This window comes from Longivirga aurantiaca (genome assembly GCF_042660085.1).
GTDB lineage: Bacteria > Actinomycetota > Actinomycetes > S36-B12 > CAIYMF01 > Longivirga > Longivirga aurantiaca.
Window position 1 is genome coordinate 1376653 of sequence record NZ_JBHSTI010000008.1, and the last position, 55586, is coordinate 1432238.

57 protein-coding genes and 4 tRNA genes (2 of these 61 only partly in view) are annotated in these 55586 nt (G+C 72.3%); 40 read left to right on the forward strand and 21 right to left on the reverse strand.

Annotated features, from left to right (window positions below):
• Positions 1–947 carry the 5' portion of a DUF4349 domain-containing protein gene (locus ACFQGU_RS10350; protein ID WP_386766358.1) on the reverse strand. It extends 73 nt beyond the left edge of the window, so only the first 947 of its 1020 coding nucleotides appear in the window; the start codon lies at positions 945–947; the stop codon falls past the left edge of the window.
• A gap of 122 nt (positions 948–1069) precedes the next feature.
• Between ACFQGU_RS10350 and hemG the strand changes: the two genes are divergently transcribed.
• The 3 genes from hemG to ACFQGU_RS10365 are packed head-to-tail and all read left to right on the forward strand — an operon-like array spanning position 1070 to position 4065.
• On the forward strand, positions 1070–2533 hold the full coding sequence (gene hemG, locus ACFQGU_RS10355) for a protoporphyrinogen oxidase (RefSeq protein WP_386766360.1): 1464 nt from the start codon (positions 1070–1072) through the stop codon (positions 2531–2533).
• Positions 2526–3269 (forward strand): hydrogen peroxide-dependent heme synthase, encoded by a 744-nt coding sequence (hemQ, locus tag ACFQGU_RS10360; RefSeq protein ID WP_386766362.1) that lies wholly within the window; start codon positions 2526–2528, stop codon positions 3267–3269. Before hemG ends, hemQ begins: the two co-directional genes overlap by 8 nt.
• A gap of 22 nt (positions 3270–3291) precedes the next feature.
• Positions 3292–4065, forward strand: coding sequence for an MOSC domain-containing protein (locus ACFQGU_RS10365; protein ID WP_386766364.1), 774 nt, complete (start codon positions 3292–3294; stop codon positions 4063–4065).
• 72 nt (positions 4066–4137) lie between these two features.
• On the opposite strand, the gene msrB is transcribed toward ACFQGU_RS10365, so the two are convergent.
• Positions 4138–4566: a peptide-methionine (R)-S-oxide reductase MsrB gene (msrB, locus tag ACFQGU_RS10370; RefSeq protein ID WP_386768229.1), complete on the reverse strand. Its 429-nt coding sequence runs from the start codon at positions 4564–4566 to the stop codon at positions 4138–4140.
• A 116-nt stretch (positions 4567–4682) separates the two neighbouring features.
• On the opposite strand from msrB, the gene ACFQGU_RS10375 reads away from it, so the two are divergent.
• Positions 4683–5735, forward strand: a complete 1053-nt coding sequence (locus tag ACFQGU_RS10375; protein WP_386766366.1) for a DNA polymerase domain-containing protein — start codon at positions 4683–4685, stop codon at positions 5733–5735.
• Between the two features lie 382 nt (positions 5736–6117).
• Positions 6118–6513: a tyrosine-type recombinase/integrase gene (locus tag ACFQGU_RS10380; RefSeq protein ID WP_386766368.1), complete on the forward strand. Its 396-nt coding sequence runs from the start codon at positions 6118–6120 to the stop codon at positions 6511–6513.
• Between the two features lie 48 nt (positions 6514–6561).
• Here ACFQGU_RS10380 and ACFQGU_RS10385 read toward each other — a convergent pair whose 3' ends face one another.
• The 3 genes from ACFQGU_RS10385 to ACFQGU_RS10395 form a co-directional block, all read right to left on the reverse strand.
• Entirely contained in the window at positions 6562–6954 is a 393-nt protein-coding gene (locus ACFQGU_RS10385) for a hypothetical protein (RefSeq protein WP_386766370.1), read from the reverse strand.
• A gap of 67 nt (positions 6955–7021) precedes the next feature.
• Positions 7022–7732 carry a hypothetical protein gene (locus ACFQGU_RS10390; protein WP_386766372.1) on the reverse strand — a complete coding sequence of 237 codons (711 nt, stop codon included), beginning with the start codon at positions 7730–7732 and terminating at the stop codon, positions 7022–7024.
• Positions 7733–8128: 396 nt separating this feature from the next.
• Entirely contained in the window at positions 8129–8689 is a 561-nt protein-coding gene (locus tag ACFQGU_RS10395) for a hypothetical protein (RefSeq protein ID WP_386766374.1), read from the reverse strand.
• 365 nt (positions 8690–9054) lie between these two features.
• Here ACFQGU_RS10395 and ACFQGU_RS10400 point away from each other — a divergent pair, with 365 nt between their 5' ends.
• From ACFQGU_RS10400 to ACFQGU_RS10410, 3 genes are all read left to right on the forward strand, one after another.
• Positions 9055–12948, forward strand: a complete 3894-nt coding sequence (locus ACFQGU_RS10400; protein WP_386766377.1) for a COG1361 S-layer family protein — start codon at positions 9055–9057, stop codon at positions 12946–12948.
• Between the two features lie 64 nt (positions 12949–13012).
• Positions 13013–13147: a hypothetical protein gene (locus ACFQGU_RS10405; protein ID WP_386766379.1), complete on the forward strand. Its 135-nt coding sequence runs from the start codon at positions 13013–13015 to the stop codon at positions 13145–13147.
• A gap of 30 nt (positions 13148–13177) precedes the next feature.
• Complete coding sequence (locus tag ACFQGU_RS10410) at positions 13178–13798, forward strand: GNAT family N-acetyltransferase (RefSeq protein ID WP_386766381.1); 621 nt, start codon at positions 13178–13180, stop codon at positions 13796–13798.
• Between the two features lie 120 nt (positions 13799–13918).
• On the opposite strand, the gene ACFQGU_RS10415 is transcribed toward ACFQGU_RS10410, so the two are convergent.
• Genes ACFQGU_RS10415 through ACFQGU_RS10425 form a run of 3 tightly spaced genes read right to left on the reverse strand, consistent with a single transcriptional unit; the run spans position 13919 to position 16102 of the window.
• Positions 13919–15016, reverse strand: coding sequence for an ATP-dependent DNA ligase (locus tag ACFQGU_RS10415; protein ID WP_386766383.1), 1098 nt, complete (start codon positions 15014–15016; stop codon positions 13919–13921).
• A 19-nt stretch (positions 15017–15035) separates the two neighbouring features.
• The gene (locus ACFQGU_RS10420) at positions 15036–15797 is read right to left on the reverse strand and encodes a dihydrofolate reductase family protein (protein WP_386768231.1); all 762 of its coding nucleotides are present in this window, start codon (positions 15795–15797) and stop codon (positions 15036–15038) included.
• Between the two features lie 53 nt (positions 15798–15850).
• The gene (locus tag ACFQGU_RS10425; protein WP_386766385.1) at positions 15851–16102 is read right to left on the reverse strand and encodes a GlsB/YeaQ/YmgE family stress response membrane protein; all 252 of its coding nucleotides are present in this window, start codon (positions 16100–16102) and stop codon (positions 15851–15853) included.
• Between the two features lie 32 nt (positions 16103–16134).
• Here ACFQGU_RS10425 and ACFQGU_RS10430 point away from each other — a divergent pair, with 32 nt between their 5' ends.
• Both ACFQGU_RS10430 and ACFQGU_RS10435 read left to right on the forward strand, forming a co-directional pair.
• Positions 16135–17001 (forward strand): PPK2 family polyphosphate kinase, encoded by an 867-nt coding sequence (locus tag ACFQGU_RS10430; RefSeq protein ID WP_386766387.1) that lies wholly within the window; start codon positions 16135–16137, stop codon positions 16999–17001.
• Positions 17002–17056: 55 nt separating this feature from the next.
• Positions 17057–18109 (forward strand): YihY/virulence factor BrkB family protein, encoded by a 1053-nt coding sequence (locus ACFQGU_RS10435; protein ID WP_386766389.1) that lies wholly within the window; start codon positions 17057–17059, stop codon positions 18107–18109.
• On the opposite strand, the gene ACFQGU_RS10440 is transcribed toward ACFQGU_RS10435, so the two are convergent.
• From ACFQGU_RS10440 to ACFQGU_RS10475, 8 genes are all read right to left on the reverse strand, one after another.
• The gene (locus tag ACFQGU_RS10440) at positions 18026–18607 is read right to left on the reverse strand and encodes an MOSC domain-containing protein (RefSeq protein WP_386766391.1); all 582 of its coding nucleotides are present in this window, start codon (positions 18605–18607) and stop codon (positions 18026–18028) included. The genes ACFQGU_RS10435 and ACFQGU_RS10440 overlap by 84 nt on opposite strands.
• A 56-nt stretch (positions 18608–18663) precedes the next feature.
• The gene (locus tag ACFQGU_RS10445; RefSeq protein WP_386766393.1) at positions 18664–19869 is read right to left on the reverse strand and encodes a cytochrome P450; all 1206 of its coding nucleotides are present in this window, start codon (positions 19867–19869) and stop codon (positions 18664–18666) included.
• A 38-nt stretch (positions 19870–19907) separates the two neighbouring features.
• Positions 19908–21338: a nitronate monooxygenase gene (locus tag ACFQGU_RS10450; RefSeq protein ID WP_386766396.1), complete on the reverse strand. Its 1431-nt coding sequence runs from the start codon at positions 21336–21338 to the stop codon at positions 19908–19910.
• Between the two features lie 123 nt (positions 21339–21461).
• Positions 21462–21704, reverse strand: coding sequence for a hypothetical protein (locus ACFQGU_RS10455; protein WP_386766398.1), 243 nt, complete (start codon positions 21702–21704; stop codon positions 21462–21464).
• A 22-nt stretch (positions 21705–21726) separates the two neighbouring features.
• Positions 21727–22014 (reverse strand): hypothetical protein, encoded by a 288-nt coding sequence (locus ACFQGU_RS10460; protein WP_386766400.1) that lies wholly within the window; start codon positions 22012–22014, stop codon positions 21727–21729.
• Positions 22015–22164: 150 nt separating this feature from the next.
• Positions 22165–22237, reverse strand: a tRNA-Val gene (locus ACFQGU_RS10465).
• Positions 22238–22265: 28 nt separating this feature from the next.
• Positions 22266–22336 (reverse strand) — tRNA-Cys (locus ACFQGU_RS10470).
• Positions 22337–22361: 25 nt separating this feature from the next.
• Positions 22362–22434: transfer RNA gene (locus tag ACFQGU_RS10475), tRNA-Gly, on the reverse strand.
• Positions 22435–22544: 110 nt separating this feature from the next.
• Between ACFQGU_RS10475 and ACFQGU_RS10480 the strand changes: the two genes are divergently transcribed.
• The 4 genes from ACFQGU_RS10480 to ACFQGU_RS10495 are packed head-to-tail and all read left to right on the forward strand — an operon-like array spanning position 22545 to position 25835.
• A complete protein-coding gene (locus tag ACFQGU_RS10480) occupies positions 22545–23477 on the forward strand; it encodes an arginase family protein (RefSeq protein WP_386766402.1) in 933 nt (310 codons plus the stop codon).
• Positions 23474–24511 (forward strand): anthranilate synthase component I family protein, encoded by a 1038-nt coding sequence (locus ACFQGU_RS10485; RefSeq protein WP_386766404.1) that lies wholly within the window; start codon positions 23474–23476, stop codon positions 24509–24511. The genes ACFQGU_RS10480 and ACFQGU_RS10485 overlap by 4 nt, the downstream gene beginning before the upstream one ends.
• Positions 24508–25356 carry an aminotransferase class IV gene (locus ACFQGU_RS10490; RefSeq protein WP_386766406.1) on the forward strand — a complete coding sequence of 283 codons (849 nt, stop codon included), beginning with the start codon at positions 24508–24510 and terminating at the stop codon, positions 25354–25356. Before ACFQGU_RS10485 ends, ACFQGU_RS10490 begins: the two co-directional genes overlap by 4 nt.
• 2 nt (positions 25357–25358) lie before the next feature.
• Complete coding sequence (locus tag ACFQGU_RS10495) at positions 25359–25835, forward strand: GNAT family N-acetyltransferase (RefSeq protein ID WP_386768233.1); 477 nt, start codon at positions 25359–25361, stop codon at positions 25833–25835.
• Positions 25836–25838: 3 nt separating this feature from the next.
• On the opposite strand, the gene ACFQGU_RS10500 is transcribed toward ACFQGU_RS10495, so the two are convergent.
• Positions 25839–26375 (reverse strand): DsbA family protein, encoded by a 537-nt coding sequence (locus tag ACFQGU_RS10500; RefSeq protein ID WP_386766408.1) that lies wholly within the window; start codon positions 26373–26375, stop codon positions 25839–25841.
• 68 nt (positions 26376–26443) lie between these two features.
• Between ACFQGU_RS10500 and ACFQGU_RS10505 the strand changes: the two genes are divergently transcribed.
• Positions 26444–27292, forward strand: coding sequence for a tryptophan 2,3-dioxygenase (locus ACFQGU_RS10505; RefSeq protein WP_386766410.1), 849 nt, complete (start codon positions 26444–26446; stop codon positions 27290–27292).
• On the opposite strand, the gene ACFQGU_RS10510 is transcribed toward ACFQGU_RS10505, so the two are convergent.
• Complete coding sequence (locus ACFQGU_RS10510; protein ID WP_386766412.1) at positions 27289–27699, reverse strand: SsgA family sporulation/cell division regulator; 411 nt, start codon at positions 27697–27699, stop codon at positions 27289–27291. The genes ACFQGU_RS10505 and ACFQGU_RS10510 overlap by 4 nt on opposite strands.
• Positions 27700–27795: 96 nt before the next feature.
• On the opposite strand from ACFQGU_RS10510, the gene ACFQGU_RS10515 reads away from it, so the two are divergent.
• The 6 genes from ACFQGU_RS10515 to ACFQGU_RS10540 all read left to right on the forward strand — a co-directional run bounded on the left by ACFQGU_RS10515 (position 27796) and on the right by ACFQGU_RS10540 (position 33041).
• Positions 27796–28263, forward strand: a complete 468-nt coding sequence (locus ACFQGU_RS10515; protein WP_386766414.1) for a PGPGW domain-containing protein — start codon at positions 27796–27798, stop codon at positions 28261–28263.
• Positions 28264–28323: 60 nt separating this feature from the next.
• A tRNA-Val gene (locus ACFQGU_RS10520) sits at positions 28324–28395 on the forward strand.
• 108 nt (positions 28396–28503) lie between these two features.
• Positions 28504–29745: a PQQ-dependent sugar dehydrogenase gene (locus ACFQGU_RS10525; RefSeq protein WP_386766416.1), complete on the forward strand. Its 1242-nt coding sequence runs from the start codon at positions 28504–28506 to the stop codon at positions 29743–29745.
• A 171-nt stretch (positions 29746–29916) separates the two neighbouring features.
• Complete coding sequence (gene thrS, locus ACFQGU_RS10530) at positions 29917–31926, forward strand: threonine--tRNA ligase (protein WP_386766418.1); 2010 nt, start codon at positions 29917–29919, stop codon at positions 31924–31926.
• 5 nt (positions 31927–31931) lie between these two features.
• Positions 31932–32462: an HIT family protein gene (locus tag ACFQGU_RS10535; protein WP_386766420.1), complete on the forward strand. Its 531-nt coding sequence runs from the start codon at positions 31932–31934 to the stop codon at positions 32460–32462.
• A gap of 150 nt (positions 32463–32612) precedes the next feature.
• Positions 32613–33041 (forward strand): thiol-disulfide oxidoreductase DCC family protein, encoded by a 429-nt coding sequence (locus tag ACFQGU_RS10540; protein ID WP_386766422.1) that lies wholly within the window; start codon positions 32613–32615, stop codon positions 33039–33041.
• 159 nt (positions 33042–33200) lie between these two features.
• Here ACFQGU_RS10540 and ACFQGU_RS10545 read toward each other — a convergent pair whose 3' ends face one another.
• Positions 33201–35351, reverse strand: coding sequence for an elongation factor G-like protein EF-G2 (locus ACFQGU_RS10545; RefSeq protein WP_386766424.1), 2151 nt, complete (start codon positions 35349–35351; stop codon positions 33201–33203).
• Positions 35352–35483: 132 nt separating this feature from the next.
• On the opposite strand from ACFQGU_RS10545, the gene pgsA reads away from it, so the two are divergent.
• The 18 genes from pgsA (at position 35484) to ACFQGU_RS10635 (ending at position 52377) form a co-directional block, all read left to right on the forward strand.
• The gene (gene pgsA, locus ACFQGU_RS10550; RefSeq protein ID WP_386766426.1) at positions 35484–36107 is read left to right on the forward strand and encodes a phosphatidylinositol phosphate synthase; all 624 of its coding nucleotides are present in this window, start codon (positions 35484–35486) and stop codon (positions 36105–36107) included.
• On the forward strand, positions 36104–37018 hold the full coding sequence (locus ACFQGU_RS10555; RefSeq protein ID WP_386766428.1) for a phosphatidylinositol mannoside acyltransferase: 915 nt from the start codon (positions 36104–36106) through the stop codon (positions 37016–37018). The genes pgsA and ACFQGU_RS10555 overlap by 4 nt, the downstream gene beginning before the upstream one ends.
• The gene (locus tag ACFQGU_RS10560) at positions 37015–38181 is read left to right on the forward strand and encodes a glycosyltransferase family 4 protein (protein WP_386766430.1); all 1167 of its coding nucleotides are present in this window, start codon (positions 37015–37017) and stop codon (positions 38179–38181) included. The genes ACFQGU_RS10555 and ACFQGU_RS10560 overlap by 4 nt, the downstream gene beginning before the upstream one ends.
• Before the next feature lie 2 nt (positions 38182–38183).
• Positions 38184–38756, forward strand: a complete 573-nt coding sequence (locus ACFQGU_RS10565) for a hypothetical protein (RefSeq protein WP_386766432.1) — start codon at positions 38184–38186, stop codon at positions 38754–38756.
• Between the two features lie 73 nt (positions 38757–38829).
• On the forward strand, positions 38830–39897 hold the full coding sequence (locus tag ACFQGU_RS10570) for a DUF3048 domain-containing protein (RefSeq protein ID WP_386766434.1): 1068 nt from the start codon (positions 38830–38832) through the stop codon (positions 39895–39897).
• A gap of 158 nt (positions 39898–40055) precedes the next feature.
• On the forward strand, positions 40056–40964 hold the full coding sequence (gene pdxS, locus ACFQGU_RS10575) for a pyridoxal 5'-phosphate synthase lyase subunit PdxS (RefSeq protein WP_386766436.1): 909 nt from the start codon (positions 40056–40058) through the stop codon (positions 40962–40964).
• Positions 40964–41584, forward strand: coding sequence for a pyridoxal 5'-phosphate synthase glutaminase subunit PdxT (gene pdxT / locus ACFQGU_RS10580; RefSeq protein ID WP_386768235.1), 621 nt, complete (start codon positions 40964–40966; stop codon positions 41582–41584). Before pdxS ends, pdxT begins: the two co-directional genes overlap by 1 nt.
• Positions 41581–42333, forward strand: coding sequence for a YebC/PmpR family DNA-binding transcriptional regulator (locus ACFQGU_RS10585; RefSeq protein ID WP_386766438.1), 753 nt, complete (start codon positions 41581–41583; stop codon positions 42331–42333). Before pdxT ends, ACFQGU_RS10585 begins: the two co-directional genes overlap by 4 nt.
• A 98-nt stretch (positions 42334–42431) precedes the next feature.
• A complete protein-coding gene (gene ruvC / locus ACFQGU_RS10590; RefSeq protein WP_386766440.1) occupies positions 42432–43028 on the forward strand; it encodes a crossover junction endodeoxyribonuclease RuvC in 597 nt (198 codons plus the stop codon).
• Complete coding sequence (ruvA, locus tag ACFQGU_RS10595) at positions 43025–43627, forward strand: Holliday junction branch migration protein RuvA (RefSeq protein WP_386766442.1); 603 nt, start codon at positions 43025–43027, stop codon at positions 43625–43627. Before ruvC ends, ruvA begins: the two co-directional genes overlap by 4 nt.
• Positions 43624–44712 (forward strand): Holliday junction branch migration DNA helicase RuvB, encoded by a 1089-nt coding sequence (ruvB, locus tag ACFQGU_RS10600; protein ID WP_386766444.1) that lies wholly within the window; start codon positions 43624–43626, stop codon positions 44710–44712. The genes ruvA and ruvB overlap by 4 nt, the downstream gene beginning before the upstream one ends.
• A 53-nt stretch (positions 44713–44765) precedes the next feature.
• Entirely contained in the window at positions 44766–45104 is a 339-nt protein-coding gene (yajC, locus tag ACFQGU_RS10605) for a preprotein translocase subunit YajC (RefSeq protein ID WP_386766446.1), read from the forward strand.
• A 198-nt stretch (positions 45105–45302) separates the two neighbouring features.
• The gene (gene secD / locus ACFQGU_RS10610) at positions 45303–47060 is read left to right on the forward strand and encodes a protein translocase subunit SecD (protein ID WP_386766448.1); all 1758 of its coding nucleotides are present in this window, start codon (positions 45303–45305) and stop codon (positions 47058–47060) included.
• A complete protein-coding gene (gene secF / locus ACFQGU_RS10615) occupies positions 47060–48214 on the forward strand; it encodes a protein translocase subunit SecF (RefSeq protein ID WP_386766450.1) in 1155 nt (384 codons plus the stop codon). Before secD ends, secF begins: the two co-directional genes overlap by 1 nt.
• Positions 48211–48747, forward strand: coding sequence for an adenine phosphoribosyltransferase (locus ACFQGU_RS10620; RefSeq protein ID WP_386768237.1), 537 nt, complete (start codon positions 48211–48213; stop codon positions 48745–48747). Before secF ends, ACFQGU_RS10620 begins: the two co-directional genes overlap by 4 nt.
• A gap of 113 nt (positions 48748–48860) precedes the next feature.
• Positions 48861–49460: a vitamin K epoxide reductase family protein gene (locus ACFQGU_RS10625; protein WP_386766452.1), complete on the forward strand. Its 600-nt coding sequence runs from the start codon at positions 48861–48863 to the stop codon at positions 49458–49460.
• An 83-nt stretch (positions 49461–49543) separates the two neighbouring features.
• Complete coding sequence (locus tag ACFQGU_RS10630) at positions 49544–51862, forward strand: RelA/SpoT family protein (RefSeq protein ID WP_386766454.1); 2319 nt, start codon at positions 49544–49546, stop codon at positions 51860–51862.
• Positions 51859–52377 (forward strand): GNAT family N-acetyltransferase, encoded by a 519-nt coding sequence (locus ACFQGU_RS10635; RefSeq protein ID WP_386766456.1) that lies wholly within the window; start codon positions 51859–51861, stop codon positions 52375–52377. The genes ACFQGU_RS10630 and ACFQGU_RS10635 overlap by 4 nt, the downstream gene beginning before the upstream one ends.
• Positions 52378–52440: 63 nt before the next feature.
• Here the strand turns inward: ACFQGU_RS10635 and ACFQGU_RS10640 are convergent, their stop codons facing one another.
• Complete coding sequence (locus tag ACFQGU_RS10640; protein ID WP_386766458.1) at positions 52441–54285, reverse strand: DUF349 domain-containing protein; 1845 nt, start codon at positions 54283–54285, stop codon at positions 52441–52443.
• Positions 54286–54300: 15 nt separating this feature from the next.
• Positions 54301–55188 (reverse strand): peptidylprolyl isomerase, encoded by an 888-nt coding sequence (locus ACFQGU_RS10645; RefSeq protein WP_386766460.1) that lies wholly within the window; start codon positions 55186–55188, stop codon positions 54301–54303.
• Positions 55189–55382: 194 nt separating this feature from the next.
• Between ACFQGU_RS10645 and ACFQGU_RS10650 the strand changes: the two genes are divergently transcribed.
• Positions 55383–55586, forward strand: the 5' end (the start) of a protein-coding gene (locus ACFQGU_RS10650) for an MBL fold metallo-hydrolase (RefSeq protein ID WP_386766462.1). It continues 516 nt past the right edge of the window; 204 of the gene's 720 nt are visible here — the first part of the coding sequence; its start codon is at positions 55383–55385; the stop codon falls past the right edge of the window.

A 55586-nucleotide genomic window follows, 5' to 3' on the forward strand; every position in this document is an offset into this window, starting at 1 on the left:
CAGATCAGCAGGCCCAGGGGCACGAGCACCAGCAGGAACGGGACCAGCGCGCCGATCACGGTGAGCGCGACGACCGCCGCGCCGGTGAAGGCGTCCCAGCCGGCGGAGAGGCCGGCGAGGAACCCCGTCTCCTCCTCCACCACGACCGGTGCCTGCTCGTCGACGAGCCGGACGGTGACCGTGGCCTGGGCGGTCTGGTCGGCGAGCACGCGCTGCTGCGCCTGGAGCGACTCGAGGTCGGCCTGGCGGCGGCTCAGCTCGGCCTCGAGCGTCACGACGTCCGCGATGGTGACGGCCTTGTCCATGAGCACGCGCACCCGGGCGAGGGAGGCCCTCGCCGTCTCGAGCCGCGCGTCCACGTCGGCGACCTGCCCGGAGACGTCCTCGGTGGTCCGGTACGACGCCTCGACGGTGCCGAGGGCGGAGAGGTCGCGGATCAGGTCGTCGACCTCGTCGTTGTCGACACGGTAGGTGGTGGTGGACGACGCGTAGCTGGTCGGGCAGCCCGTGCTCGGGCAGGTGGCCACGCCCTGGTCGTCCACCGCCATCGGCTCGGGCACCGGGAGGATGTCGCCCTCCGACGTCGTCTGGCTGGCGATCACGGCCCCGTGGCGGCCGGCTGCGAGCGCCATGCCGGCGTACGCCGCATCGAGGTCGTCGACGCGGACGGTCATGTCGGCGCGCACGATGACCGAGCGGGCGACCGACACCTCGAGCGGCTGGCTGCCACCGTCGCCCCTGCCCTCGCCAGAGGAGTCGGTGACTACCCCGCCGCCCGTGCCGACCGCCGGCGCGGGCGCCTCCAGGCCGCGGTCGCCGGACGCGCCGGCGCTGTCGCTGCTGCCCGACGCGGCGCACCCGGTGAGCAGGAGCCCGGCGACGGCGACCGAGGCGGCGAGGGCCGCCGTACGCCTGCGGGCGGTGCGGGCTGCGGTGGTGGTCGACATGACGTCCTCCCGGGATGCGGCCGTGCGGGTCGTTGGCTCGGACGTGACCTCGGGCACAGCGGTTCCGGGTGCGAAGGTCTCGGAACGGCGACGGTTGCGGGGGAGTGGCAGGGTAGGTCGCTGTGACAGCACCGACTCCTGACCGCCGCCCCCACGTCGTGATCGTCGGCGGCGGCATCTCCGGCCTCGCCGCCGCCTGGCGCCTGGCGCGCCTGCGGCACGACCTCGACATCACCGTGCTCGAGGGCTCGCCGTCCGTCGGCGGCAAGCTGCGGGTCAGCGAGCTCGAGGGGATCGCCGTAGACGAGGGCGCCGAGTCGATGATCGCCACCCGCCCCGAGGCGGTGGCCCTCGCGCGCGAGGTCGGTCTCGGCGACGACCTCGTGCACCCGGCCGTGGCCGCACCCAGCCTGTTCCTCGACAACGACCTCGTGCCGCTCCCCAGCGGTCTGATGATGGGTGTCCCGACCGACCTCACCTCCCTCGCCCGCTCGGGCGTCATCACGCCGCAGGGCCTCGCCCGGATCCCGCTCGACCACGTGCTCCCGGCGACGCGGATCGGCGACGACATCTCGATCGGCGAGTACGTCGCGCGCAGGGTGGGGCCCGAGGTGGTCGTGAAGCTCGTGGCGCCGCTGCTGATGGGCGTGTACGCCGACCGGCCGGTGAACATCTCGATGCGCGTGGCCGCACCCGCCCTGTTCGCCGCCGCGCAGCAGGAGCGCTCGCTGCTCGAGGCGGCCAAGGCGGCGCGCAGCCGCTCCACGGCGATCGCGACGGCCGGCCCGGTCTTCGCCGGGATCCGCGGCGGAGTCGGACGGTTCCCCGTGGTGCTGGCCGAGAGGCTCGTTGCAGCCGGCGTGACGATCGAGACCGGCGTGTCCGTGCGGGACGTGGTCCGCGCTCCGCGGGGCTGGCGGGTCGAGACCGGTGCCACCAACGACGTGCGCAGCATCGACGCCGACGCCGTCATCCTCGCCGTGCCGGCTCCCGTGGCGGCACGGCTGGCGAAGGGCCTCTCGGTGCAGGCCGAGGCCGAGCTCTCCGAGCTCGAGGTGACGTCCGTCGCCGTGGTCACGCACCTCTACCGCCGCGACGACCTTCCCGCCGGCGACCTCCCGGAGGGCAGCGGCTACCTCACTCCGTCGGACGCGCGCCGCCCGGTGAAGGCCGCGACGTTCGCCTCGCACAAGTGGCAGTGGATCGACGACGCCGTCGCCCCGCGGGGACTCGCCGCGGTGCGCTGCTCGATGGGCATGGCGGACGACGTCGAGGTGCTGCAGCGCGACGACGACGACCTCGCCAGGCTCGCCGCCGACGACCTCGCGTTCGCCGCGCGGCTCGGCAGGGCTCGACCCGTCGCCTCGCGCGTGACGCGCTGGGGAGGCGGCCTGCCTCGGTATGCCGTGGGGCACGTCGACCGTGCCGAGCGGATCGTGGCGGCCCTGCAGTCGCTGCCCGGCATGGCGGTGTGCGGGGCGGCGTACGACGGTGTCGGGATCGCCGCGTGCATCGGCCGCGCCGACAAGGCGGCGACCCACATCTCGCAGGGCCTCGGATCTCACGGAGAATGGCGTCATGGCTGACAACGGCACGAAGTCTGACAAGCCCGGCAAGGGCAAGCGCCCGCAGCAGGGCAAGGTGGCCAAGGAGATCAACGAGCAGATCCGCTACACGACCTGGTCGGTCTTCACGAGCGTGACGCCGATCGGCGACGCCGACCGGGCGCCGCTGGTCGCCGAGGTCGAGGCGCTCGTCGAGCAGCTGGCGGCCAAGGACGTCGTGGTGCGCGGCTTCTACGACGTGAGCGCGCTGCGCGCCGACGCCGACGTCGTCCTGTGGATGCACGCCGAGACCTCCGACGCCCTGCAGGATGCCTACCACCGCTTCCGGCGCACGGCGTTCGGCAGCACCCTCGCGCCGGTGTGGTCGCAGATGGCGCTGCACCGGCCGGCCGAGTTCAACAAGTCGCACGTACCCGCGTTCCTCGCCGACGAGAACGCCAAGGACTACGTCTGCATCTACCCGTTCGTGCGGTCGTACGAGTGGTACCTGCTGCCCGACGAGGAGCGGCGCGAGCTGCTGGTCGAGCACGGCCAGATGGGTCGCGACTTCCCCGACGTGCGCGCCAACACCGTCGCCTCGTTCGCCCTCGGCGACTACGAGTGGATCCTCGCGTTCGAGGCCGACGAGCTGCACCGCATCGTCGACCTGATGCGCCACCTGCGCGGCAGCCGCGCGCGCCTGCACGTCCGCGAGGAGATCCCGTTCTACACCGGCCGCCGCCGCGAGGTGCACGAGCTGATCGCCGCCCTGCCGTAGCGCGGGGTGAGAGGGTCGACCCATGACTGCAGCCACTGTCGCCCGGATCTCCATCGCACCGGTGAAGAGCCTGGGGCTCGTGCACCCGGACTCGGTCGAGCTCACGGCGTACGGAGTCGAGGGCGACCGCGTGTTCGCGGTGATCGACGCCGACGGCAAGCTGGCCAACGGCACGAAGCACGGGCCGCTGGTCCGCGTGCGCACGGCGTACGACGGCACCCGGCTCACGCTGACGCTGCCGGACGGCACCGAGGTGAGCGACGACGTACGCCTCGGCGAGGCGCTGACACCGGTGTTCTACGGCGAGGGTCGCGCGGCCCGACTGGTCGGGGGACCGTTCGCCGAGGCGTTGAGCACCGTCGACGGGTCGCCGCTGCGGCTCGTGCGGATGGACGACGGCGAAGGCATCGACCGGCCGGGCGACGGCACGGTGTCGCTGTTGTCGACCGCGGCCCTCACCGCCATGGCCGACCAGGCAGGGGAGGTCGAGCCCGTCGACGGCCGCCGCTTCCGGATGACGTTCCTGCTCGACGGCGTGCCCGCGCACCAGGAGGACGCCTGGCTCGGGGGCGAGGTGCGCATCGGTGCAGCGGTGGTCCGGGTGGCCGGCAACATCGGGCGCTGCTCGATCACGCAGCAGGACCCGGACACCGGCCTCAAGAGCTTCGATACGTTGAAGCTCATCCACGCCGCACGCGGCGCGATGCCGACGACCGAGCCGCTGCCCTTCGGCGTCCACGCCGAGGTCGTGACGCCGGGCCTGGTCTCGGTCGGCGACGTGGTCGAGCCGGTCTGACGACCGGCCTCACGCACCGAGGTGCCAGAAACCCATTGCGGTCCCTGGCACTTCCGTGGGTGAGGCGTACGGCTACTCGGCGGGGGCGAGCTTGATGCTGACCGAGTTGATGCAGTAGCGCTGGTCGGTGGGGGTGCCGTAGCCCTCGCCCTCGAACACGTGGCCCAGGTGGCTGCCGCAGCTGGCGCAGCGCACCTCGACGCGCTTCATGCCCATCGTGCGGTCCTCGAGCAGGATCACGGACTCGCCCGCGAGCGGCGACCAGAACGACGGCCAGCCGCAGTGCGAGTCGAACTTCGTGTCGCTGGTGAACAGCACGGCGTCGCACGCGCGGCAGGTATAGGTGCCGGCGGTCTTGGTGTCGGTGTACTCGCCCGTGAACGCGCGCTCGGTGCCCGCCTCGCGGAGCACGTGGTACTCCGTCGGCGACAGCACCGCCTTCCAGTCGTCCTCGGACTTCACGATGTCGAAGGGCGTGCCGTCGGGCTTCACGGTGGGCATGGGTCCTGTGCTCATGGCACCGAACGTACGTCGCCACAGGGTGCCGAGCCAGCCGGAAGCCATGACAGAACGCTTACACGTCCCCACTGAACCCGCAGCCCGGCTAGCGTCCCTCCATGGGCAAGGAGTTCGGGGAGCCGATCGAGATCGAGGTCGACGGGCACCTGGTGAAGGTGAGCAACCCCGAGCGGCCGTACTTCCCGACCGTGGGGATCACCAAGCGCGAGGTGGTGCAGCACTACCTCGACTGCGGCGAGGGGATCCTGCGCGCACTGCGCGAGCGCCCCACGACCCTCGAGCGCTGGCCCGGGGGAGTCGTGGAGGGCGCGCGGATCTCCACGCGCGAGGGCTTCAAGGGCGAGGCGTTCTACCAGAAGCGCGTTCCGCAGGGCGCGCCGTCGTACGTCGAGACAGCGCGCATCACGTTCCCGTCGGGACGCACCGCCGACGAGATCGCTCCGACCTCGCTCGCCGTGATCGCCTACGCCGCCAACCTCGGCACCATCACGTTCCACCCGTGGCCGGTGCGCATGCGGGACGTCGAGCACCCGGACGAGCTGCGGCTCGACCTCGACCCGCAGCCGGGCAGCGACTTCTCCGACGCCGTCGCCGTCGCGCACGAGCTGAAGGCCCTGCTCGAGGAGCTCGGCATGGTGGGCTGGCCGAAGACCAGCGGCGGCCGGGGGATCCACGTGTACGTGCGGATCGAGCCCCGGTGGGAGTTCACCGACGTACGGCACGCCGCGATCGCGGTCGGCCGCGAGCTCGAGCGACGTATGCCAGGGCGCGTGACCACCAAGTGGTGGAAGGAGGAGCGGCCCGACGGCACGATCTTCCTCGACTACAATCAGAACGCCCGCGACCGCACGATCGCCTCGGCCTACTCGATCCGCTCCAAGCCGCATGCCCCGGTGTCGATGCCGATCCGATGGGACGAGCTCGACGACGTGTCCCCGTCCGACTTCACGGTGCGCACCGCCGGCGCACGCTTCGCCGAGGTGGGCGACCTGCACGCGGGCATCGACGGCACGTCGTACGACATCACCCCGCTGCTCGAGTCGTACGCCCGCGACGAGGCCGACGGATTCCCCGACCTGCCCTACCCGCCGGACTACCCGAAGATGCCTGGGGAGCCCAAGCGCGTCCAGCCGAGCCGAGAACGCTCCTGACCTGCGCCGATCGCATGTGTCGGGAGTAGCTCAACGCTTACTCACCAGACGACCTAGGTGCGTGACCGACTCATCGCGCGAGCGCCTCGACGACCTGCTGGTGTGCTTCCGCCGCGAGCTGCGGGCCTGGCGGACAAGGGCCGTGAGCCGGTCCTCGAGGAGTTCCCCTAGGGCGCCATCGCCGCGCACCCGGGGGAGATGCTCGACGCCGAGCCGCCCCTGAGCGCGTCCACCGTTGCCATGCACGACCGCGGCCTCGCGTGGTTCCGCCGGTGGCTGGTCGCCGAGGACTCCCTGAGCGCCCACCGATGATCGGTTCGGAGAAGCCCAAGCCCCAGGAGAAGCCCGTCCCGGTCCTGACCGACGCCGACCTCGAGCGGCTGTGCAGGCCACATCCGGCACCCGGTTCGAGGACCGCCGCGATCACGCCATGATCAGCCTGCTGCTCGACGGCGGCCTGCGTATCTCCGAGCCCGCCAACCTCCAGGTCGTGGACGTGGACCTCGACGTGTTCGACGCTGTCCCGGTCACCGGAAAGGGCGGCAAGGCCCGCGCCGTGCAGTTCGATGCCAAGGCAGGCAAGGCCCTGGAGCGGTACCTGCGCGAGCGTCGCAGCAACAAGGCCGCCGGCACAACCGAAGCCCTCTGGCTCGGCCAGCGGGGCGCCCTGAGCTTCTGGGGCGTGGAGGAGCGGCTCAAGGTGCGCGCCGCGCAGGCCGGCGTCGAGAACCTGCGCGCACACCGCTTCCGGCACACGGTCGCCGCCGACGTCCTCTAGCGCGGAACGAGCGACGGCCCGACGGCATGGAGCGGCCCCCGGCAGCGCCTACACGAAGCCCGAATACGGGAACGGGGGCTCGTCGGGATCTCTCTTCCAGAACCCCTTCCAAGCCCGCAGGAAGCGGCGCGGGTTGAGGACCAACAGCGGCACCCACGCGACGCTAGTGACGACGAAAGTCGTCACGGCCGCCAACACACAAACGAGGGCGACGGTGCAGAGCCAAGGGGCTCCATCGTTCTGATATGGCCAGTCCGCCCATGGCGTCAGGATGAGGATGGCGACCAAGGACAGCGGCCATACGCCGAGGATCGTCCCCAAGACTCTGGTGTCGCGATCCCGTGGGGGCCTATCGGCTGCTGGTGAGTCGGTCGCCTTGCTCTGCTCCTCGCTCAGCCGATCCAGGCTCTCCTGGATCGATTCATTCTCTGGAATCGCCACAGTGGCCGCCTCCCAGTCGTCGTCTGCCGTACCGCTACCCGCAAGAGCGGGAGTGGTGACACGCGGTCTACGAAGCATCACCATCGCTTCGCTCGCGCGTCGCGGGCACGCGGGGGCCGTAGTACTCGCGCCAGGCCTCGATGGTGTCCACGGCGTCTCGCGCCGTGTTGCAGCTCAGGGTGACGCACATGTTCTTGACCCGGGTGCCGCCGCCGGTCATGAGGATCTTCACCCCGTAGACCGTCCCGCCCTCGCCAACCGCCATGTCGGTGAACGCGCCGGCGACGTCTTGCCACGGGATGACGCGTTCCTCCCTCCAATACCACCTCCGGTAGTGGACGCCGTCAGCAGCGCAGAACAGGAACTGCCGGCGGAAGCCCATCTGCCAGCCGCCGAGCGGGGCGGACCGCGGGCCGAAGTCCTGGGCAGGTGGCCCCGGCACATAGCCGCGGACGGCACGCCGCCACCGCGGGAAGTCCACGATCATCCACGCCGCATGCACGAGGAACGTCGCGATCATGGCGGCACAACCCAGCACGAACACGCAGCCCAGCCAGTTGAAATCCTTGGGATGCGGCTCCACCACTGACGCGACGATGATGGCCAGGAATGCGGCGAGGAAGCCCAGGCAGAATCCGAGTGTCACCCGCCTCAGCCGCTTTGCATCGCGAACCGTTCGTGCGTGTGCAAGGCCCGCTTCCGTCGGGGCTCGTTCGCTCTGCGCTTCGGTCAGCCGATCCAGGCTCTCCTGGATCGACTCATTCTCGGGAATCGACACGATGATCGCCTCCCGCCTTCATCGGTTCGGGGTAGACGGATCCGCCTTGTAGACAAGCGTCCTCTGCCTGCCAGCCTGATGCTCGCCGATCGGCCCCGACAGGTCGCCGACCCCGCGATGCAGCGGCGAGTGCTAGTTCACAGACTGGGCGATCGGCAAGACGATGCTCGCCCGGCGGTGGTGCTGGCCGTGCTCCCGCCGAACTCACCGGGCCACCTGCTCGGTTTCGCTGCGGGTTCGTGCGGGCTGAGCGTGTCGGGACATCCCTCCCGCCTCTGACACCCCGAAGATGGCCGGCGAGCCCAAGCGCGTGCAGCCGAGCAAGGACAAGGACCGCCCGAAGCCCTGACCACGGCAGCCGAGCCCGAGCTCAGGCCGGGGCCTCGCACTCCGGCGTCACTCTGACGGGGCGTTCGCCACGGCGAGGTACTCCGTCACGAACTCGCGAGTCTTGTCCGCATCGTCGCCGAACATCGTGGACATGACGCCCTCGTGGATCCACATGAAGCCCAGCACGGACTTTCCCGCTACGGACTCGCCCATTCCCACCGAGACGAGCTCGCCCGAGATGGTCTCGAGGGCGGCGGGGGAGTCACTCGTCGGGTCTGTCAGGGACCCGCGCAGCATCTGCTCCTGCATGTCCGGGTCCGAGAGCACGGGGCCCAGCTGGGCCTGGAGCAGCCAGGCTGCCCCTCCTGCCCCCTCCACCCGGTGAGCCGACACGGCCGTGAACATCTGAGGCATCTCGTCCGCGGTGGCCAGGAAGTCCTTCACATGCGCGATCTCGAGGTCTGTGGCCGTCGGATCCTGATACGTGTAGCCGTCCACCTGCACCAGCGGTGGTTCGCCGGGAAGCGCGGTGTGGGCGGTGCGGGCGGGGGCCGCGTCCCCGCCGCATGCGGCGATGACCAGGGCCGCCCCGAGGCAGACCATGAGGGAACCGACACGTCGTGCCATGACGCACCTCCGGCGGGGCGACCGTGGCGCTGTGTCTCCAGAGGGAAGCCGTATCCGCACGGCTCGCTACCGCATCCAGGATCCCAGTCCGTGCGGGGCGAGGCAAAAGGTGGGTGCCGTCGTCGGAGGGCCGACCTGGGCACGCGCACGGACGCCACCGGCCCAGATCCTGACGCTGAGCGCCGGTCCGGTGACGCGTCGTCACGTCGCGCACCGACACGCCGGAACCGCCATTCAGGTCGCCGGATTCCGGTCGTCACGACCCTAGGCTCGCCGCACTCAGGAGGGTGGGCATGGTGTCGGGTCGAGCGCAGGTTGCCGTTCGACGGGGGTTCGGGAAGGTTCGGCGGGGGATCAGGAAGGCCGTGTCGGCGACGACGGCCGCGTTGGTGGCCGCGTCCGTCCTGGTGCTCGGGCTGGGCTCGCCGGCATCGGCGGCAGGCCTCTGCGCGACCCCGGGCGGCAGCGGCGCGGGCGGCACGCTCACGGGCGTGGTCAACAGCTACTACCCGGGGGTGGGTGCCGCGGCCGCGGGTGCGACGAGCATCAGCGTCGGCGCGCGCTCGGGAGCGGCCACGCCCATCGCGGCCGGCGACATGCTGCTGGTGATCCAGATGCAGGGCGCCTCGATCACCAGCACCAACACGGACGCGTACGGCGACGGCGTCGCCGGTGCACCGGCGTCCGGCTACACGGCGCTCGGCGGCAGCGGCTCGTACGAGTACGTGCGCGCGACCTCGGCCGTCTCGGCGGGGGCGGTAGGCATCGCGGGCCTCGGTGCCGGGGGCGGCCTCATCAACGCCTACGCCACGGCTGCGGCGACGGCGACCGCGGGCCAGAGGACGTTCCAGGTGGTGCGGGTGCCGCAGTTCACCACCGCCACGACGAGCTCCAGCCTCACCGCTGCCGCGTGGAACGGCTCCGTCGGCGGTGTCCTGGCGCTCGACACCGCGTCGACCCTGACCCTCAACGGGACGTCGCGCGTTGACGGCCTCGGCTTCCGCGGCGGAGTCGGGATCCAGCGCAGCGGCGGCGCGGGGGCCAACACCGACGTCGTGCGCTCGTCGTCGGCGGGCAACGGCGGAACCAAGGGCGAGGGCATCGCCGGCACCCCGAGCCAGACGACCGCGACGAACGGCTACCCGGGCGGCGACGTCGACCGCGGGGCCCCGGGCAACGGCGGTGGCGGCGGCACCGACGGCCGGCCTTCGGCCAACGACCAGAACACCGGTGGTGGAGGTGGCGGCAACGGCGGCGCCGGCGGTCTCGGCGGGAACGCCTGGTCGTCCGCGGTTGCCGCCGGCGGGTACGGCGGCGTCGCGCTCCCCGGGTCCTCGACCGTGGCGTTCCTCGGCGGCGGCGGCGGTGCGGGGACGGGCAACAACTTCACGGCGCCCAACTCCAACGGAGCAGCGGGCGGCGGCATCGTGCTGATCCGCGCGGGCGCCGTGGCCGGTGCCGGATCGATCACTGCGAACGGGGCGTCAGCAGGCAACAGCACGCCCAACGACGGCGGTGGCGGCGGCGGTGCCGGTGGCTCGATCGTCCTGACCTCGCCGTCGGGCTCCCTCGCGGGAGCGACACTGTCGGCCAACGGCGGTCGTGGCGGCGACGCGTGGCGCACGCAGGCCGGCGCTGCGAGCGCGCACGGCCCTGGTGGCGGCGGCGGAGGCGGCTGGATCCTCACGTCGTCCGCTCCGACGGCGTCGTCGGTCAGCGGCGGCGTCAACGGGCTCACGACGACCGGCAACCTCGCGTTCGGCTCCCTCCCGGGGGCGGCTGGCCAGACCGGGACAGTGGCGCCATCGTCCATCCCGGGCGTGAGCGGCGGCGCCGAGTGCGCCGACCTGTCGATCACCAAGTCCGGTGCGTCGTCGGCGGTGGCGGGCGACGACATCTCGTACACGCTGACCGTCGCGAACGCCGGCCCATCCGCAGCGGCTGCGGTGCAGGTGGTGGACTCGCTGCCGGCGGGCACCACCTTCGTGTCGTCGAGCGCACCCGCCGGGTGGACGTGCACGCCGGCCGGCGACGTCTCGGTGACCTGCGCCCGTGCGAGCCTCGCCTCCGGTGCGTCGGCGGTGATCACCGTCGTGGTGACGGGTCCCGCCGAGGCGGCGTCCCTGACCAACCTGGCCGAGGTCTCGAGCTCGACGCCGGATCCCGATCCGTCCGACAACACCGCCTCGGCCGATACCGCGGTGACGGCGTCCGCGGACCTCTCGGTCGCCAAGACCGGCCCCGCGACCGCCGTGGCCGGTATGCAGATCGCGTACAGCCTCACCGCCGCCAACGCCGGGCCCTCCACCGCCGTCGACGTCTCGGTCACCGACACGCTCCCGACGGGTACGACGCTCTCCTCCTACTCCGCCCCTCCGGGCTGGACCTGCTCGTCGCTCGGGGACGTGTCCGTCACGTGCACGCGGCCGACGCTCGCATCGGGCGGATCGGCCGTCATCACCGTCGTGGTCGACGGGCCGCTCGAGGCCGCGTCGCTCACCAACGGCGCCGAGGTGACCAGCACCACCCCCGACCTCGATCCGTCCGACAACACCGACTCCGTCGGCACGACGGTCACGGCGTCTGCCGACCTGGCCATCGTCAAGACGGGCCCGGCAACCGTCACGGCGGGCGGCACCGTGACGTACGGGCTCGCGGTGGCGAACAGCGGCCCGAGCACCGCCACCGCTGTCGAGGTCACCGACGCGCTCCCCGCCGGCGTCGTCCTCACCTCGGCCGACGGCCCGGGCTGGACCTGCACCGACAACGGCGACGGCACGGTCACCTGCACCATCCCGAGCCTCGCGAGCGGCGACAGCTCGACGATCACGGTCGTCGTCACGGCCCCGACCGAGGCCGCCACGCTCACCAACGACGCCGAGGTGTCGAGCACCACGCCGGATCCGGACCCGTCCGACAACACCTCGTCCGCCGACACCGACGTGACACCGTCGGCCGACCTCTCCGTGGTCAAGACCGGCCCGGCCACGGCCGTCGCCGGCGGCACCGTGTCCTACACCGTCACGGTCGCCAACGCCGGGCCGTCGACCGCGACCGATGTGGAGGTCGTCGACACGCTGCCCCCGGGTACGACGTTCGAGTCTGTCGCCGCGGGAGCGGCCTGGACGTGCACGAACGACGCCGACACGTCCGTCACGTGCACCGCACCGTCGCTGGCCCCTGGTGCGAGCGACGTCATCACCGTCGTCGTGAGCGCGCCCGCGGACCCCGCGACGCTTACCAACGACGTCACCGTCTCCAGCGCCACCGACGACCCGGACACGGGCGACAACAGCGACTCGGCGGGCACCGTCGTCACCGCGTCCGCCGACGTGTCGGTGGTCAAGGGCGGGCCCGCAGCCGTCGCCTCCGGTGGCACGGTGACGTACACGCTCGTTGTCGCGAACGCCGGCCCGAGCGCGGCGCAGGACGTCGTCCTCACCGACACGCTGCCCTCCGGCGTCACCTTCGTCTCCGCGGACGGCGACCTGTCGTGCACCAACGCGGGCGACGTCACGGTGACCTGCGGCCCGGCGACGCTGCCAGCGGGTGGCACGGCCACCGTCACCGTGGTGGTGACGGCGCCCGTCGGCGCGGCGACGCTCGTGAACGACGTCGAGGTGCAGACGTCCACCGACGACGCCGACCTCGGCAACAACAGCGCGAGCGCCACCACGGTCGTGGGCGCCTCCGCCGATCTGTCGCTCGTGAAGACCGGCCCGGCCGAGGTGGGCACCGGCGAGGCGCTCAGCTGGACCCTGCAGGTCGCGAACGCCGGTCCGGACTCCGCTGCCGATGTCGTCGTGGTCGACACGCTCCCCGCGGGCGTCACGTTCGTCTCCGCCTCCGGGGCCGGCTGGACGTGCAGCAACGACACCGACGTGAGCGTGACCTGCACGCGGCCCACGATCGCGAACGCCGAGACGGTGCCCTCGATCACCGTGACCGTGCAGGCGCCGCGTCAGGAGGGCGCCGTGGTCAACGAGGCCCGCGTCGGCTCGACGACGGCGGACCCGGCGCCCGGCAACAACGCGGACGACGCCGAGGTGGCCGTGGTCGCGGTGGAGGAGCCGGGCGGTGGTGGCGGCGGCGGATCCGGTGGCTCCGGTGGCTCCGGCGGCTCGGGAGGTACCGGTGGCAACGGCGGCAACGGCGGTCTCACCGACACGGGCGTGAACGTGCTCCTCGAGCTGTCCGTTGCGCTCGCGCTGCTCGCGGTGGGCGTGATGCTGGTCGCCGCCGCCCGTCGCCGCGCCTGACCGTCGCGCACGACGCGCGTCGGTGGAGGTTTGGGCGCACCGGGGTGTGGGCATCTCCGCGCCTATGAAGACGACGTACGTCGGTGCCGCCCTGCTCACGGCCCCTTTCATGGCGGTCGTGGCCACGGGCATCGCGGTCGGGGCGGCCACCGCGGTAGCCGCCGACGCGCTGGTCCTCGCCCGGCGCATCAAGCACTGACACCGGCGCGGCACGCACTAGCGTGACGGCATGACGACGGTGCGGGTAGGGACCATGGCCGACCTCGACGCGGTCGTCGAGACCGTGGCGCTGGCCTTCGTCGGCGACCCCGCGTGGGACTACATGTGCGGACCGGGCAACGACGTCGCCGCCCGCGCGTTCGCCACCCTGCTGTATGTCGGCCGTGCGCGCCGGGGCACCGTGTGGATCGCGGACGACGGTGCTGCGGTGTCGATGTGGGACCGCGTGGACGGCGTCCCCCTCACGGGCATGGACGACCTCTGGCACGACTTCGTGGCCGCGGCGGGCCGTGACGTGGTCGATCGCGTCGAGGCCTACGACGCCGCCATCAAGACGCTCAAGCCGTCGGCACCGTTCTGGTACCTCGGCGTGCTCGCGACGCACCCCGACCACCAGGGCCGCGGGCTCGCGACCGCCGTGCTGGCGCCGGGCCTGGCCAACGCCGATGCCGAGGGGTGGGACGCGTGGCTGGAGACGTCCAAGCCGGGCAACAAGGACTTCTACGCCGGGCGTGGCTTCACCGACGTGCATCCGGTCGAGATCCCGGACGGGCCGCCGACCTGGTGGATCAGGCGGCCCGCCCGAGTAGGCCTCGTGCCGCGCCCGGCACCTGTCCGGCCCACGGCGTGAGAGCGGCTAGGCTTCGCGCATGGTCACCATGCTCATCGTCACCTTCGTCGTGCTGGTCGTCGTCCTCGTCGTCGTGGGGATCCGCATGATGAAGGGCAAGAACATCCGCGGCTGACGCCCTCAGCGCGCAAGCACGTCGGCGAGGTCGTACCGCACGGGACGGTCGAGCTGCTCGTAGGTGCACGACTCCGGGGTCCGGTCGGGGCGCCAGCGCTTGAACTGCGTGGTGTGCCGGAACCGGTCGCCCTCCATCGCGTCGTACCCCACCTCCACCACGAGCTCGGGACGCAGCGGCCGCCAGTCGAGCTCCTTGCCCGAGCTCCAGCGCGAGACCGCGCCCGGGAGCCGCTGGCCCTCGTGCGCCGCGGCGTCGCGCCACGCCGCCCACGGGTGCACGTCGCCGTCGCCCAGCGCGTACGGCGCGAGCTCGTCGATCAGCTCGGCACGTCGAGCCATGGTGAAGGTGGCAGAGACCCCCACCGACTGCAACGAGCCGTCCTCGTCGAAGAGACCGAGCATCAGCGAGCCGACGATCTCCTGGCCCCCGGCGCCCGCCTGCTTGTGCGGCCGCCAGCCTGCGACGACGCAGTCGGCTGTGCGCGCGTGCTTCACCTTGAGCATCACGCGCTTGTCGGGCTGGTACGTCGAGGCGAGCGGCTTGCAGATGATGCCGTCGAGGCCGGCGCCCTCGAACACCTCGAACCAGCGCCGGCCCTCGTCGGCGTCCGCGCTGATGCGCGTGAGATGGACGCTGCCGCCGGCTCCTGCGAGCGCAGACTCGAGCGCCGCGCGGCGTACGCCGAAGGGCTCGCCCCTGAGGTCGTCGTCGCCGAACGCGAGCAGGTCGAAGGCCACGAACGACGCGGGCACCTCGCGCGCGAGCATCTGCACGCGGCTGTCGGCGGGATGGATGCGGGACTGCAGCGTGCCGAAGTCGAGCCGGTCGCCGGTCACCACGACGATCTCGCCGTCCACGACGCAGCGCTCGGGCAGGGCCGCGCGCAGCGCCTCGACCAGCTCGGGGAAGTAGCGCGTCATGGGCTTCTCGTTGCGGCTGCCGAGCTCTACCTCGTCGCCGTCCTTGAAGACGATGCAGCGGAAGCCGTCCCACTTGGGTTCGTAGACGAGCCCGCCGGCGACCGAGTCGGGCAGCGGCACGCCACCGGTGACCGGCTTGGCCAGCATCGGTCTCACGGGGGGCATCACGGGCAGGCGCATCGCCCCATCCTGCCCTCGATCAGCCGGACGTGTACCTGAAGAACAACGTGCCATGGTCATCGAGCACGTGCACGAGGGAGAGCGGGCGCGGGGCGTCGGGAAGCGGCGCCCCGGCGAGGATGCGCGGTATCTCCGGGCCGTCGGCGTAGGAGCCACCGGCGAGCACCGGCGACACGGTGAGCAGGAGCTCGTCCAGCAGGTCAGCGGCGGCGAGGTCGCCGAGGAGCGAGGGACCGCCCTCGGCGTGGATCCGGACGAGACCCCGCTCGTTCAACTGGTCGACTGCCGTGCGCAGGTCGACGGTGTCGTCGCCCGCGACGAGGACGTCGGCGACCTCGGAGACCCGGCGGCGCAGGTCGGGGTCGGACGACGCGCGGGTGATCACGACCGGTCGTGATCCCGGCGTGCTGAAGAGCTCGGACGACAGGTCGAGGTGGAGCGACCCGCTCACGACCGCGATGACCGGCGCGGGTGCCTGGCCGGCGTCACGACGTCGCTCGGCGAACGACGGCTTCTCCCGGGCGGGCCGGTAGCCCTCGGCGCGGACGGTTCCGGCACCGGCAAGGACGACGTCCGCGAGACCGCGGAGCCGTCCGAAGACCCGCTTGTCGGCCTCGCTGCTGATGGCGCCGGAGAGCCCCTCGGGCCCGCGGGCCGCGCCGTCGACCGTCGAGACCATGTTCGCCCGCAGCCACCGCTGGGGAGCCGGCCAGCCGGGCCAGGCGTAGGCGGCATCGAGGTCGGCGTCGGTCACGTCGTCGGCCGCGTGGGGCAGGAGCATGCGCACGCGTCGATCCTCGCACCCCCCGCGGACCACCGGGGGCGGCGGACGGGTCAGCTCTTCGGGCGCGCGAGGAACGTGAAGAGGGCGACGATCACGGCGGCGATGAAGACCTGCAGCACGAGGACTGCCCAGAAGCCCCAGCCCTGGGAGTTGCCGATCGCCGCGCCGATCGCCGCACCCACGAGGCCGATCAGCATCGTGAGCAGGCAGCCGGTGGGTTCGTTGTTCCGGATCACCAGGCGGGCCAGACCCCCGATGATGAGCCCGACGAAGATTCCGGAGATGATGCCGCTCGGTTCCATGGCGGCATCCTGCCAGCAGCGGAGGGCGAGAGATGGGCAACCCGAAGGTCCGAGGTGTGGCCGCGAGCGACGTGGTCGATGCCGTCACGTTCCGTCCGGGCGACCTGCTCGCCGACCGGTCGACGGGCGACCCCGCCACGGCGCCCGGCGACCGGGCCGAGACCGAGGCGGCGACCGCCGGGATCGTGGCCGAGCTGGCCGGGCTCCAGGAGCAGCTGTATGCCGAGGGCGTCGGTGGTGGTCAGCGCTCGCTGCTCCTGCTGCTGCAGGGCATGGACACCTCGGGCAAGGACGGGACCGTGCGCCGGGTGGTCGGGGCCATGAACCCGGCCGGTGTACGGATCACGTCGTTCAAGAAGCCGACGCCCGAGGAGCTCAACCACGACTTCCTGTGGCGTATCGACAAGCAGCTGCCGAGCCCCGGGGAGGTGGCCGTCTTCAACCGCTCGCAGTACGAGGACGTCCTCGTCGTCCGCGTCCACGACCTCGTGCCGGAGACCGAGTGGTCGGGGCGCTACGACAAGATCAACGAGTTCGAGCGCCGCGTCGTCGACGCCGGAACCCACCTCATCAAGATGATGCTGCACATCTCCAAGGACGAGCAGAAGGAGCGGCTCGGCGAGCGGCTGGCCGACCCGACCAAGCACTGGAAGTACAACGCGGGCGACCTCACCGAGCGGGCGTTCTGGGAGGACTACCAGGCGGCGTACCAGGACGCGCTCACCAAGTGCAGCACCGACAGCGCCCCGTGGTACGTCGTGCCGGGCGACCGCAAGTGGTACCGCGACTGGGTCGTGGCCAACCTCCTCGTGCACGCGCTGCGCGAGATGAGCCCGCGCTACCCACCGGCCGACTTCGACGTCGCCGAGCAGAAGCGCCTGCTGGCGGCGGCCGACTGACGACGCGCGACACCGGGCTCCGCACGAGAGGCCAGCCCGGCCCTACGGTGGTGCCGTGACCGAGCCCGGCCCCGAGCCCGAGCAGAGCCGGCGCTCCAGCGCGTCGGCGTCGTTCTGGTCGCGCGTGGACTCGGCCTCGGCCGGCTGGACCCCTGCGCAGCGCCGCGGAGCGGCCACCCTCACGGAGTCGGTCGCGATCGGCGCCCGCGTGATGGTGTCGACCCGCTTCACCGGCCTCGCCGCCGAGATGTCCTTCTGGGGGATCTTCGCGCTGCCGTGGGTGCTGCTCGGCGCGGTGGCCGGCCTCGCGTGGGTGCAGTCGCAGTTCGGCTTCGACCTCCTGGCCCAGGCGCAGCAGCTGATCCTGGACACGGCGTCCAAGGTGCTGACGCCCGAGGTCGTCGACGAGTTCATCGAGCCTCTCGTCGCCGAGATGTTCCAGTACGGCTCGACCGGTCTCTCGCTCGTCTCGTTCGTGATCGCGCTGTGGTCGGGGTCGCGACTGGTGGCGACGGCGGTCCAGGCCGTGGTGATCGTGTCGGGCGACAAGTACGCCGGCTACGTCCGGACCCGTGCTCGCGCGCTGCTGCTCTACGCCGCGTCGCTGCTCGTGCTGATCCCGGTGACGATCCTGATGCTGGCCGGCCCGGACCTGTTCTCGCGCTGGCTCGGCACCTCGGGGCTCTGGCTGTTCTGGGTCGGCTTCCTCGGTGCCACGAGCATCCTGTTCGCCGCGCTGTACCACTTCTCGCTGGTGCCGAGGCGTCCGCTGCGCCGTGCCCTGCCGGGCGCGCTCGTCGCCGTCGCCGGCTGGGTGCTGGGGTCGATCGGGCTCCGCGTGTACCTCACCTACAGCTTCACGCGCGGCTCCCTCTACGGCATCGTCGGCGCGCCGATCGCGGTGATGCTCTGGGCGTACGTCACGTCGTACGTCGTGCTGCTCGGGGCCCTGGTCAACCGGGTGATCGACGAGTGGCGCGAGCTGTCGAGCTTCCCGACCTTCGCCCAGAGCCTGCGCAGGCTGCTACGGCCGGACGACGCGCACGGTGTCGCCGCGGCGGATGACCCCGGGCCGGACGACAGCCGTGTTGATCCCGCGAAGCCGTAGCTGCTTCCCGTCCGGTGCGGCGGTCGCCCGGAGGGCCTCGACGCCGAACCGCTCGGAGAACTTCGCGCACCCGGTGTGCGGCGCGTCGGTGACCTCGAGGGCGGCGTCCCCGATCTCGAGCAGCGTGCCCGCCGGGAGGTTCTCGGCGCTCAGGTCGAGGTCGACGTAGAGCTGGTCGCCGGCGAGCGGCACGCGGTCCTCGGTGCCGGCCACCAGCCGGGCGGCCCGGATGTTCATCACGGTGACCTGCGCCTGGGGGTCGGCGGAGCCGTCCGCGGTGCGCCGGCTGCCGCGCTCGATCCAGGTGTCGCCGACGATGCCGACCGCGGTGTCGACCTCGGCCTCGTCGTGGAGCGTGCGCTCACCCACGACAGGACGCGTCACGATGAGCTCGAGCGGCCCGACGTCGGCGGGGGAGAGGCGGACGTCGTCCAGCCCGGCCTCGAGCGCATCGGCATCGCGATGGAACGGCTCGTGCTCGGGGTTCACCGGCTGCATACGACGATCCTGCCAAACCGGTCACCGGACGTGCGAGCCCGTTCTCGGGCGGCGCCTCAGGCGGTGACGGTCACCGTGTCGTAGCCGCGCAGCACGAAGGTGCTGCGCTTCACCGGGGTGCCCGTCAGCTCGAGCGATGGGAACCGCTCGGCCAGCATCGGCAGCGACTGCTGCATCTCGAGGCGCGCGAGCGGGCCGCCGAGGCAGAAGTGGATCCCGGCACCGAACGCGATGTGCGGGTTGGGGTCGCGGCCGACGTCGAACGAGTCGGCGTCGCTGAACACCTCGGGGTCGCGGTTCGCCGAGCCGAGCAGTGCGGCGATCCTCTGCCCCTCGCGGATCGTCGCCCCGCCGATCTCGACGTCGGCGAGCGCCGTGCGCTCGAACAGCGCCGACGGCGTGTCGTAGCGGAGCATCTCCTCGACCGCCGTGGCGGCGAGGCCCCACGGGTCGGCGACGACGCGGTCCCACTGGTCGCGATGGTCCATGAGCGCGACGAGGCCGTTGCCGAACCCGTTGACGGTGGCCTCGTGCCCGGCGTTGAGCAGCAGGACGACGGTGGCGGCCAGCTCGTGCGCGGTGAGGCGCTCGCCCTCGGCCTCGACCTGGGCCAGGTGCGTGACGAGGTCGTCGCCCGGCTCCACGCGTCGACGCTCGACGAGCTCCGCGACGTATGCCGCGAACTCGCGGCAGGCCACCTCGGCGAGGCGGTCGTCCTCGGGGGTGCGGTCGTACTCGTACATCTTCACGATCGCCTGCGACCACGGGCGCAACGGGCCGATCTCGTCGTCGGGCACGCCGAGGAGATCGGCGATGACGAGGACGGGCAGCGGCTCGGCGTAGTCGGCGATGGCGTCGAAGGAGCCGGTCTCTGCCAGCTTCGAGGCGCAGCCGTCGAGGAGGTCGGCGCACAGCTCCTGGATGCGCGGGCGGCGGGCGTCGATGTTGCCGCGGGCGAAGGCGGCGGCGACCAGGCGGCGCAGACGGGTGTGCTTGGGCGGCTCGTTCTCGAGCAGCGCGTCGGCGTGCAGCCAGTTGAAGGTCTCCCACGCGTCCTCGGGCACCCGCGCCCGCCAGACCCGGCCGAGCGAACGGTCGCGCAGCACGGCGTTGGCGTCCGCGTGGCGGAACGCGAGCCACATGCCGAGGCCGTCGTTCCAGACCGGGCGGCCCGCCGCGCGCATCTGCGCGAACGCGGGATACGGGTCGGCGACGGTGGCGGGGTCGTCGATGGAGAAGGCGGGGACGTCAGTCGCGCTCATGGGTCACGACCCTAGTGCGATGCCGTGTCCCGGCCCGGTCAGGCGGGCTCGCCCTGGAGCCAGCGGACGGCGGTGTCCGCGGTCCAGCCGCCCGGGTGGGACGCGAGCAGGACGCGTGCGCCCACCAGGTCGTCCCCGAGAGTGATGAGCGGCAGCTCGGGCTCGCCGCCCTTGCGGACCTGCGGCAGACCGACGCTGGCGCACAGGGCGTTGCAGAGGCACACCCTGCCGTCGGTGGCCCCGGCCTCGCCGCCCTTGCGCACGAAGATCGCGGCGGGCTCCGACGCGCAGCGGTAGTCGATGTCGCCGTCGGCCTTGCGGAAGGGCTGGCGCAGGTGCCCGAGGTCGCAGACCGTCGTTCGAGCGTGGTGCAGCGCGGTGTCGGAGAGCGTGCCTTCCATCTGCACGACCTTGAAGGGGAACCCCGTCGGCGACGCGAGGGCGTCGGTGCGCACCACGAGCGTGTCGTCGGCGATCGACTTCAGCAGTGCGTCGCGCAGGTCGTCCCGGAAGCCGGAGTCGAGCGAGAGCGCGAACAGAGTGCCCACCTGGATGCCGGCGGCGCCGAGCTCCAGCGCCTCGCGGAGCCGCTCCGGAGTCCCGAACGAGCCTGCGAGCCAGAACGGGAGTCCGAGGTCGACCATCGCGGTCAGGTTGGCCTCGTCGCGCGGCCCGTAGACGGGCTGCCCCAGGTCGTCGACGACGAGCTTGCCGCGCGGGGGAGCATTGTGGCCGCCAGCTGTCGGCGCCTCGATCACGAAGCCGTCCGGCCTGGTCACCTCGTCGCGGGCGAGGTAGGCCGCCAGCACGTGGCTCGAGACGATGGCGAGGAAGGTCGGCCGGGCCAGGGGCGCGAGGGTGACGCCCAGCGTGGCGACCGGGTCGAAGGCGATGACGAACTTCTCGTCGCCCGCGTCGGCGACGTCCACCGGAAGAGCCGTCGTGCCGTGCTGCGCGAGCGTGGTGAGCATCGCGGGGATGTGGGCCGGGATCCCGGCGCCCATGAGCACGGCGTCGACTCCGGCGAGCATGGCGCCGTACGCCGAGGCGGGCGTCGTCATCTGGATCTTCTCGAGGTAGTTGATGCCGACGGTGCCCGTGTGGCCCTCGCGGGCGAGCCACACCTCGACGAAGTTGGCCGCCACGATGAGCCGGTCGGCGCGCACCGAGGGGCTCAGGGACGGGCGCGACGTCGGCAGGTACGGCGCCTCCGGTGCCTTGCCGCCCTCGACGAAGTAGCGCTCGAGGATCTCGTCGGCGATCTCCGGGACGGGGAACGCGGCGAGGGCGCGGCGTACGTCGCCGTCGGGGTCGCCGTCCTGCAGGCGTCGGGCCAGCACGATGTCGAGACCGGTTCCGCTCACCACGCCCAGCCCGCCCGCGGACGCCACCGTGCGGGCGAGGTGCCAGGACGAGACGGCCACCCCCATGCCGCCCTGGATGACGCGGGGGAGGGTGGTCGGGCTCATGCGCACTCCTGGGATCGGGCCGGCACCTTTCGGTTACGTTACCGTAGGTTGTGCGGCTCCCAACAGAGCGCGGCGTGCGACACGCCTGACGATCACGCTGCCGGGCGCCAGCCCGGGCGGGTGTCATCCCAAGAAGTGGCCCGCCTCGAGGCCCAGGACGTCCGGCGTGATCCGCCGGGGCACGTCCGGTGCCTCGCGACGCAGGTCGATCTCGGCGAGGTCGATCCAGTCATGGCCGGAGCCGGAGTAGCCCGGCACCACCTCCGGGTCGGAGAACGCCGTCTCGCCCGCCATCTCCCACAGCAGTGCGGTCTCCTCGAACGGCACGTGCACCGGCCCGGTCATCCCGCTCGCATACCTGCGCATGGCTGCCTCCCCATCGGGTCGTTCACCGCGTCCACTCGCCGTCGATCCACCGCACGTCGCCCTCGAAGCACGGAGCCATGCGCGTGGACCACCAGACGTCCTGCTCGGGGTCGTCGCCCAGGGCCTCGTAGCTCGCCCGGTCGGTGAAGCGGATCGCAGCGACGACCGTCACACCGTCCGCGCCCAGGAGCACGGACTGCCCGTCGTACCCGGTGATCGCGCTGCCGCGTTCGGCCTCCCAGGCCCGGGTGATCGCCTCGACGTCGGCGAAGGGGACGGCCAGCCGGCCGATCATCACGCTGCCGTACACGTGCACCACGTCCTTCGGTGCTCGGGTGGCCCCCCTGTGGTCCCTGGATACGCCTGCACGCGGTGACAGGTCCATGGTCAGTACGGGTGGTCAGCGGACGGTGACGGGAACGCAGAAGGCCCCGGCGTGAGCCGGGGCCTTCGTCATGCGTGGGCGATACAGGAATCGAACCTGTGACCTCTTCCGTGTCAAGGAAGCGCGCTAGCCCCTGCGCCAATCGCCCGTGGGGGTGGTGCCCCCGGTGGTGACCGAGGTGGAGACGGGATTTGAACCCGTGTACACGGCTTTGCAGGCCGTTGCCTCGCCTCTCGGCCACTCCACCGAGCAGACCTCATCGAGGTCTTCCGAGCGGACGACGGGACTCGAACCCGCGACCCTCACCTTGGCAAGGTGATGCGCTACCAACTGCGCTACGTCCGCCTTGCAGACCGGGGAAATGTCCCCCGTGCTGCGGGACGAAACCATAACCCATCGCCGTCGGACTCTCCAAAGCGGGCTCGACGGCGCGGCGACCCGCCATGATGGCCGCCGTGACCGCCGTCGACCCCTTCGCACCCGGTCTGCCCTACGACCCGTCGTGGCCGCGGGCAGGGTCGTGGTTGCGCCGCGAGAGCGCGGACCACGACTCCGACGCCTCACTCGACCTTGCGCTGCTCGGGATCCCGGCGTTCCGCACGTCGCTGTCGCCGACAGGTGCGGGCGCCACCCCGGCCGCAGTGCGCGACGCGCTGCTGCGCTACTCCACGCATGCCCACGGCCTCGACCTCGACGCGCTCGTGGTGGCGGACCTCGGCGACGTCGAGGAGCCGGACGGACGCGAGGGCGAGGAGCGCGTGCGGGCCGCGATGGCGGACGCGGCGTCCCGCGCCCGGCTCGTGGTCGCGCTCGGAGGCGACAACTCGGTCACGTACGCCGCGGCGCTCGGCGCCTGGGGGACGGCGCTGCCGACGGCCGGGCTCGTCACGCTCGACGCGCACCACGACCTGCGCGACGGCGAGAGCAACGGCTCGCCGGTGCGGCGGCTGCTCGATGCGGGGCTCGACGGGTCGCGGGTGGTGCAGATCGGTATCTCGGACTTCGCCAACTCGCGCACCTACTCCGAGCGCGCCCGCGACGCCGGCATCACGGTGATCGGTCGCGACGACGTCGCCGACCGCGGGATCGGCGCCGCCGTCGCGGGGGCTCTGGCGATCGCAGGAGCTGCGGGCGGCCCGATCCATGTCGACCTCGACGTGGACGTGTGCGACAGGTCGGTGGCGCCCGGCTGCCCGGCGTCGGTGCCGGGCGGGATCTCCGCGCACGAGCTGCGCCGCGCCGCGTTCCTCCTCGCGCTCGACCCCCGTGTCTCGTCGCTGGACATCACCGAGGTGGATGCGACCGCGGACGCGCCGGACGGCCGCACCGTGCGCCTTGCCGCGCTCTGCGTCCTCGAGGCCGCGGCGGGGCTCGCCGCCCGCGCGTGACCCCGGCCGTCGCCCCGCACGAGCCCTGCGCCCACCTCGGCGGACGGCTCGGCACGGGTCTGCTCGAGGTGAGCCACGACCCTGCCGTGCTCGACCGCGGCGGGTGGTGGGCCGTCGTGCTCCCGTACGACGGTGCGCCGGTGCTGGCGCGGTTCGCCGACGTCTCCGTGGCAGACGCACCCGAGGGCGACTGGGCCGGGCCGTCGCGCGACTCGTGGTGCTCGTCGGCCTCGCGCGCCGAGTACGTCGCGGCGGTGCAGGAGGTGCGGTCGCGGATCGCCGCGGGCGACGTGTACCAGGCCAACGTGTGCCGCGTGCTGTCCGCGCCGCTCCCGGACCCGGCGCGCGCCGACGTCGCCGGCCTCGCCGCGCTGCTCCGCGCCGGCAACCCGTCGCCCTACGGCGGCTTCCTCCGGCTGCCCGAGCTGGGCCTGCACGTGGCGACGGCGTCCCCCGAGCTGTTCCTGCGGAGGGACGGCGACGTCGTCGAGAGCGGCCCCATCAAGGGCACGGGCCGGACCGCGGACGACCTGGAGCCCAAGGACTCGGCCGAGAACGTGATGATCGTCGACCTCGTGCGCAACGACCTGGGGGCCGTCTCGAGGACCGGCAGCGTGACGGTGCCCCACCTGCTGGTGCTCGAGCAGCACCCGGGCCTCGTGCACCTCGTGTCGACCGTGCGCGGCGAGCTGCGCGAGGGCACCACGTGGCCGCAGCTGCTCGGCGCCACCTTCCCGCCGGGCTCGGTCACCGGTGCTCCGAAGTCGTCGGCCCTGCGGATCATCGCCGAGGTCGAGCGCACGTCCCGCGGCCCCTACTGCGGCGCGGTCGGCTGGGTGGACGCCGACGCCGGCACCGCCGAGCTCGCCGTCGCGATACGCACGTTCTGGCGCGACGGCGACCTGCTGCGGTTCGGCACCGGCGCGGGCATCACGTGGGGGAGCGACCCGGCGCGGGAATGGGACGAGACCGAGCTGAAGGCGGAGACGCTGCTCGGCGTCGCGGCCGGGTCGTGGGAGGCTGGTCGACCGTGAGCACCCTCGGGAACCGGTTCTGGGTCGACGACCGCCTGGTCCTCCCCGCGCAGGCGCAGGTGAGCGTGCTCGACCACGGCCTCACCGTGGGCGACGGCGTGTTCGAGACCCTGCTGGTGCGCGACGGCGTGCCGTTCGCCCTCACCCGCCACCTCGCCCGCCTCGAGCGCTCGCTGGCCGGCCTCGGCTTCGCGGGTCCCGGCCCGGACCGCGTCCGCGAGGCCGTCGCCGCCGTGGTGCAGGACGCAGGCGACAGCGCCGCGTTCGCGCGGCTGCGCATCACCGTGACCTCCGGCATCGGGCCGCTCGGCAGCGACCGCGGCAGCGTCGACCCCACCCTCGTCGTCACCTGCGTGCCGGCCAGGGCCTGGCCCGCCACCTCGTCGCTCGCGACCGTGCCGTGGGTGCGCAACGAGCGCTCGGCCGTGGCAGGCCTGAAGACCACGTCGTACGCCGAGAACGCAGTGGCCCTGGCCGAGGCGCACCGGCGCGGGGCGTCCGAGGCCGTCGTCGCCGACACCCAGGGCCGCCTCTGCGAGGGCACGGGCAGCAACGTCTTCGTGGTGGTGGACGGCGAGGTGCTCACCCCGCACCTGCGCTGCGGAGCCCTGGCAGGCATCACCCGCGAGCTCGTCCTCGAGTGGGCGCCGGCCGTGGCACCCGTCCGCGAGGCCGACCTGCCCTACGAGATCCTGTTCACCGCCGACGAGGTCTTCATCACCTCGAGCACACGCGACGTGCACCCGGTCGACCGCGTGGACGACCACGAGGTCGCCGTCGGGCCTGTCACTCTCGACGTGGCCGCCGAGTTCGCACGGCGCGCCGCGCTGGACGTCGACCCGTGAGCATGCGGTTCGCACCGCTCACCGCCGAGCAGGCGGCGGCGTACCTGCCGCACAGCCAGCAGGGGTTCGCCGACGACCTCGTGCGCGCCGGTGCGCTCGATGCCGAGCGGGCGCTGCGCAAGGCCGTCGCGGACTACTCCAGCCTGGACGAGGGCGGCACGACCTACGTCGCGGGCTACGCCGACATCGACGGGACCGAGCAGTGGGTGGGCGTGATCGGCTGGGCGCTCACGGGGTTCGACGCCGACCACGAGGAGCGCACGCTCTACATCTACGACCTCGAGGTCTTCGAGCGGTTCCGGCAGCGCGGCTTCGCCGAGGGGCTCCTCGCCTACGCCGCGCAGCGAGCCGCGGAGGCGGGTGCCGACGCCGTGCGGCTCACGGTCTGGGCGGGCAACGACTCCGCCGAGGCGCTGTACCGCAAGGTCGGATTCCTTCCCGAGCAGCAGCGGATGCGGCTGCGGCTGTCGGAGCGCTGAGCGCTACGCCAGCGCGCGGCGCACGCGAGTGAGCACGGCGTCCTTGGCGCCGACGAGGGTGTCGCCCGCGTCGACCAGGAGGCCGTCGACGACGAACGTCGGGGTGCCGGTGACGCCGAGGGCACGGCCCTCGTCGTGCTCGGCCTTCACGGCGGCGGCGTGCCGTCCGTCGAAGAGCGCGAGCGCCACCTCGTCCGAGTCCAGCCCGAGATGCTCGGCGAGCTCGACGTAGTCGCCCGGCCCCTCGAGGGTCTCCATCTGGGCGATGGCGTGCGCGGCGAACTCCTCGCCGCGGCCCTGTGCGGCCGCCTCGACCTGGCACTGCGCGGCGGCGACGGCCCACACGTGGCTCACGAGCGGGAGGTGGCGCAGCCGCACGACGAGCCGGTCGCCGAGCTCGTCGCGCAGCTCGTCGAGCAGCTCGGCGGACTCCAGGACGTCCGGGCAGCAGAGGTCGACCCACCAGTCGAGGACGACGGCGCCGTCGTCGTCGCGGCGAGGGCTGGGGGAGTCGACCTCGGAGAGGCTCACTGCGGGCATGGGCCGATTCTCGCAGAGGGCGGTGCAGGGGCTGCGTCGGCGGCGGCGGCGCGCCTAGGGTGCTCGACGTGACCGACGCCCCCGATCCCGCCGCCTCAGCCGTCACCTACGCCTCCTACCTGGAGGTGCCCGGGCTGCTGTCGCTGCAGAACCCGCGCAGCGAGCAGGACGGCCAGCTCGCCGAGCACGACGAGCTGCTCTTCATCACGATCCACCAGGTCTACGAGCTGTGGTTCAAGCAGGTGCTGCACGAGCTGCGCGGCGACGAGGCGGCGCCCGGGGCGGGCGGCGTGCAGGGGGCCCTCGCCGAGGGCGACGCGTACGGCGCCATGGCGCTGCTCGGACGCGTGCTGAAGATCCTGAAGACGCTCGTGTCGCAGGTCGACGTCCTCGAGACCATGACCCCGCTGCAGTTCAACTCGTTCCGCGCCCGCCTCGAGTCGTCGTCGGGCTTCCAGTCGGCGCAGTTCCGCGAGCTCGAGGCGGTGCTCGGACGCCGCGACCCCCGGCTGCTCACCAACGCCGTTCCGGGCGACCCGATCTGGGACCGGGTGCGCGCCGCCACCAGCCGACCGAGCGTGTGGGGGTCGTACCTCGCGTTCCTCGCGATGCGCCAGCACCCGGTGCCGGCCGAGGTCCTCGAGCAGGATCCGTTCCTGCCGCTCGAGTCGAACGAGTCCGTGCAGCACGTGCTCGCCCTGGTCTACCGCGGGGACGACGCCGCAGCACTGCTCGCCGAGCGACTGATCGACCTCGACGAGGGCCTGCAGGAGTGGCGCTACCGCCACGTGAAGATGGTCGAGCGCACGATCGGCGCGAAGCCCGGAACGGGCGGATCGAGCGGGGTCGGCTACCTCAGCAGCACGTTGTTCACCCCGGTGTTCCCGGACCTCTGGGCCGTGCGCCAGCAGTTCTAGGCGAGGTCGTCGACCAGGCGCGCGAGCTCGGCGTCGAGGTCGAACCTGGACGACTCGGTGCCCGCGGGCACGTGGACGTAGGTGCGGTCGAGGAACTCGCGCACCGCGACCGGGTCGGCCTCGAGCAGCGCGCTGCCGTTAGGGCTCGCGAGCGAGAGGTAGAGCACCGTCCCGCCGGCGGTGGCCACGGGCCACACCGCGACGTCGCCCTCCCCGCTGGGACCGGCGAGGCCCTCGTCGAGGAGGTCGCGCCCGAACACCCACGTGACGTCGCCGTCGGCCGTCCGGAACACCGCCGTCACGGCCCACGGGTCGGCGGGGCGGTAGCCCAGCCGGACGGGGACGGTCGCGGACCGGTCGCCTCCGAGCACAAGTCGCAGCTCGAGGTCGGCGCGGACGGGCATCATCGGTGGAACGCTCCTTGACCGGGGGGTGTGCACGACGCGTGCACACCCTTCAGATGCAGGAGGCGCCGCGCAGGACCCGTGCCTAGGGTGTGAGTCGTGGCACAGGACGAGCCGGACATCTCCGCCGAGCACGCGCACATCGGCCCGGGCGAGCCCGATGAGGTCGACGAGGGGCGCGTGTTCGGGCCCCTCGACCGCATCCGCCGCTGGTCGTTCGGGGGCAGCCTCGCCCGTCGGGTGTTCTGGCGCACCACGGTCCTCGTCGTCGGCGGCACGCTCATGGTCCTCGGCATCGTGATGCTGGTGTTCCCGGGGCCGGGATGGGCGGCGATCATCCTCGGGCTAGTGGTGCTGGCGTCCGAGTTCGCCTGGTTCAACCGGGTGCTGCACCCGGTACGCCGGATCGCGAGCAAGGCGGCCGAGGCGGCGACCGATCCGCGCCAGCGCACCCGCAACCTGATCCTGGGGTCGGTCGTGATCGTCGTCGTGGCAGCGGTGGCCTGGTGGTACTACGTGACGTACGGCGTCAGCCTCGACGGGCTCCGCTGGCTTCCCGGGATCTGACGGCGGGGTCGGCGGCCGGTTCGGAGCACCGCCGTCGCTTTGGTAGAGTCGCCGCCGCACGGGCGATTGGCGCAGTGGTAGCGCGCTTCGTTCACACCGAAGAGGTCACTGGTTCGAACCCAGTATCGCCCACCGTGAGATGCGAGACGGCTCCCCTCGGGGAGCCGTTCGTGCGTTCCGCCCCTGTCGGGATCGTGGGTTCCGACGTACGGTCGTCGGGACGCACGGGAGGGACATCTCATGACGCGCACCGCACGCACGCTCGCCGTCTTCGCGGCGGCGGCCGCCACGTCTGCCGCACTGCTCACCGCTCCCGGTGCCGGTGCGGCGCCGGTCCCGGAGCCTGCCGCCGCGCCCGCCGCGGTGGTGCCGGCAGCCGTGACCCCGGCCGCGAAGCTGCGGGTGCGGACCTCGCTGTCGACCTCGGGCTTCGTGAGCCCCGTGCTCGTCACCTCCGCGAAGGACGGTGCCAACCGGCTCTACGTCGTGGAGAAGGCCGGGCGCATCCGCTGGGTGAAGGACGGCCGGATCGGCGGCACGTACCTCGACATCCGCGGGCTGGTGAGCGACTCGGGCGAGCAGGGGATGCTCGGCCTCGCGTTCGCTCCCGACTTCGCGACCTCGCGCTACCTGTGGGTGACCTACACCAACTCGTCGGGCGCGCTGGTGCTCGCACGCTTCCGCGCGACGACGGCGTCGGCCTCCTCGGTGAGCGCATCGACCCGCCGGACCGTGCTCACCGTGCCGCACCCGACGTACCAGAACCACAACGGCGGCAACATCGCGTTCGGGCCGGACGGCGCGCTCTACCTCGGCACCGGTGACGGCGGCGGCGGGGGAGACCCGTTCGCCAACGGCCAGGACCTGACCTCGCTCTCGGGGAAGATCCTGCGCGTCGACGTCCGCTGCAGCACGGCGCTCTACTGCCTGCCGGCAGACAACCCGTACGCCGGGTCGGCGAACCGCAACGCGCGGCACGTGTGGATGAGCGGCGTCCGCAATCCCTGGCGCTGGTCGTTCGACACCAACGGCACTATCTGGGTGGGCGACGTCGGGCAGGACAAGTACGAGGAGGTCACCTACCTGTCGCGCGCGACGCAGAAGGGCGCGGACCTCGGCTGGTCGTGCTGGGAGGCGCGCTCGCGCTTCAACGCATCCCGCTGCCGGTCCGGCGTCACGTACCGCTTCCCGCAGATCGTGGTGTGCCACCCCAGCGTGAGCAGCAACTGCCCCGCGGGCCGTACGGGCGAGTCGATGACCGGTGGCTTCGTGTACCGCGGCGTCCAGTACCCGGGTGCCGTCGGCACCTATGTCTTCGCCGACTTCATCACCGGGAAGATGTGGGGCTACCGCGCAGGGGACGGCTGGACGCCGTCGCACGCGCTGGGCAACGTGACCGGGTTCGGCCTGTCGGACAGCAGGGAGATCTACGCGGTGACGTACGGCGGAGGCCTCTACAAGGTGGGGTTCGCCTCGGTGTGAGGTGACGCCCCCGGGCGTTCACCCGCCCGTCGTCGGGTGGCTGTGATCGCAGGCGCGACGGCGTACGCAGCGCCGCTAGGCTGACGGCTCCAGAACCCGGCGCCTCGTACCCGCCGGGCCCCTCGGCCAGGTCCCTCGTCACGGCCCGGCCCCCGAGCACGTGGAGTCCGAGTGCCCCAGATCACCGTTCGCGACCTGTCCGGCAACGACGAGGTGCGCGAGGTGCCCGAGGGCACCACCGCCGGCGAGGTCTACACCGACCGCGCGGTCGTCGTCGCCCGTGTCGACGGCGAGCTCAAGGACCTGTCGTACATCGTGTCCGGCGGCGAGGCGCTCGAGCCCGTCGCCGTCGACTCCGAGGACGGGCGCGCGGTGCTGCGGCACTCGACCGCGCACGTGCTCGCGCAGGCCGTGCAGCAGATGTTCCCCGAGGCCAAGCTCGGCATCGGCCCGCCGATCCGCGACGGCTTCTACTACGACTTCGACGTCGCGCGGCCGTTCACCCCCGAGGACCTCGCGGCGCTCGAGAAGCGCATGCAGGAGATCATCAAGAGCGGCCAGCGCTTCCACCGGCGCGTGGTGACCGAGGACGAGGCCCGCGCCGAGCTCGCGCACGAGCCGTTCAAGCTCGAGCTCATCGGGCTCAAGGGCGGCTCGGCGGCCGATGCCGACATGAGCGACGTGATGGAGGTCGGCGGCGCCGAGCTCACCATCTACGACAACATCGACGGCAAGACCGGCCAGCGTGCGTGGTGCGACCTGTGCCGCGGCCCGCACGTGCCGACCACCCGCGTGATCCCGGCGTTCAAGCTGATGCGCTCGGCCGCGGCCTACTGGCGCGGGTCGGAGAAGAACCCGACGCTGCAGCGCATCTACGGCACCGCGTGGGAGAGCCGGGACGCGCTGAAGGCGCACCTCGCGTTCCTCGAGGAGGCCGAGCGCCGCGATCACCGCCGTCTCGGCACCGAGCTCGATCTGTTCAGCTTCCCGGACGAGATCGGCTCCGGGCTCGCGGTGTTCCACCCCAAGGGCGGCGTGATCCGTCGCGAGATGGAGCACTACTCGCGGCTGCGCCACGAGGAGGCCGGCTACGAGTTCGTCAACACCCCGCACCTGACCAAGGGGCAGCTGTACGAGATCTCGGGCCACCTCGACTGGTACGCCGAGGGCATGTACCCGCCCATGGAGCTCGACGCCGAGTACGGCCCGGACGGCGAGCTCAAGAAGGCCGGGCAGAAGTACTACATGAAGCCCATGAACTGCCCCATGCACAACCTGATCTTCGACGCGCGGGGGCGGTCGTACCGCGAGCTGCCCCTGCGGCTCTTCGAGTTCGGCACCGTCTACCGCTACGAGAAGTCCGGCGTGGTGCACGGCCTCACCCGCGCGCGTGGCTTCACCCAGGACGACGCGCACATCTACTGCACCCCCGAGCAGATGGCCGGCGAGCTCGACTCGCTGCTCACCTTCGTGCTCGACCTGCTGCGCGACTACGGCCTCGACGACTTCTACCTCGAGCTGTCGACCAAGGACCCGGTCAAGTTCGTCGGCACCGAGGACGTCTGGGAGCAGGCCACCGAGACGCTGCGCGCGGCGGCCGAGCGGCAGAACCTCGAGCTCGTCCTCGACCCGGGCGGCGCGGCGTTCTACGGCCCCAAGATCTCGGTCCAGGCGCGCGATGCGATCGGCCGCACCTGGCAGATGTCCACCATCCAGGTCGACTTCAACCTGCCCGAGCGGTTCGGCCTCGAGTACACCGCAGCGGACGGCTCGCGCCAGCGCCCGGTGATGATCCACCGTGCGCTGTTCGGATCGATCGAGCGCTTCTTCGCCGTCCTCCTCGAGCACTACGCGGGGGCCTTCCCCGCGTGGCTGGCCCCCGTGCAGGTGGTGGGTATCCCGATCACCGACGGGCACGTCGACTACCTGACGGGGGTTGCGGCCGAGCTCCGCAAGGCGGGCATCCGCATCGAGGTCGACACGAGCGACGACCGCATGCAGAAGAAGATCCGCAACGCGCAGAAGCAGAAGGTGCCGTACATGCTCATCGCCGGCGACGAGGACGTCGCCGCCGGCGCGGTGTCGTTCCGCTACCGCGACGGGTCGCAGAAGAACGGCGTACCCGTGGCCGACGCCGTCGCCGAGATCCTCGACGTCGTCCAGCGCCGCGTGCAGGTGTGAGCGCCATGACCGAGGGACCGGGCGTGCCGCCGGGGAGCGACGCGTGGGACCGGCTCTGGACCCCGCACCGGATGGCGTACATCAAGGGCGAGAACAAACCCACGCACACCGACGCCGGTGACGAGTGCGCGTTCTGCCGCGCCCCGGGGATCGACGGCGAGGAGAGCCTCGTCGTCGCTCGCGGCGAGCACGTGTACGCCGTGCTCAACCTGTACCCGTACAACGCGGGGCACACGATGGTGTGCCCGTACCGGCACGTCGCCGACTACACCGACCTCGCCGACGGCGAGGTCGCGGAGCTCGCGACGTTCACGCAGCGCACGATGCGGGCGCTGCGCGCCGTGTCGGGGGCGCAGGGCTTCAACATCGGTATGAACCAGGGCCACATCGCCGGTGCCGGCATCGCCGGGCACCTACACCAGCACGTGGTGCCGCGCTGGGGAGGCGACACCAACTTCATGCCCGTCGTCGGCCACACCAAGACCATGCCCCAGCTCCTCGAGACCACACGCGACCTCCTTCTCGAAGCCTGGTAGCGCCCCCGGTTGATCGAACTCACCCCCCCCCACCTGTCGTGATGCACCCCTTGGGTCGATCACGGTGGTTCAACTGCGTCGGATGACCCGTAGTCGTGATCTTGGTCGCGTCGGGGTGCCCGGACGTCGGCGGCGGGGGAGGATCGGGGCATGACGGCGACTGCACTGCGCACCGGCGCGCTCCTGGTCTTCGACGGCGACTGCGGCTTCTGCACCACGTCCGTGCGGTGGTTCGAGCGCCGCTTCCCGGATGCGTTCGCGACCGCGCCGTACCAGTTCACCGACCTCGACTCGCTCGGCCTCACCGAGCGCGAGTGCACCGAGAAGGTGCAGTGGATCGCGGACGTCGCTGCTCCCCGCACCACCCGCAGCGAGGGCGCGCGAGCGATCTCCGCGATGGTCCGCCACGGCGGCCGCAGCATCGGCGGCGCGATGGGCAGCGCGTGGCGCGCGGCCGGCACGGTGGCCGACGTCGTGCCCGTGTCGCTGCTGGCCGACGTCGTGTACGCCGCGATTGCCGCGAACCGGCAGCGGCTGCCCGGCGGCACCCCGGCCTGCGCGATGCCCCGCGCCTCCTGAGCGGGAACCCGGCCCCCCCCAGATCACGAGTACGGGTCAATCGGTGCAGGTGAGCTGCCGTGATCGACCCTAGGGGTCAACAGGTGGAGCAGCAGGGCCCGGACCGCGTGCGGTGGTCCGGGCCCTGCTGCTGTCCCCGTTCGTGAGGGGGCGGTGCGCTCAGTGCGCGGCCGACTCCTCCTGCACCTTCTTGGCGACCTGCGGCGGCATGGCCTCGTGGCCGATGTAGGTGCGCGTGAAGGTCGCGGTGCCGTGCGACAGCGACCGGAGCTCGACGGCGTACCGCGTGAGCTCGAGCTGCGGCACGTCGGCGGTGATCGCCGTACGGCCGCTGCCGACCGGCTCGCTGCCGCCCACACGGCCACGGCGTCCGGACAGGTCGCCCATGACCGCGCCCACGTACTCGTCCGAGACGAGCACCTTGATGCGGTCGACCGGCTCGAGCAGCGAGACGCTGGCTCCGGCCGCGGCCTCCTTCAGCGCGAGCGAGCCCGCCTGCTGGAACGCCATGTCGGACGAGTCGACCGAGTGCGCCTTGCCGTCGACGAGCGTGACGCGGATGTCGATCACCGGGTAGCCGGCCGCGACGCCCTTCTCCATCTGGGCGCGGACACCCTTCTCCACGCTCGGGATGAACTGGCGCGGCACGGAGCCGCCCACCACCTTGTCGACGAACTCGAACCCGGAGCCCTGCGGGAGCGGCTCGACCTCGATGTCGCACACGGCGAACTGGCCGTGGCCGCCGGACTGCTTCACCAAGCGCCCGTGCCCCTTGCCGGGGGAGGCGAAGGTCTCGCGCAGCGACACCCGCAGCGGCACGGAGTCGACGGCGACGCCGTACCTGTTGCGCAGCCGGTCGAGCAGCACGTCGACGTGCGCCTCTCCCATGCACCACAGCACGAGCTGGTTCGTCTCCGGGTTGCGCTCGAGGCGCATGGTCGGGTCCTCCGCCACCAGGCGGCCGAGGCCCTGGGCGAGCTTGTCGTCGTCGGCCTTGGAGTGCGCGACGATCGCCACGGGGAGCAGCGGGTCGGGCATGACCCACGGCTCGACGAGCAGCGGGCGCTCCTTCTCCGACAGCGTGTCGCCGGTCTCGGCGCGGCCCAGCTTGGCCACCGCGACGATGTCGCCCGCGACGGCGTGCGTCACCGTGCGCTGCGTCTTGCCGAGCGGGCTCGACAGGGAGCCGACGCGCTCGTCGACGTCGTGGTCCTCGTGGCCGCGGTCCGGGGCGAAGTGGCCCGACACGTGCACCACGGCGTCCGGCCGGAGCGTGCCGCTGAAGATGCGCACGAGCGAGATGCGGCCGACGTACGGGTCGGTCGTGGTCTTGACGACCTCGGCGCACAGCGGGCCGTCGACGTCGCAGGCGAGCGGGTCGCGGGGCGAGCCGTCGGGAGCGGTGGCCGAGGGCAGCGGGTGCTCGAGCGGGGACGGGAACCCGCGGACGATCAGCTCGAGGAGCTCGGTGGTGCCGTAGCCCGTGGGCGACGTCGCCGTGCCCAGCACCGGGTAGAACGAGCCCCGGGCCACCGCGGTCTCGAGGTCGGCGATGAGCGTGTCGAGGTCGAGGTCCTCGCCGGCGATGTACCGGTCCATGAGGGACTCGTCCTCGGACTCGGCGATGATCCCCTCGATGAGGTTGCCGCGGGCGCTCTCGATGAGCGGCAGGTGCTCCGCGTCCGGGTCGCGCTGCGACCGGGCACCGGAGGAGTAGTCGTACACCTGCTGGGAGAGCAGCCCGATGAATCCCGCGACGCTGCCGTCGTCCGCGGACATCGGCAGGTAGAGCGGGAGCACGCCGTCGCCGAACACGCGCTGGCAGATCGCCACGACGTCGTCGAAGTCGGCGCGCTCCTTGTCGAGCTTGGTGATCACGACCGCGCGCGGCATCCCCACGGCCGCGCACTCCTCCCAGAGCAGCTGCGTGGAGGCGTCCACGCCGTCGACGGCCGAGACCACGAAGAGGGCGGCGTCCGCGGCACGGAGGCCTGCGCGCAGGTCACCGACGAAGTCGGCGTACCCGGGGGTGTCGACGAGGTTGATCTTGACGCCCTCGAACTCGAGCGGGGCGAGGGCGAGACCCACGGAGCGCTGCTGGCGCAGCTCGGCCTCGTCGAAGTCCGAGACGGTGCTGCCGTCCTCGACGCGGCCCGGACGCGGGATCGTGCCCGCGGCGACGAGCAGGTGCTCGACGAGGGTCGTCTTGCCGGAGCCGGACGGGCCGACCAGGACCACGTTGCGAATGCTGTCGGGCCGGTCGGCCTCCGGTGCTCTCCCGGCGGCTCCTGGGGTGTTCTTGTCGGCCATCTCGATCGCCTCCAGCGTCGTTGCGGTGGCTCGGCCGCACTGGGGGCGCGGCACTGGCTCACACCTTTCTCCTGCGGCCCCCGCGAGGCAACCGATTCGCACCATGCGCGCGCCGTTACTCTCGTCACCGTCATGCTGAACAACGCCGCCGCTCGCAGAGCCGTCTCCGGGATCGTCGACCCAGTCGCCAAGGGGCTGCTGCGGATCGGCCTCTCGCCCGACGCCGTGACCCTCATCGGCACGGTTGCCACCTGCGTGGCGGCGCTGTGGTTCTTCCCACGTCAGCAGTGGGTGGCCGGCACCCTCGTGATCGCCGCCTTCGTCGTCGCCGACCTCCTCGACGGCACGATGGCCCGGATCTCGGGTCGCAGCGGACCGTGGGGCGCGTTCCTCGACTCCACCCTCGACCGGGTTGCCGACGGCGCGATCTTCGGCGGAGTGGTGCTCGGCCTCGCACTGTCGGGCGACACCCTCTCGGCTGCCGCGTGCCTCCTGGCCCTCGTGGGCGGTGGGGTCGTGTCGTACGCGAAGGCGCGGGCCGAGAGCATCGGCGTCGAGTGCAACGTCGGCATCGCCGAGCGGGCCGAGCGCGTGATCCTCCTGCTCGTCGCCACCTTCCTCACCGGGCTCGGTGTGCCCTACGTGCTCCCCGTAGCGGTGTGGATCCTCGCGGGGCTCACCTGGATCACCGTCGGGCAGCGCATCCTGCACGTGCGGCGGCAGCTGCGCGTGCTCCCCCCCGAGGACGCCGCATGAGCGCGCTGATGGACCAGATCACCACCCTGGGCTTCGGTGCGGGCTGGGCGGTCGTCAAGCGGATGCCGGACCGTACGGCGAACGCCACGTTCGAGCGTCTCGCCGACGCCTCGTGGGCGCGGCGCGGCCCGTCCGTGCAGCGGCTCGAGTCCAACATCCGCCGCGTCGTGGGCCCCGACGTCACCGAGGGCGAGCTCCGCGTGCTGTCCAAGCAGGCGATGCGCTCCTACCTGCGCTACTGGTGCGAGGCGTTCCGCCTTCCCGGCTGGAGCCGCGAGCGCATCGTCGAGTCGATCACGGTGATCGACGACCACCACCTGGCCGACGGCCTCGCCACAGGCCGCGGCGTGGTCGTCGCGCTGCCGCACATGGGCAACTGGGACCACGCGGGCGCCTGGGCGACCCTCGCGCACTCGCACGTCGTCACCGTCGCGGAGAGGCTCAAGCCCGAGGACCTGTACGAGAAGTTCCTCGCCTACCGTCGCAGCCTCGGGATGGACGTCATCCCGCTCACCGGCGGCGAGCCGGTCTTCCCCTACCTCGCCGACCGCCTCCGCGAGGGCAACCTCGTCGCGCTGCTCGGCGACCGCGACCTCTCGAACTCCGGTGTGCCCGTGCAGTTCTTCGGCGCCAAGGCCAAGATGCCCGCGGGCCCCGCCGCCCTCGCCGTCGACACCGGCGCGGTTCTGATCACGGCGTCGCTGTACCTCGAGGACGGCCGCAACCACGTGCGGTTCCAGCCGCCGGTCGACGTGCCCCAGGAGGGCGAGCGGTCGCGGCGCATCTTCCGCACCACCCAGCTCGTCGCGGACAACTTCGAGGACAGCATCCGTGCGCGCCCGACCGACTGGCACATGCTGCAGCGGCTCTGGGTCGACGACCTCGATCCGGCGAAGGCGCCGAAGGCATGAAGGTCGGCATCGTCTGCCCGTACGACTGGTCGGCCCCCGGCGGCGTCCAGGTGCACATCCGCGACCTCGCGGTCGCGCTGCAGCGGCTCGGCCACGAGGTGAGCGTGCTGACGCCGGCCGACGACGAGACGGACCTCCCGCCGTACGTCGTGTCCACGGGCGGCGCGGTGTCCGTGGCCTACAACGGATCACGGGCCAAGGTGGCGATCGGCCCGATCTCCACGCGGCGGGTGCGCCGCTGGATCCGTGAGGGCGAGTTCGACGTCCTGCACATCCACGAGCCGCTCGCGCCGAGCCTGTCGATCCTGTCGTGCTGGGCCGCGCGCGGACCGATCGTGGCCACGTGGCACTCGTCGATGGCCCGCTCGCGGATCCTCGCCGCCGGGTTCTCCATCGGCCAGACCGCGCTCGAGAAGGTGTCGGCGCGGATCGCGGTTAGCGAGGCCGCCCGCCAGACCCTGGTGGAGCACATGGGCGGCGACGCCGTGCTCATCCCCAACGGCGTCGACTGCTCGCTGTTCGGAGAGGGGGAGCCGCTCGACGGCTGGCCCGGCGAGGGCGGGGCGCTGTTCTTCATCGGCCGCATCGACGAGCCGCGCAAGGGCCTCCCGGTGCTGCTCGCGGCGATGCCCGACATCATCGCCGCCCACCCCGACGTCCGGCTGCTCGTGGCCGGTCCCGGCGACGTGGAGGAGATCGAGGGCGACCTGCCGCCCGAGGTGGCCGAGCACGTCACCTTCCTCGGCCTGGTGTCCGAGGAGACCAAGGCCCGGGCGTTTGTGTCGGCGGACATCTACGTGGCCCCCAACACCGGCGGCGAGAGCTTCGGCATCGTTTTGCTCGAGGCCATGGCGAGCGGCACCCCGGTGCTCGCGAGCGACCTCGAGGCCTTCCGCCGGGTCACCGACGAGGGTCGCGCCGGCGCCGCGTTCGCCAACGAGGACCCCGAGGACCTCGCCCGCGCGGCCATCGCGCTGCTGGACGACGTGGAGGAGCGGGAGCGCCTGTCCCGCGAGGGGCTGCTGCGCGCCCGCGAGTTCGACTGGGAGACCGTCGCGAAGCGGGTGGTCGAGGTGTACGAGTCGGTGACCGTGACCGGCGAGAAGGTGTCCGAGGACCTGCGCGGCCAGCTCGTCGGCAGGCTCGCCCGAGGGGGTGGCTGACCGTGGACCTCGTGTGGCTCACCGACCTGCTCGTCGTCGTGGTTGTCCTCGGCGCGATCACGGTCTACCTGTCCTCGCTCGCCGGGCGCCTCGACCGCCTGCACCGCAAGATCGAGACGGCCCACGCCGCGCTCGACGCGCAGCTGCTCCGCCGGGTGGCAGCCACCCAGGACCTCGCGTCGTCCGGGCTGCTGGACCCGGCCTCGGCCCTGGTGCTGTCGTCCGCGGCGCAGTCGGCCTTCGTCATGGACGCCGACGACGACGCGCACCGGTCGCTGGTGGAGAGCGAGCTCACGCGCACGCTCGGGACCGTGTTCGAGACGCGGGAGGACGTCGACGAGGTCGTCGAGGGGGCCGGGTCGGACGCCGCCGTGGCCGACCAGCTGCTCGACGAGCTCGCGGTGGCCTGCCGGCGCGTCGAGCTCGCCCGCCGGTTCCACAACGACGTCGTGCGCAGCTGCCTGGAGCTGCGGCACCGCCGCATCTCGCGCTGGTTCCGCCTCGCCGGTCACACACCGTTGCCGGCGCCGGTCGACTTCGACGACACGCCCCCTGCGGGCCTGGCGACTCGCTGACCCTCGCCGGTTTACAGTCGCAGACGAGCCCGCATGTTCGATGCCGGGCCGCCGATCCGGGAGTCTGAGACACGTGCGGGCGCGACGTTCGACCATCACCACGGCAGCGACCGCCCTCGTGGCAGCGGCCCTCGTGCTCACGGGGTGCTCGGGCGGGGACCCCTCGGCGCCCGCGGCGAGCGGCTCCTCCTCGGGGTCGGCCGCCCCTACCCAGACCGCGGACACGGCCACGCCCGAGGCCACGCCCACCGACGGGATGCCCGCCGACGCCTCGCCGCTGTCGGGCCGCGCCGGCGGCGCCGGCAAGCCGACGCTCATCGTCAAGTTCGACAACACCCCGAACGCCCAGCCCCACTCCGGTCTGAAGAAGGCCGACGTCGTCTACGTCGAGGAGGTCGAGTACGGCCTGACCCGCCTCGCGGCCGTGTTCGCCACCGACCTGCCGAAGACCGTCGGACCGGTGCGCAGCGCCCGGATCTCCGACCTCGACCTGTTCGCCAACTACGGCACCCCGGCGTTCGCCTACTCGGGCGCCCAGAAGAAGCTCAAGCCCTACATCGCGGCCAGCGCCCTGATCGACGTCAGCGGCGACAAGGGGCCCTACGGCTACTACCGCGACGGCAGCCGCCGGGCGCCGTACAACTTCATGGGCCAGCCGGACAAGCTCATCGCCCGCGCCAAGACCGCCTCCGAGGCGCCGAGCATCGGCTTCACGTTCGCCAAGAGCGCCCCCGACGGCGGCAAGGCCGTGGCCAAGGTCACCGCGCAGTACCCGTCGTCGAGCGCGCAGTTCGTGTGGAACGTCAAGAGCGGCGGGTACGACGTCCGGCTCAACGGCAGGCCCGCTCGCGCCACCGAGGGCGGCACGCAGCGCGCGACGACGGTCGTCGTCCAGTACGTGAAGCAGTACGACTCCGGCTTCGGCGACAAGTTCGGCGGGCGTACGCCGAAGGAGGAGACGATCGGCACGGGCAAGGGCTGGGTCTTCCGCAACGGCAAGGCGTACAAGGTCACCTGGACGCGGGCCGGCAAGAAGGCTCCGACCACCTTCGTGGGCGCCGACGGCCAGGTCGTGCCGTTCGCGCCCGGCCAGGTCTGGGTGGTGCTCGTGAACAGGAGAACGCCCATCTCGATGGCCTAGGCCGCACCCTCCAGGCCGGAGCGCCCCCTCCGGCGGCTGCTCCCGACGGGCCCGGAAGCGCCGATCGCCCGGGCCGGTATCCTGAGCACCGGACGCCGATCCGGCGTCAGCCCAGACGGGCCCCGACCGGGGCCGAACCCGACTGACCCGAGGTCCTCATGTCCGTCCAGCCCGAGCCCACCGTCTCCGAGACCGGCACCGCCCGCGTGAAGCGCGGGATGGCCGAGATGCTCAAGGGCGGCGTCATCATGGACGTCGTCACGGCGGAGCAGGCCAAGATCGCCGAGGACGCCGGCGCGGTGGCCGTCATGGCCCTCGAGCGCGTCCCCGCCGACATCCGCGCCCAGGGCGGCGTCTCCCGGATGAGCGACCCCGACATGATCGACAGCATCATCGCGGCGGTCTCGATCCCGGTGATGGCCAAGGCCCGGATCGGGCACTTCGTCGAGGCGCAGGTGCTGCAGAGCCTCGGCGTCGACTACATCGACGAGTCCGAGGTCCTGACCCCGGCCGACTACGCCCACCACATCGACAAGTGGCCCTTCACCGTGCCGTTCGTCTGCGGCGCCACCAACCTCGGCGAGGCGCTGCGCCGCCTCAACGAGGGCGCGGCGATGATCCGGTCCAAGGGCGAGGCAGGCACTGGCGACGTCTCCAACGCCACCAAGCACATGCGCACCATCCGTGCCGAGATCAACCGCCTCTCCTCGATGGCCGAGGACGAGCTGTACGTCGCGGCCAAGGAGCTGCAGGCGCCGTACGAGCTGGTCGTGGAGACCGCGCGCCTGGGCCGCCTGCCCGTCGTGATGTTCACCGCGGGCGGCATCGCCACCCCGGCCGACGCGGCGATGATGATGCAGCTCGGCGCCGACGGCGTCTTCGTGGGCTCCGGCATCTTCAAGAGCGGCAACCCGGCCGAGCGCGCCAACGCGATCGTCCAGGCCACGCTGCACTACGACGACGCGTCGATCGTGGCCAAGGTGAGCCGCGGCCTCGGCGAGGCGATGGTCGGCATCAACGTGGCCGACATCCCGGTGCACCACCGTCTCGAGGACCGTGGCTGGTGATCTCCGCTCCGACCGGGGCTGACGCCCTCGTCGGGGTCCTCGCCCTCCAGGGCGACTTCCGCGAGCACGAGCACGCCCTCGCTGCGTGCGGGGTCGCCACGCGGCGGATCCGCACCGTGGAGGACCTCGACGGGATCGACGCCCTCGTGGTGCCCGGCGGGGAGTCGACCACGATGAGCAACCTCGCGCTGCGCTGGGGGCTCATGGAGCCGCTGCGCGCCCTCGTGCGGGGCGGGCTCCCGGCGTACGGCTCGTGCGCCGGGATGATCATGCTCGCCGACCGGATCGAGGGCGGCCGCACCGACCAGGAGACGATCGGCGGCCTCGACGTCACCGTGCTCCGCAACGCCTTCGGGCGCCAGGTCGACTCCTTCGAGGCCGACCTCGACATCCCGGCGTTCGGCCCAGCGCCCATGCACGCGGTGTTCATCCGCGCCCCGTGGGTCGAGCGGGCCGGCGACGCGGTCGAGGTGCTCGGTACGGTCCCGTCGGGCCCCGCCGCCGGTAAGATCGTGGCGGTCCGGCAGGGTCACCTGCTCGCGACCTCCTTCCACCCCGAGCTGACCGGGGACACCCGTGTGCACGAGTACTTCGTCGAGATGGTGAGAGAGCAGGCATGAGCGGCCACTCCAAGTGGGCGACCACCAAGCACAAGAAAGCCGCGATCGACGCCAAGCGCGGCAAGCTGTTCGCCAAGATGATCAAGAACATCGAGGTGGCGGCGCGGACCGGCGGCGGCGACCCCGCGGCCAACCCGACGCTCTACGACGCCATCTACAAGGCCAAGAAGAGCTCGGTCCCCAACGACAACATCGACCGCGCGGTCAAGCGCGGCTCGGGTGCCGAGGCGGGCGGCGCCGAGTACGCCACGATCATGTACGAGGGCTACGGCCCCAACGGCGTGGCGGTGCTCATCGAGTGCCTCACCGACAACCGCAACCGCGCGGCCGCCGAGGTGCGTGTCGCCATGACCCGCAACGGCGGCTCGATGGCGGACCCGGGCTCGGTCTCGTACCTCTTCTCGCGCCGCGGCGTGGTCATCGTGCCGAAGAACGGCCAGTCCGAGGACGACGTGCTCGCGGCCGTGCTCGACGCCGGTGCGGAGGAGGTCAACGACCTCGGGGAGTCGTTCGAGGTCGTCTCGGCCGCGTCCGACGTCGTGGCGGTCCGCACGGCGCTCGTGGACGCCGGCATCGACTACGAGTCGGCCGACACGCCCTTCCTGCCGAGCATGCAGGTGCCCCTCGACGAGGACGGCGCCCGCAAGATGTTCAGGCTCATCGACGCACTCGAGGACAGCGACGACGTCCAGAACGTCTTCGCCAACTTCGACGTGAGCGACGAGATCATGGAGTCGCTCGACGCCTGATCCGGCGTGGCGCGGCGGCACGTCGGGGGTTCGCGGGTACGATCCGAACACCTGTACGGGCGGCGTGCCCGTGCTCCAGCGCCCCGGAGGGACGTCGCGTGCGCGTGCTCGGTGTCGACCCCGGCCTCACCCGCTGCGGCGTGGGCGTGGTCGACGGCGCGCCCGGGCGGCGGGTGAGCCTCGTGCGCGTGGAGGTCGTGCGCACCTCGGCCGACCTCGACCTCGCGAGCCGGCTGCTCGCGATCGAGCAGGGGATCGAGGCCATCCTCGACGCCACCCGTCCCGACGCGGTCGCGGTCGAGCGCGTCTTCGCCCAGCACAACGTCCGCACGGTGATGGGCACCGCCCAGGCAGGGGCTCTCGCGATCGCCGCCGCTGCCCGCCGCGGCATCCCGGTCGCGCTGCACACGCCGAGCGAGGTCAAGGCCGCCGTCACCGGGCAGGGCCGGGCCGACAAGGACCAGGTCGCCCTCATGGTGATGCGACTCCTCGGGCTCGACGCCATGCCCAAGCCCGCCGACGCCTCCGACGCCCTGGCGCTGGCGATCTGCCACCTGTGGCGCGGGGACTCCTCGGCCCGCCTGGCGGCCGCGGCGGCTGCGGCGCCGAGGTCGCGCATCCCTTCGTCCGCCTCCGCAGCCCGTCCCGCCCCCGGCCGCCGCGTCGCCGTCGGCCCCGTACGGGGCGCCTCGTGATCGCCTTCGTGCGCGGCACCGTGGTGACCGTCGGCGCCGGCAGCGCGGTGCTCGACGTCTCCGGCGTCGGCTACGAGCTCCTGTGCACTCCCCGCACGCTGGCCGAGCTGCGGGTCGGGCACGAGGCCACCCTCGCCGCGGCCATGGTCGTGCGCGAGGACTCCATGACCCTGTTCGGCTTCGGCGACGCCGACGAGCGGGCCGTGTTCGACAAGCTCCAGTCGGTCTCCGGCGTCGGCCCCCGCCTCGCCCAGGCGCTCCTGGCCGCGCACACGCCCGACTCCCTGCGGCTCGCGATCGCCACCGAGGACGTGAAGGCGCTCACCCGCGTCTCCGGCGTCGGGCAGAAGGGCGCCCAGCGGCTCGTGCTCGAGCTCAAGGACAAGCTCGGCGCGCCCACGGGCACCACCGTCGACCTCACCCCCGGCGCGCACGGCGGCCCGGCCTGGCAGGGCCCGGTGCACTCCGCCCTCGTCGGCCTCGGCTGGTCGGCCCGTGAGGCGGACGCCGCCGTGGCCGCGGTGGCAGAGGACGTCGCCCCCGACGCCGACGTCGCCACCGTGCTGCGCCTCGCCCTGCGCTCGCTGGACCGCGCATGACCTACGACGACGGCTCGTACGACGCGTCGCACGACGACCGCCTGCTCGCACCCGAGGCGGGCTCGGAGGAGGCGGCGCTCGAGTCGGCCCTGCGGCCGCGGACGCTCGACACCTTCATCGGCCAGCAGCGGGTCAAGGACCAGCTCGGGCTCGTGCTCGAGGCGGCCACCGCCCGCGGGCGGGCCGCCGACCACGTGCTGCTCGCCGGGCCGCCCGGCCTCGGCAAGACCACGCTCTCGATGATCATCGCCGCCGAGCTGGGGATGCCGCTGCGCGTCACGAGCGGCCCGGCGCTGCAGCACGCCGGCGACCTCGCGGCGGTGCTGTCGAGCCTCGTGCCCGGCGAGGTGCTGTTCCTCGACGAGATCCACCGCATGTCCCGCGCCGCGGAGGAGATGCTCTACCTCGCGATGGAGGACTTCCGGGTCGACGTCATCGTGGGGAAGGGCCCGGGCGCCACGGCCATCCCGCTCGAACTGCCGCCGTTCACCCTCGTCGGCGCCACCACCCGGGCGGGTCTGCTGCCGGGCCCGCTGCGCGACCGGTTCGGGTTCACCGCGCACATGGACTTCTACGACGCGTCCGACCTCGAGCTCATCCTCGCCCGCAGCGCCGCGCTGCTCGACGTGCCGCTGGCCGCTGACGCCGCGGTCGAGATCGCCGGGCGCAGCCGGGGCACGCCCCGTGTGGCCAACCGCCTGCTGCGACGCGTCCGCGACTTCGCGCAGGTGCGGGCCGACGGCCATGTCGACCTCGAGGTCGCCCACGCGGCGCTCACGCTGTACGAGGTGGACGAGATCGGCCTCGACCGGCTCGACCGCGCCGTCCTCACCGCGCTGCTCACCAAGTTCGGCGGCGGGCCGGTGGGTCTGTCCACGCTCGCCGTCGCCGTGGGGGAGGAGTCCGAGACCGTCGAGACGGTGTGCGAGCCCTTCCTCGTGCGCGCCGGGCTGCTGGCCCGCACGCCGCGCGGCCGGATCGCCACCGCCGCCGCGTGGGGGCACCTCGGGCTGCGCGCACCGGCCGGATCGGCGGCCGCGCTGCTCCCGTTCGACGAGGACGAGGGCACGGCGCCGAGCGCTTAGACTCACCTGGACGCGTCGGGACCCTCCGTCGCTCCGAGTGAAGGATCCCCGTCGTGCCGCAGAACATCAGCGCCCTGCTCCCGCTGCTCCTGATCGCCGCGGCGTTCTACTTCCTCATCCTGCGCCCGACCAGGGCCCGCCAGGCGGCCCAGCGCGAGACGGTGTCCAAGCTGGCCCCGGGCGTCCGGATCATGACGACGGCCGGGCTGTTCGGCACGGTCGAGGCCCTCGACGGCGACGACGTGCTGCTCGAGATCGCGCCGGGGGTCACCGTGCGCTACGTGGCCGCCGCGGTGGCCAAGGTGCTCGACCCGGCCGCACCCGACGCCGTTGCGGGAACCCCGGAGGAGAGCCGCCCGTCGATCATCGAGGGCGACACGGCCGGCTCCTAGCCACCCGCGGTCCGGAGAAGCCCTCCGGGTCGTCCATACTTCTCGGGCACGGGACCCTCGCGGGGCCTGTGCCCGCGCGGGTCCTCGTGGCCCGCACGGTCCACAGCGGCTCCGGCCGCGGCAACGGGTCCCGTTCAGCGGGCACGACGGTCCACCACCTGGGGGAGTCCCCGGGCTGGACGCACAGGAGACACCACGGTGGCAGCACCGACCCAGGCGAGCGCGCGGCCCGGCCGCACCCTCGTGATCCTCGGCCTCGTGATCCTCGGCCTCGTCGTGTGGACGCTCTGGCCCGGCCAGAGCCACACGCCGAAGCTCGGGCTCGACCTGCGCGGCGGCACCCAGGTGATCCTCACCCCGACCTCCGCCGACGGTGGTGGCGCGATCACCGACGACCAGCTCAAGCAGACGGTGGAGATCATCCGCCAGCGCGTCGACGGCTTCGGCGTCGCCGAGTCGGAGGTGACCACCCAGGGGTCCGGCTCCAACGCGACCATCGTCGTCTCCATCCCGGGCGTCACCAACCAGGCGGTGCTCGACTCGCTCGCCACCACCGCCAAGCTCGACTTCCGGCCGGTGCTGGCCATCGACTTCGGCTCGCCGCAGGTCGCGCCGAGTGGGAGCCCGTCGCCGTCGCCGTCCTCCTCGGCCTCCGGCAGCAGCAGCGCCTCCCCGAGCGCCAGCGCCTCGGCCAGCCCCAGCGCCTCGCCCTCGGCGTCGGCCAACGGCGCCCCGCTGCCGCAGACGGCGGCCTCCGGCAGCGCCACGCCGACCGCCTCGGCCTCGCCGAGCCCGAGCGCGTCGGGCACCGCCGCGGCCGGGGACCTCCCGCCGATCCAGTCGGCCACGAACGACGCCGCCTTCCAGGCGAAGTACGTCGCGCTCGACTGCCTCGCGCCCGGCGCCACCCAGGGCGGCCCGGCCGACCCCAAGAAGTTCATCGCGACGTGCCAGGACGACGGCTCGCTCAAGTACCTGCTCGACCCGGCAGCGGTCGAGGGCACCGAGATCGCCAGCGCCCAGGCCACCATCGCCCAGCAGGGCGTCGGCTGGGAGGTTCAGCTCACCTTCACCCCGGACGGGGCCACCCAGTTCGCCGAGGTGACCGGCCAGCTCGCCCAGAACCCGTCGCCGCAGAACCAGTTCGCGATCACGCTCGACGGCCTCGTGCAGTCCGCGCCGTACGTCTCGCAGGCGATCCTCGGCGGCAACGCGGTCATCACCGGCAGCTTCACCGCGGAGGAGGCCAAGGCCCTCGCCAACGTGCTGAAGTACGGCTCGCTGCCCGTCGCCCTGAAGGTGTCGTCGGTCGAGCAGCTCTCGCCCACCCTCGGTCAGGACCAGCTCGACGCCGGCCTCATCGCCGGTGCGCTCGGCCTGCTGCTCGTGGTGGTCTACCTCTGCCTCTACTACCGGGCCCTCGGCCTGGTGGCGGTGGCGTCGCTTCTCGTGGCTGCGGTCATCACCTACACGCTGATCGTGATCCTCGGCCGGCAGATCGGTTTCACGCTGTCGCTCGCGGGTGTCGCGGGTGTCATCGTGGCGATCGGAATCACGGCCGACTCGTTCGTCGTGTATTTCGAGCGCATCCGCGACGAGATCCGCGAGGGTCGCACGCACCGCCAGGCCGGCGATCTCGGCTGGATCCGCGCACGGCGCACGATCCTTGCGGCCGACTTCGTGTCGCTGCTCGCCGCCGTCGTCCTGTACTTCCTGTCCGTCGGCAGCGTCCGCGGCTTCGCGTTCACCCTCGGTCTGACGACCCTGGTCGACGTCGCGGTCGCCTTCCTGTTCACCCGGCCGCTCGTGCAGATCCTGATGCGCAACAAGGCGTTCACCTCCGGCAAGCCGTGGACCGGCCTGTCACCCGACCGGCTGGGCGTGAAGCAGACCATCTCCGACGACGCCCCCCGCCAGACCCTGGCCGCGAGCCGCGCCGCCTCCAAGGAGTCCTGATGCCCACCCGACTCGGTTCTCTGGCGCACCGCCTCTACAGCGGCGAGGTCTCGTACGACTTCGTCGGCAAGCGTCGCCGCTGGTACGCCCTCTCCGGCGTGATCCTGGTGCTCGCGCTCGTCGGCCTGTTCGGCCGGGGCCTCAACCTCGGCATCGAGTTCCGGGGCGGCTCGGAGTTCCGGGTGCCCGGCACGACCGCCACCGTCGAGGACGCTCGCGCGTCCGCGGAGGCCGCAGGCATCCAGGACCCGATCGTCACCGAGGTCGGCCAGGGGGTGCTGCGCATCCAGACGCCGGCGCTCACGCCGACCGAGTCTGCCGCGGTCACCCAGCAGCTGTCGGACGACCTCGGCGCACCGGTCGCCGACATCGGCGTCCAGCTCGTCGGGCCGTCGTGGGGCGCGGAGATCACCCAGCGCGCAGTGCAGGGCCTTGTCGCCTTCCTCGTGCTCGTCGTGATCTTCCTGTCGTTCTACTTCGAGTGGCGGCTCGCGGTCGCGGCGCTCGTCGCGCTGCTGCACGACCTCGTCATCACGATCGGCATCTACGCCCTCACCGGCTTCGAGGTGACCCCAGCGACGGTGATCGGTGTCCTCACGATCCTCGGCTTCTCCCTATACGACACGGTCGTCGTGTTCGACAAGGTCAGGGAGAACACCCGCAACATCACGTCCGGCAACCGCGCGACGTACAGCGAGGCCGCGAACCTCGCCCTCAACCAGACCCTGGTGCGCTCGATCAACACCTCGATCGTGGCCCTGCTGCCCGTCGCGGCGATCCTCGTGATCGGCGTCGGCCTGCTCGGCGCCGGCACGTTGAAGGACCTCGCGCTCGCGCTCTTCATCGGCACGGCTGCGGGCACCTACTCGTCGATCTTCATCGCGACGCCGGTGGCCTGCCAGCTGCAGGAGCGCCGACCCGAGATGAAGGCGCTCGCCGCCCGGGTCGAGGCACGGCGCGCCGGGCTCGACTCGCGTGCACGTCGTCGCCCTGCCGGCAGTGGCACGGCGACCGCCGTGGTCGAGGAGACCGAGGCGGAGGCCGACGGGCAGACCGTGGCCGAGCAGCTCGCGTCACCGCAGACCGTGGCACCCGCCGGGCCGCGCCAGCAGCCCAAGCGCAACGTCCCGCGGCAGCAGCGCAAGAAGCGCTGATGGCCGAGCTCGAGGCCCTGCTCGACACCCGCATTCGATCGATCCCCGACTGGCCGGTGCCGGGCGTCGTCTTCCGCGACATCACGCCGCTGCTGGCCGACCCGGCCGGCATCCCCGCGGTGGTCGAGGGGATCGCGACTGCGCTGACGGCAGCCGGGGTCCACGGCGCGGACCTCGTCGCGGGCGTCGAGGCCCGCGGGTTCATCCTCGGGGCGCCGCTGGCGGTCGGGCTCGGCGTCGGGTTCGTGCCGGTGCGCAAGGAGGGCAAGCTGCCCGGCGACGTGCACGCCGAGAGCTACGACCTCGAGTACGGCCAGGCCACGCTCGAGGTGCAGGTGGGCGCCGTGGCGTCCGGCCACCGCGTGGTGCTCGTCGACGACGTCCTCGCCACCGGTGGCACAGCTGCTGCCGCGGTCAACCTGCTGCGCGCGGCCGGGGCCGAGGTGCTCGCGCTCGTGTGCCTGCTCGAGCTGCCCGCCCTGGGCGGTCGTGAGCGGCTCGACGTGCCGGTCATCGCGCTCCGCGCTGTCTGAACCATCACGCCCCGACCCGCCACATCCTGCAGGGATCCGCACGTGCCCTCCAGGTACGCTCGTCGCGACCGGCGGAGGCATCTTCGTCGTACGACGGAGGACCGCCAGTGGCTGTGAGCGACCCCCTGCCGGGGCCCGTGTTCGAGGTGCGGCACCGCTGGACGTACGTCGAGATGCTGCTGTCGAGCATCGCCTCGCTGGCCGCCGCGCTCGTGCTGTCGGTCGAGGCCTGGCTGCTGGCCAAGGACCCCGATGCGATCTTCTCGTGCGACGTCAACAGCAAGATCTCCTGCGGCACGGTGGCCGAGTCGTGGCAGGCGACCCTGCTCGGATTCCCCAACGCCTACCTCGGCCTGATCTTCGAGTCGGTCGTCATCACGATCGCGCTCGCGTCCCTGTCGGGCGTGCGCTTCCCGCGCCGGTTCATGCTGGGGGCGCACGCGCTGTACACGATCGCCATCGCCTTCGCCTACTGGCTGTTCCTGCAGGCCTACTTCGTGATCGGGTCGCTCTGCCCGTGGTGCCTGCTCGTGACGGTGGCGACCACGCTCGTCTTCACCTCGATCACCCGCGTGAACATCCTCGACCGCACCATCACCTTCGGGCGGCACCAGGAGACGGTGGAGCGCTGGGTGCGGCTCGGCGCCGACACCGCCGTGGCGCTGCTGCTCATCGCTGTGATCGGGGCGATGGTGGCGTTCCGCTACCTGTGAGGCGTGCCGGCACCCGACCCGCGCTCGCAGCGCTCCGCCCGTAGACTGACGCGACCAGCGGTCGCAGCGTGCGAGGAGGTCGGGTGGCCGAGGACGTCGTAGCGAAGCCGGGCGCCGCGGCGCCCGCTGCGACTACGGCTGCCCAGCCGCAACCGGTCAGCCCTGCGTACGAGGCCACCAGCCGGCGCTCGCTGCTCCCGCGGATCTCGGCCCGTCGCGGCGGCAACCGGTCGAGCGCGCACCCCGAGCTCGAGCCCCTGCTGCGCACCGTCAGGCAGTTCCACCCCAAGGCCGACCTCAAGGTGCTCGAGCTCGCGTACGAGCGGGCGGCGTACCTCCACCGCGACCAGCACCGGCGCAGCGGCGACCCGTACATCACGCACCCGCTGGCCGTGGCGACGATCCTCGCCGAGCTCGGCATGACCCCGCCGACCCTCGCCGCCGCGCTGCTGCACGACACGGTGGAGGACACCGAGTACTCCCTCGACGCGCTGCGCGAGGACTTCGGCGACGAGGTGGCGGCGCTGGTCGACGGCGTCACCAAGCTCGACAAGGTGAAGTACGGCCAGGCCACCGCGGCCGAGACGGTCCGCAAGATGGTCGTGGCGATGGCGCGCGACATCCGCGTGCTCGTCATCAAGCTCGCCGACCGCCTGCACAACATGCGCACGCTCCGCTGGATGCCGCCGGCCAAGCAGGAGCAGAAGGCGCGCGAGACGCTCGAGATCTACGCGCCCCTCGCCCATCGCCTGGGCATGAACACCATGAAGTGGGAGCTGGAGGACCTCGCGTTCGCCACGCTGTACCCGAAGATGTACGACGAGATCGTGCGCCTCGTCGGGCAGCGCGCGCCGGAGCGCGACAGCTACCTGACCGCGGTCAAGGAGGCGGTCGAGAAGGACCTCGACGACGCGAAGATCAAGCACACGGTGACGGGCCGGCCCAAGCACTACTACTCCGTCTACCAGAAGATGATCGTGCGGGGCCGCGATTTCGCGGACATCTACGACCTCGTCGGCATCCGCATCCTGGTCGAGTCGGTGCGCGACTGCTACGCGGTCCTCGGCGTCATCCACTCGCGGTGGAACCCGGTCCCCGGCCGGTTCAAGGACTTCATCGCGATGCCCAAGTTCAACATGTACCAGTCGCTGCACACGACCGTCATCGGGCCGACCGGCCGCCCGGTCGAGCTGCAGATCCGCACCATGGACATGCACCGGGCCGCGGAGTACGGCGTCGCCGCGCACTGGCGCTACAAGCAGGGGAGCGTCGGCGGCAAGCAGGGCCCGGACGACATGGGCTGGCTGCGCCAGCTGCTCGAGTGGCAGCGCGAGACCGAGGACCCGGACGACTTCCTCGACTCCCTGCGCTACGACCTCGCCTCCAACGAGGTGTTCGTCTTCACGCCGAAGGGCGACGTCGTGGCGCTGCCGGGCGGTTCGACGCCGGTCGACTTCGCGTACGCCGTCCACACCGAGGTCGGGCACCGCTGCGTCGGCGCGCGCGTCAACGGGAAGCTCGTGCCGCTCGAGTCGTCGCTCACCTCGGGCGACGCAGTCGAGGTGTTCACCTCGAAGGCGGAGAACGCAGGCCCGAACCGCGACTGGCTGCAGTTCGTCAAGAGCCCGCGCGCCCGTTCGAAGATCAAGGCCTGGTTCTCCAAGGAGCGCCGCGAGGAGGCGGTCGAGTCCGGCAAGGAGTCGATCACGCGTGCGATGCGCAAGGCCGGCCTCCCGCTGCACCGGCTGCTGTCACCCGGCGCGCTGCAGGGCCTGCTCGCCGACCTGCACATGTCCGACGTCACCGCGCTCTACGCCGCGGTCGGCGAGGGCCGCGTGTCGGCGACGGCGGTCGTGCAGAAGCTCATGCAGGCGCACGGCGGCACCGACGGCGCCACCGAGGACCTCGCCGAGGTCGTCACGCCGGGCAAGATCGCGACGGGCAAGGCGCGCCCGCAGGGCGACCCCGGCATCGTGGTCGACGGCGACGACGACGTGTGGGTCAAGCTCGCCCGCTGCTGCACGCCGGTGCCGGGCGACGAGGTGCTCGGCTTCGTCACGCGCGGGCACGGCGTCTCGGTGCACCGCACGGACTGCGTCAACATCTCCTCGCTGCGCCAGGAGCCCGACCGCATCGTGCCCGTCACGTGGTCGCCGAAGGCCACGAGCGTGTTCCTCGTCAACATCCAGGTCGAGGCGCTCGACCGCTCGCGCCTGCTGTCCGACGTCACCCGCGCGCTGTCCGACCAGCACGTGAACATCCTGTCGGCGTCGGTGAGCACCACCCGCGACCGCATCGCGCTCTCGCGCTTCACCTTCGAGATGGCCGACGCCACGCATCTCGGCTCGGTGCTGAAGACCGTGCGCGGCGTCGAAGGCGTCTACGACGTCTACCGCGTGTGACCGGGTACGGCACCCCGAGCCTCGGCACCGCGCGGCTCGCCCTCTCGCCGTACACCGAGGACGACCGCGCCGCGTTCGTCGCGCTCCTGGGGCAGGACTCGGTCACGTGCTACATGGGCGACGGCGAGCCCATGACCGAGGTCGCGTCCGTCTCGATGTTCACCAAGGTGCTCGACGAGATCTACCCCGCCGGGTCCTGGCCGATCTGGTGCGTCCGTGAGGGCGGCCGGCTGGTGGGCCACGCCGAGGTGAAGCCCAGCCCGGGGGAGCGCATCGACGGCTGGGAGGTCGTCTACGCCCTCGACCCGTCCGTGTGGGGACGCGGGCTCGGCACCGAGCTCGTCGTCGCGCTCACGGCGTACGCGCACGACGCCCTCGGGCTCGTCGAGGTGCACGCCACCGTGGATCCGGCCAACACGGCGTCGCTCGACGTGCTGGTGCGCGTCGGGTACATAGGCCTGCCGGACATCGACGAGGACGGCGAGCTCACCCGCCACCTCGTCCATCGCTCCTAGCCCTCACCCACGCAAGTGCCACAGAACCCGGGGTTCTGTGGCACTTCGGTGCGTACGGCGGGATCAGCCGGAGAACTCCGCGGCGGCGCGCTCGGCGGCCTCGAGGAGCGTCTTGGTCGTGGCGATGCGGCCCTCGACGTCGGCGGCCTTACGGGCGTCGCCGGCGGCGACGAGCTTGGCGTGCTCCTTCTCGAGCTTGGCCAGCGACGCGCCGAACTGCTCCACCGTCGCGTCGGCACGGGCCTTGGCCTCGGGGTTGGTGCGCTTCCACTGGTCCTGCTCGCCCTTGCGGACGGCGTCCTCGACGCGGCGCAGGCGCCCCTCGATGCGCTCCTTGTCGCCGCGCGGGACGTGGCCGATCGACTCCCAGCGCTCCTGGATCGACCGCAGCGCAGTCTTGGCCGACTTGAGGTCGGAGGTGTTGATCGCCTCGGCCTCGGCCAGCAGGGCCTCCTTGGCCGCGAGGTTCTCGGCGAAGCCGGCGTCGCGCTTGCCGAGCTCGGCGTTGCGGGCGGCGAAGAACTCGTCCTGGGCGGCGCGGAAGCGCTGCCACAGCTCCTCCTCGTCCGTCTTGCCGGCCCGGCCTGCGGCCTTCCAGCGCGACATGAGGTCGCGGTACGCGGACGCGGTGTTCCCCCAGTCGGTGGACGACTTGAGGGCCTCGGCCTCGGCGACGAGCGACTCCTTGACCTGCTTGGCCTCGCCGCGCTCGCCGTCGAGGCGGGCGAAGTGCTGGCGACGGTGCTTGTCGAACTGCGAGCGGGCGTGGCTGAACCGCTTCCAGAGGGCCTGCTCGCCGGTGCGGTCGGCACGGGGGGCGGCCTTCCACTCGTCGAGCAGCTCCTTGAAGCGCTCGCCGCTCGCCTTCCACTGGGTGGACTCGGCGAGGGCCTCGGCCTCGGCCACGATCGCCTCGCGGGCGGCGAGGGCGGCGGCCTTGGCGGCGGCACGCACCTCGGCGGCAGCGGCGCGCTTCTCCTGCACGAGGGAGTCGAGCGCCGCGACGCGGGCGCGCAGCGACGCGAGGTCGCCGACCATCGTGGGCGACTCGAGCGACTCGAGCGCGCGCTTGACCACGGCACCGGCCTGCTCGGGTGAGGCCTTGCCCTCGGTGAGGCGTCGCGTGGCGAGGCTGACCTCGACCGAGAGGTCGTCGAACTTGCGGACGAAGAACGCCAGCCCCTCGTCCGGGGTGCCCGCAGCCCACTGCCCCACGACGTGCTCGGAGCCGTCGTGGAGGGCGACGTGGACGTTGCCGTCGTCGTCGATGCGCCCGAAGGTGGCCGAGTCGGTGGGGCGGTCGGCGTCGTGCACCTCGGGCTCCGGGGCGGCCACCGGCGCGGGCGTCGCAGCGCCGGTCGCCACGGGGCGCGGGGGAGCGGGCCGGACGCTGCCGGCGAGGGCGGCGGGGCTCGGCCGCGGCGACGGCTTCGGTGCAGCAGCGGGTGCCTCAGCGGAGGGTGCCTCAGCGGAGGGTGCCTCAGGAGCGGGTGCCTCGGCAGCGGGTGCCGCGGCACCGGGTGCCTCGGCTGCTGGCGCCTGCGCAGCGGGGACGTCGGCGGCGGCCTCGGCTTCGACCTGCTCGGGCGCTGCCTCGACGGCGGGCATCGGCGGGGCGGCCTCGACGGCGGCCTGCTCGGGCGCCGCCTCGACGGCGGGCATCGGCGGGGCGGCCTCGACAGCGGCTGGCTCCGCGACGGGCTCCTCGACAGCGGCTGGCTCCGCGACGGGCTCCTCGACAGCGGCTGGCTCCGCGAGGGGCTCCTCGACCGGTGCTTCGGCGGCCTCGGCCTCCGGTGCCGCAGCGGCATCGGGAGCATCAGGTGCTGCCTCGACCGCCTCCACCGCCTCGGTGACCTCGTCGGGGGTGGTCTGCTCGGTGCCCTCGGGGGCGCTGCTGTCGCTCATGCTGGTGTTCACTCCTCAGCCGGCCGGCTTGTCGCTGGTCGTGGCCTTCGTGATGACGATGGGCTGTGCGGGGGATCCGTCGTTCGGGTTGGCGTTGCCTTGCGCGACCCCGGCCTCGGCCACCTTCTGGACGACGTCGAGACCGGACACCACTGTGCCCCAGATCGTGTAGCTCGCGGGCAGGGTCGTGTCCTTGTAGACGATGAAGAACTGGCTGCCGGACGTGCCGGGGCCGCCGTTTGCCATCGCGACGGTGCCCTCCGGGTAGTTGACGCCCGTCGCGGTGGGCAGGTTCTCGTCGGGCAGCGTGTAGCCGGGGCCGCCCGTGCCGTCGTTGTTCGGGCTGCCGCACTGGAGCACGAAGATGCCGCTCGTGGTGAGGCGGAAGCAGTCGCTGTCGGTGTAGAAGCCCTGGTCGGCCAGGAACGCCATCGACGTCGTGGTCTGCGGCGCCTTCTGGTTGGGCACCATCTCGATCACGATGTCGCCGCAGTTGGTGGCGAGCGTGAGCGTGGTCTGCGCCCCGGCCGGGCGGGTGTCGGCCGGCGGGGAGGTCCAGGTCTGCGTCTTCACGGTGGGCTCGGGGGCCGTGGTGCAGCCCTTCACCGACGCCGACGGGCTCGCGCTCGGCGACACCGAGCCGCTGGGGCTGGTCGAGGGCGACGCCGACGTCGACGGCGATGCGGTGGCTGACGGCGAGGTCACGCCGTCCGCGACGTCGTCCGAGCCGCGGTTGGTCAGCACGAGAGCGAGCACACCGCCCACGACCACGACCAGAGCCGCCACGACGGCGATGATCTGGTTGCGACGTCGGTTCTTGATGGCACGCTCGGCCCGGCGCTGCTGCTGCCGCTCGTACTTCGCGCGAGCGATCTCCCGCTCGCGCTTGTTGCTGCTCGACACGCCCTGCGGCTCCCGTCACGTCCTCGCCGAGCACCGGTCCGGTGCCCTGCCGCGCACCACGCGCCCTGGGAGTCTAGGCAGTCGATACGCGATCGGGGGCAGGCGGGCCGGAAGGTAGGCTGCGCCCGCCGGGCGTGTCGCCCGGCGGCCACGTCACAGTTTGGTGACGGGACCCGGCAGCAGGAGGAGAGCCCGTGCTCGTCGTCGGCTTCCCCGCCGGTCCCTGGGGAACCAACTGCTGGGTGCTCGCGACCGGCAAGGGCGAGCAGTGCGTCGTCGTCGACCCGGGCAAGGACGCCGCCCCGGGTATCGAGGACGTCGTCCGCGAGCAGGGCCTGGAACCCGTCGCCGTGCTCCTCACCCACGGGCACATCGACCACGTGTGGTCGGTGGTCCCG

What these genes read in the sequence shown, in the direction of transcription:
- hemQ (WP_386766362.1), top strand. Translation starts at nt 2,526, where the DNA reads ATGGCTGACAACGGCACGAAGTCTGACAAGCCCGGCAAGGGCAAGCGC.
- ACFQGU_RS10365 (WP_386766364.1), top strand. Translation starts at nt 3,292, where the DNA reads ATGACTGCAGCCACTGTCGCCCGGATCTCCATCGCACCGGTGAAGAGC.
- msrB (WP_386768229.1), bottom strand. Translation starts at nt 4,566, where the DNA reads ATGCCCACCGTGAAGCCCGACGGCACGCCCTTCGACATCGTGAAGTCC.
- ACFQGU_RS10375 (WP_386766366.1), top strand. Translation starts at nt 4,683, where the DNA reads ATGGGCAAGGAGTTCGGGGAGCCGATCGAGATCGAGGTCGACGGGCAC.
- ACFQGU_RS10395 (WP_386766374.1), bottom strand. Translation starts at nt 8,689, where the DNA reads ATGGCACGACGTGTCGGTTCCCTCATGGTCTGCCTCGGGGCGGCCCTG.
- ACFQGU_RS10405 (WP_386766379.1), top strand. Translation starts at nt 13,013, where the DNA reads ATGAAGACGACGTACGTCGGTGCCGCCCTGCTCACGGCCCCTTTCATG.
- ACFQGU_RS10410 (WP_386766381.1), top strand. Translation starts at nt 13,178, where the DNA reads ATGACGACGGTGCGGGTAGGGACCATGGCCGACCTCGACGCGGTCGTC.
- ACFQGU_RS10415 (WP_386766383.1), bottom strand. Translation starts at nt 15,016, where the DNA reads ATGCGCCTGCCCGTGATGCCCCCCGTGAGACCGATGCTGGCCAAGCCG.
- ACFQGU_RS10420 (WP_386768231.1), bottom strand. Translation starts at nt 15,797, where the DNA reads ATGCTCCTGCCCCACGCGGCCGACGACGTGACCGACGCCGACCTCGAT.
- ACFQGU_RS10425 (WP_386766385.1), bottom strand. Translation starts at nt 16,102, where the DNA reads ATGGAACCGAGCGGCATCATCTCCGGAATCTTCGTCGGGCTCATCATC.
- ACFQGU_RS10430 (WP_386766387.1), top strand. Translation starts at nt 16,135, where the DNA reads ATGGGCAACCCGAAGGTCCGAGGTGTGGCCGCGAGCGACGTGGTCGAT.
- ACFQGU_RS10440 (WP_386766391.1), bottom strand. Translation starts at nt 18,607, where the DNA reads ATGCAGCCGGTGAACCCCGAGCACGAGCCGTTCCATCGCGATGCCGAT.
- ACFQGU_RS10445 (WP_386766393.1), bottom strand. Translation starts at nt 19,869, where the DNA reads ATGAGCGCGACTGACGTCCCCGCCTTCTCCATCGACGACCCCGCCACC.
- ACFQGU_RS10450 (WP_386766396.1), bottom strand. Translation starts at nt 21,338, where the DNA reads ATGAGCCCGACCACCCTCCCCCGCGTCATCCAGGGCGGCATGGGGGTG.
- ACFQGU_RS10455 (WP_386766398.1), bottom strand. Translation starts at nt 21,704, where the DNA reads ATGCGCAGGTATGCGAGCGGGATGACCGGGCCGGTGCACGTGCCGTTC.
- ACFQGU_RS10495 (WP_386768233.1), top strand. Translation starts at nt 25,359, where the DNA reads ATGCGGTTCGCACCGCTCACCGCCGAGCAGGCGGCGGCGTACCTGCCG.
- ACFQGU_RS10500 (WP_386766408.1), bottom strand. Translation starts at nt 26,375, where the DNA reads ATGCCCGCAGTGAGCCTCTCCGAGGTCGACTCCCCCAGCCCTCGCCGC.
- ACFQGU_RS10510 (WP_386766412.1), bottom strand. Translation starts at nt 27,699, where the DNA reads ATGATGCCCGTCCGCGCCGACCTCGAGCTGCGACTTGTGCTCGGAGGC.
- ACFQGU_RS10525 (WP_386766416.1), top strand. Translation starts at nt 28,504, where the DNA reads ATGACGCGCACCGCACGCACGCTCGCCGTCTTCGCGGCGGCGGCCGCC.
- ACFQGU_RS10535 (WP_386766420.1), top strand. Translation starts at nt 31,932, where the DNA reads ATGACCGAGGGACCGGGCGTGCCGCCGGGGAGCGACGCGTGGGACCGG.
- ACFQGU_RS10540 (WP_386766422.1), top strand. Translation starts at nt 32,613, where the DNA reads ATGACGGCGACTGCACTGCGCACCGGCGCGCTCCTGGTCTTCGACGGC.
- ACFQGU_RS10545 (WP_386766424.1), bottom strand. Translation starts at nt 35,351, where the DNA reads ATGGCCGACAAGAACACCCCAGGAGCCGCCGGGAGAGCACCGGAGGCC.
- pgsA (WP_386766426.1), top strand. Translation starts at nt 35,484, where the DNA reads ATGCTGAACAACGCCGCCGCTCGCAGAGCCGTCTCCGGGATCGTCGAC.
- ACFQGU_RS10555 (WP_386766428.1), top strand. Translation starts at nt 36,104, where the DNA reads ATGAGCGCGCTGATGGACCAGATCACCACCCTGGGCTTCGGTGCGGGC.
- ACFQGU_RS10560 (WP_386766430.1), top strand. Translation starts at nt 37,015, where the DNA reads ATGAAGGTCGGCATCGTCTGCCCGTACGACTGGTCGGCCCCCGGCGGC.
- pdxS (WP_386766436.1), top strand. Translation starts at nt 40,056, where the DNA reads ATGTCCGTCCAGCCCGAGCCCACCGTCTCCGAGACCGGCACCGCCCGC.
- ACFQGU_RS10585 (WP_386766438.1), top strand. Translation starts at nt 41,581, where the DNA reads ATGAGCGGCCACTCCAAGTGGGCGACCACCAAGCACAAGAAAGCCGCG.
- ruvB (WP_386766444.1), top strand. Translation starts at nt 43,624, where the DNA reads ATGACCTACGACGACGGCTCGTACGACGCGTCGCACGACGACCGCCTG.
- secF (WP_386766450.1), top strand. Translation starts at nt 47,060, where the DNA reads ATGCCCACCCGACTCGGTTCTCTGGCGCACCGCCTCTACAGCGGCGAG.
- ACFQGU_RS10640 (WP_386766458.1), bottom strand. Translation starts at nt 54,285, where the DNA reads ATGAGCGACAGCAGCGCCCCCGAGGGCACCGAGCAGACCACCCCCGAC.